Source organism: Micromonospora sp. NPDC048986, from assembly GCF_040649335.1.
Classification (GTDB): Bacteria; Actinomycetota; Actinomycetes; order Mycobacteriales; family Micromonosporaceae; genus Micromonospora; species Micromonospora alfalfae.
This window is the reverse complement of sequence record NZ_JBEZFJ010000016.1, coordinates 55,257-109,848: the sequence shown is the minus strand read 5'-3', so window position 1 is coordinate 109,848 and position 54,592 is coordinate 55,257. Positions and strand designations below refer to the sequence as shown.

58 protein-coding genes, 1 tRNA gene and 4 pseudogenes (2 of these 63 only partly in view) are annotated in these 54,592 nt (G+C 69.2%); 37 read left to right on the top strand and 26 right to left on the bottom strand.

Annotated features, from left to right (window positions below; all coding sequences use genetic code 11):
* Both AB0B94_RS27990 and AB0B94_RS27985 read right to left on the bottom strand, forming a co-directional pair.
* Positions 1–524, bottom strand: partial view of a sugar ABC transporter permease gene (locus tag AB0B94_RS27990; protein ID WP_357286921.1) — the 5' portion only. It extends 433 nt beyond the left edge of the window; the window shows 524 of its 957 coding nt (coding positions 1–524); it begins with the start codon at positions 522–524; its stop codon lies beyond the left edge, outside the window.
* Between the two features lie 21 nt (positions 525–545).
* Positions 546–1,874 (bottom strand): ABC transporter substrate-binding protein, encoded by a 1,329-nt coding sequence (locus AB0B94_RS27985; RefSeq protein WP_357286918.1) that lies wholly within the window; start codon positions 1,872–1,874, stop codon positions 546–548.
* 283 nt (positions 1,875–2,157) lie between these two features.
* Here AB0B94_RS27985 and AB0B94_RS27980 point away from each other — a divergent pair, with 283 nt between their 5' ends.
* Both AB0B94_RS27980 and AB0B94_RS27975 read left to right on the top strand, forming a co-directional pair.
* On the top strand, positions 2,158–4,146 hold the full coding sequence (locus AB0B94_RS27980; protein WP_357286911.1) for a beta-galactosidase: 1,989 nt from the start codon (positions 2,158–2,160) through the stop codon (positions 4,144–4,146).
* A 37-nt stretch (positions 4,147–4,183) separates the two neighbouring features.
* Entirely contained in the window at positions 4,184–4,960 is a 777-nt protein-coding gene (locus AB0B94_RS27975; RefSeq protein ID WP_357286908.1) for a DeoR/GlpR family DNA-binding transcription regulator, read from the top strand.
* Positions 4,961–5,109: 149 nt separating this feature from the next.
* Here AB0B94_RS27975 and AB0B94_RS27970 read toward each other — a convergent pair.
* Positions 5,110–5,331, bottom strand: a pseudogene (locus AB0B94_RS27970) (hypothetical protein); the annotation flags it as partial.
* Between the two features lie 86 nt (positions 5,332–5,417).
* Positions 5,418–5,690, bottom strand: coding sequence for a DivIVA domain-containing protein (locus AB0B94_RS27965; protein ID WP_357286903.1), 273 nt, complete (start codon positions 5,688–5,690; stop codon positions 5,418–5,420).
* Positions 5,691–6,019: 329 nt separating this feature from the next.
* Here AB0B94_RS27965 and AB0B94_RS27960 point away from each other — a divergent pair, with 329 nt between their 5' ends.
* The 3 genes from AB0B94_RS27960 (at position 6,020) to AB0B94_RS27950 (ending at position 8,444) form a co-directional block, all read left to right on the top strand.
* The gene (locus AB0B94_RS27960; protein WP_357286900.1) at positions 6,020–6,883 is read left to right on the top strand and encodes a helix-turn-helix transcriptional regulator; all 864 of its coding nucleotides are present in this window, start codon (positions 6,020–6,022) and stop codon (positions 6,881–6,883) included.
* Complete coding sequence (locus tag AB0B94_RS27955) at positions 6,880–7,092, top strand: DUF397 domain-containing protein (protein WP_357286897.1); 213 nt, start codon at positions 6,880–6,882, stop codon at positions 7,090–7,092. Before AB0B94_RS27960 ends, AB0B94_RS27955 begins: the two co-directional genes overlap by 4 nt.
* Positions 7,093–7,496: 404 nt before the next feature.
* Positions 7,497–8,444 carry a sporulation protein gene (locus AB0B94_RS27950; RefSeq protein ID WP_357286894.1) on the top strand — a complete coding sequence of 316 codons (948 nt, stop codon included), beginning with the start codon at positions 7,497–7,499 and terminating at the stop codon, positions 8,442–8,444.
* Between the two features lie 68 nt (positions 8,445–8,512).
* Here the strand turns inward: AB0B94_RS27950 and AB0B94_RS27945 are convergent, their stop codons facing one another.
* Complete coding sequence (locus tag AB0B94_RS27945; protein WP_357286889.1) at positions 8,513–8,887, bottom strand: hypothetical protein; 375 nt, start codon at positions 8,885–8,887, stop codon at positions 8,513–8,515.
* Positions 8,888–9,065: 178 nt separating this feature from the next.
* The gene (locus AB0B94_RS27940) at positions 9,066–11,108 is read right to left on the bottom strand and encodes a glycerophosphodiester phosphodiesterase family protein (protein WP_357286886.1); all 2,043 of its coding nucleotides are present in this window, start codon (positions 11,106–11,108) and stop codon (positions 9,066–9,068) included.
* A 191-nt stretch (positions 11,109–11,299) separates the two neighbouring features.
* Here AB0B94_RS27940 and AB0B94_RS27935 point away from each other — a divergent pair, with 191 nt between their 5' ends.
* A complete protein-coding gene (locus AB0B94_RS27935; protein WP_357286883.1) occupies positions 11,300–11,719 on the top strand; it encodes a hypothetical protein in 420 nt (139 codons plus the stop codon).
* A 54-nt stretch (positions 11,720–11,773) separates the two neighbouring features.
* Here the strand turns inward: AB0B94_RS27935 and AB0B94_RS27930 are convergent, their stop codons facing one another.
* Positions 11,774–14,068: an ATP-binding domain-containing protein gene (locus AB0B94_RS27930; RefSeq protein ID WP_357286880.1), complete on the bottom strand. Its 2,295-nt coding sequence runs from the start codon at positions 14,066–14,068 to the stop codon at positions 11,774–11,776.
* Positions 14,069–14,214: 146 nt separating this feature from the next.
* Here AB0B94_RS27930 and AB0B94_RS27925 point away from each other — a divergent pair, with 146 nt between their 5' ends.
* Positions 14,215–14,841 carry an SGNH/GDSL hydrolase family protein gene (locus AB0B94_RS27925; RefSeq protein WP_357286877.1) on the top strand — a complete coding sequence of 209 codons (627 nt, stop codon included), beginning with the start codon at positions 14,215–14,217 and terminating at the stop codon, positions 14,839–14,841.
* Between the two features lie 68 nt (positions 14,842–14,909).
* Here the strand turns inward: AB0B94_RS27925 and AB0B94_RS27920 are convergent, their stop codons facing one another.
* On the bottom strand, positions 14,910–16,049 hold the full coding sequence (locus tag AB0B94_RS27920) for a sigma-E factor regulatory protein RseB domain-containing protein (RefSeq protein WP_357286873.1): 1,140 nt from the start codon (positions 16,047–16,049) through the stop codon (positions 14,910–14,912).
* 95 nt (positions 16,050–16,144) lie between these two features.
* On the opposite strand from AB0B94_RS27920, the gene AB0B94_RS27915 reads away from it, so the two are divergent.
* Positions 16,145–16,801, top strand: coding sequence for a response regulator transcription factor (locus tag AB0B94_RS27915; RefSeq protein ID WP_124816037.1), 657 nt, complete (start codon positions 16,145–16,147; stop codon positions 16,799–16,801).
* A gap of 74 nt (positions 16,802–16,875) precedes the next feature.
* Complete coding sequence (locus tag AB0B94_RS27910; RefSeq protein WP_357287139.1) at positions 16,876–18,276, top strand: ATP-binding protein; 1,401 nt, start codon at positions 16,876–16,878, stop codon at positions 18,274–18,276.
* A gap of 353 nt (positions 18,277–18,629) precedes the next feature.
* On the opposite strand, the gene AB0B94_RS27905 is transcribed toward AB0B94_RS27910, so the two are convergent.
* Positions 18,630–20,294, bottom strand: a complete 1,665-nt coding sequence (locus AB0B94_RS27905) for a tetratricopeptide repeat protein (protein ID WP_357286862.1) — start codon at positions 20,292–20,294, stop codon at positions 18,630–18,632.
* Between the two features lie 57 nt (positions 20,295–20,351).
* A complete protein-coding gene (locus AB0B94_RS27900; protein ID WP_357287135.1) occupies positions 20,352–20,813 on the bottom strand; it encodes a MarR family transcriptional regulator in 462 nt (153 codons plus the stop codon).
* Between the two features lie 49 nt (positions 20,814–20,862).
* On the opposite strand from AB0B94_RS27900, the gene AB0B94_RS27895 reads away from it, so the two are divergent.
* Together AB0B94_RS27895 and AB0B94_RS27890 are read left to right on the top strand one after the other, a co-directional pair.
* Positions 20,863–21,384 carry a VOC family protein gene (locus AB0B94_RS27895; RefSeq protein WP_238671508.1) on the top strand — a complete coding sequence of 174 codons (522 nt, stop codon included), beginning with the start codon at positions 20,863–20,865 and terminating at the stop codon, positions 21,382–21,384.
* Between the two features lie 24 nt (positions 21,385–21,408).
* Complete coding sequence (locus AB0B94_RS27890; protein ID WP_357286857.1) at positions 21,409–22,293, top strand: hypothetical protein; 885 nt, start codon at positions 21,409–21,411, stop codon at positions 22,291–22,293.
* A gap of 256 nt (positions 22,294–22,549) precedes the next feature.
* Here AB0B94_RS27890 and AB0B94_RS27885 read toward each other — a convergent pair whose 3' ends face one another.
* The gene (locus AB0B94_RS27885; protein WP_030333600.1) at positions 22,550–22,729 is read right to left on the bottom strand and encodes a DUF4236 domain-containing protein; all 180 of its coding nucleotides are present in this window, start codon (positions 22,727–22,729) and stop codon (positions 22,550–22,552) included.
* A 248-nt stretch (positions 22,730–22,977) separates the two neighbouring features.
* Between AB0B94_RS27885 and AB0B94_RS27880 the strand changes: the two genes are divergently transcribed.
* The 7 genes from AB0B94_RS27880 to AB0B94_RS27850 all read left to right on the top strand — a co-directional run bounded on the left by AB0B94_RS27880 (position 22,978) and on the right by AB0B94_RS27850 (position 28,527).
* Positions 22,978–23,055, top strand: a complete 78-nt coding sequence (locus tag AB0B94_RS27880) for a putative leader peptide (RefSeq protein WP_349881247.1) — start codon at positions 22,978–22,980, stop codon at positions 23,053–23,055.
* A gap of 132 nt (positions 23,056–23,187) precedes the next feature.
* Positions 23,188–24,225: an ABC transporter substrate-binding protein gene (locus AB0B94_RS27875; RefSeq protein ID WP_357286852.1), complete on the top strand. Its 1,038-nt coding sequence runs from the start codon at positions 23,188–23,190 to the stop codon at positions 24,223–24,225.
* Positions 24,222–25,151 carry an ABC transporter ATP-binding protein gene (locus AB0B94_RS27870; RefSeq protein ID WP_357286849.1) on the top strand — a complete coding sequence of 310 codons (930 nt, stop codon included), beginning with the start codon at positions 24,222–24,224 and terminating at the stop codon, positions 25,149–25,151. The genes AB0B94_RS27875 and AB0B94_RS27870 overlap by 4 nt, the downstream gene beginning before the upstream one ends.
* A complete protein-coding gene (locus AB0B94_RS27865; protein WP_357286846.1) occupies positions 25,144–26,016 on the top strand; it encodes an ABC transporter permease in 873 nt (290 codons plus the stop codon). Before AB0B94_RS27870 ends, AB0B94_RS27865 begins: the two co-directional genes overlap by 8 nt.
* An 11-nt stretch (positions 26,017–26,027) precedes the next feature.
* Complete coding sequence (locus tag AB0B94_RS27860) at positions 26,028–27,362, top strand: LLM class flavin-dependent oxidoreductase (RefSeq protein ID WP_357286843.1); 1,335 nt, start codon at positions 26,028–26,030, stop codon at positions 27,360–27,362.
* Positions 27,359–27,919 carry a flavin reductase family protein gene (locus tag AB0B94_RS27855; protein ID WP_357286840.1) on the top strand — a complete coding sequence of 187 codons (561 nt, stop codon included), beginning with the start codon at positions 27,359–27,361 and terminating at the stop codon, positions 27,917–27,919. The genes AB0B94_RS27860 and AB0B94_RS27855 overlap by 4 nt, the downstream gene beginning before the upstream one ends.
* Entirely contained in the window at positions 27,916–28,527 is a 612-nt protein-coding gene (locus AB0B94_RS27850) for a malonic semialdehyde reductase (protein WP_357286837.1), read from the top strand. Before AB0B94_RS27855 ends, AB0B94_RS27850 begins: the two co-directional genes overlap by 4 nt.
* Before the next feature lie 12 nt (positions 28,528–28,539).
* Here AB0B94_RS27850 and AB0B94_RS27845 read toward each other — a convergent pair whose 3' ends face one another.
* A complete protein-coding gene (locus tag AB0B94_RS27845) occupies positions 28,540–28,995 on the bottom strand; it encodes an Rrf2 family transcriptional regulator (protein WP_357286834.1) in 456 nt (151 codons plus the stop codon).
* Between the two features lie 7 nt (positions 28,996–29,002).
* Positions 29,003–29,995 (bottom strand): AraC family transcriptional regulator, encoded by a 993-nt coding sequence (locus tag AB0B94_RS27840; protein WP_357286830.1) that lies wholly within the window; start codon positions 29,993–29,995, stop codon positions 29,003–29,005.
* Between the two features lie 202 nt (positions 29,996–30,197).
* Between AB0B94_RS27840 and AB0B94_RS27835 the strand changes: the two genes are divergently transcribed.
* A complete protein-coding gene (locus AB0B94_RS27835; protein WP_357286828.1) occupies positions 30,198–30,974 on the top strand; it encodes a glucose 1-dehydrogenase in 777 nt (258 codons plus the stop codon).
* Positions 30,975–31,089: 115 nt separating this feature from the next.
* On the opposite strand, the gene AB0B94_RS27830 is transcribed toward AB0B94_RS27835, so the two are convergent.
* Positions 31,090–31,521, bottom strand: coding sequence for an SsgA family sporulation/cell division regulator (locus AB0B94_RS27830; protein ID WP_007457244.1), 432 nt, complete (start codon positions 31,519–31,521; stop codon positions 31,090–31,092).
* 273 nt (positions 31,522–31,794) lie between these two features.
* Between AB0B94_RS27830 and AB0B94_RS27825 the strand changes: the two genes are divergently transcribed.
* Positions 31,795–32,439 carry a TIGR02611 family protein gene (locus tag AB0B94_RS27825; RefSeq protein WP_357286824.1) on the top strand — a complete coding sequence of 215 codons (645 nt, stop codon included), beginning with the start codon at positions 31,795–31,797 and terminating at the stop codon, positions 32,437–32,439.
* 50 nt (positions 32,440–32,489) lie between these two features.
* Positions 32,490–32,564: transfer RNA gene (locus AB0B94_RS27820), tRNA-Val, on the top strand.
* 155 nt (positions 32,565–32,719) lie between these two features.
* Here the strand turns inward: AB0B94_RS27820 and AB0B94_RS27815 are convergent.
* Positions 32,720–33,298 (bottom strand): HD domain-containing protein, encoded by a 579-nt coding sequence (locus tag AB0B94_RS27815; protein WP_357286821.1) that lies wholly within the window; start codon positions 33,296–33,298, stop codon positions 32,720–32,722.
* Positions 33,295–34,381 (bottom strand): annotated as a pseudogene (locus AB0B94_RS27810) (transcriptional regulator). Before AB0B94_RS27810 ends, AB0B94_RS27815 begins: the two are co-directional and overlap by 4 nt.
* A 616-nt stretch (positions 34,382–34,997) precedes the next feature.
* Between AB0B94_RS27810 and AB0B94_RS27805 the strand changes: the two are divergent.
* The 3 genes and pseudogenes from AB0B94_RS27805 to AB0B94_RS27795 form a co-directional block, all read left to right on the top strand.
* Complete coding sequence (locus tag AB0B94_RS27805; RefSeq protein ID WP_088946984.1) at positions 34,998–35,216, top strand: hypothetical protein; 219 nt, start codon at positions 34,998–35,000, stop codon at positions 35,214–35,216.
* Positions 35,213–35,386, top strand: coding sequence for a hypothetical protein (locus AB0B94_RS27800; RefSeq protein ID WP_357286818.1), 174 nt, complete (start codon positions 35,213–35,215; stop codon positions 35,384–35,386). The genes AB0B94_RS27805 and AB0B94_RS27800 overlap by 4 nt, the downstream gene beginning before the upstream one ends.
* Positions 35,387–35,762: 376 nt before the next feature.
* A pseudogene (locus AB0B94_RS27795) lies at positions 35,763–36,200 on the top strand (DNA cytosine methyltransferase); the annotation flags it as partial.
* Positions 36,201–36,284: 84 nt separating this feature from the next.
* On the opposite strand, the pseudogene AB0B94_RS27790 reads toward AB0B94_RS27795, so the two are convergent.
* Positions 36,285–36,491, bottom strand: a pseudogene (locus AB0B94_RS27790) (VOC family protein); the annotation flags it as partial.
* Here AB0B94_RS27790 and AB0B94_RS27785 point away from each other — a divergent pair.
* A complete protein-coding gene (locus AB0B94_RS27785; protein ID WP_357287131.1) occupies positions 36,462–36,812 on the top strand; it encodes a GNAT family N-acetyltransferase in 351 nt (116 codons plus the stop codon). The pseudogene AB0B94_RS27790 and the gene AB0B94_RS27785 overlap by 30 nt on opposite strands.
* Positions 36,813–37,405: 593 nt before the next feature.
* Positions 37,406–37,855 carry a hypothetical protein gene (locus tag AB0B94_RS27780; protein WP_357286815.1) on the top strand — a complete coding sequence of 150 codons (450 nt, stop codon included), beginning with the start codon at positions 37,406–37,408 and terminating at the stop codon, positions 37,853–37,855.
* 94 nt (positions 37,856–37,949) lie between these two features.
* On the opposite strand, the gene AB0B94_RS27775 is transcribed toward AB0B94_RS27780, so the two are convergent.
* Entirely contained in the window at positions 37,950–38,474 is a 525-nt protein-coding gene (locus AB0B94_RS27775) for a hypothetical protein (RefSeq protein ID WP_357286812.1), read from the bottom strand.
* 197 nt (positions 38,475–38,671) lie between these two features.
* Between AB0B94_RS27775 and AB0B94_RS27770 the strand changes: the two genes are divergently transcribed.
* A complete protein-coding gene (locus AB0B94_RS27770) occupies positions 38,672–39,163 on the top strand; it encodes a hypothetical protein (RefSeq protein WP_357286809.1) in 492 nt (163 codons plus the stop codon).
* A gap of 187 nt (positions 39,164–39,350) precedes the next feature.
* Here AB0B94_RS27770 and AB0B94_RS27765 read toward each other — a convergent pair whose 3' ends face one another.
* The gene (locus AB0B94_RS27765) at positions 39,351–39,920 is read right to left on the bottom strand and encodes a TetR/AcrR family transcriptional regulator (RefSeq protein ID WP_357286804.1); all 570 of its coding nucleotides are present in this window, start codon (positions 39,918–39,920) and stop codon (positions 39,351–39,353) included.
* Positions 39,921–40,029: 109 nt separating this feature from the next.
* Here AB0B94_RS27765 and AB0B94_RS27760 point away from each other — a divergent pair, with 109 nt between their 5' ends.
* On the top strand, positions 40,030–40,674 hold the full coding sequence (locus AB0B94_RS27760; RefSeq protein ID WP_357286801.1) for a class I SAM-dependent methyltransferase: 645 nt from the start codon (positions 40,030–40,032) through the stop codon (positions 40,672–40,674).
* 133 nt (positions 40,675–40,807) lie between these two features.
* Here the strand turns inward: AB0B94_RS27760 and AB0B94_RS27755 are convergent, their stop codons facing one another.
* The 4 genes from AB0B94_RS27755 to AB0B94_RS27740 all read right to left on the bottom strand — a co-directional run bounded on the left by AB0B94_RS27755 (position 40,808) and on the right by AB0B94_RS27740 (position 43,930).
* Positions 40,808–41,437 (bottom strand): hypothetical protein, encoded by a 630-nt coding sequence (locus tag AB0B94_RS27755; protein WP_357286798.1) that lies wholly within the window; start codon positions 41,435–41,437, stop codon positions 40,808–40,810.
* 303 nt (positions 41,438–41,740) lie between these two features.
* Complete coding sequence (locus AB0B94_RS27750; RefSeq protein WP_357286795.1) at positions 41,741–42,097, bottom strand: VOC family protein; 357 nt, start codon at positions 42,095–42,097, stop codon at positions 41,741–41,743.
* 136 nt (positions 42,098–42,233) lie between these two features.
* Positions 42,234–42,902, bottom strand: a complete 669-nt coding sequence (locus tag AB0B94_RS27745) for an HAD-IA family hydrolase (protein WP_357286791.1) — start codon at positions 42,900–42,902, stop codon at positions 42,234–42,236.
* A gap of 2 nt (positions 42,903–42,904) precedes the next feature.
* Positions 42,905–43,930, bottom strand: coding sequence for a nitronate monooxygenase (locus AB0B94_RS27740; RefSeq protein WP_357286788.1), 1,026 nt, complete (start codon positions 43,928–43,930; stop codon positions 42,905–42,907).
* A 149-nt stretch (positions 43,931–44,079) separates the two neighbouring features.
* Between AB0B94_RS27740 and AB0B94_RS27735 the strand changes: the two genes are divergently transcribed.
* The 7 genes from AB0B94_RS27735 (at position 44,080) to AB0B94_RS27705 (ending at position 51,610) form a co-directional block, all read left to right on the top strand.
* On the top strand, positions 44,080–44,388 hold the full coding sequence (locus AB0B94_RS27735) for a helix-turn-helix domain-containing protein (protein WP_357286785.1): 309 nt from the start codon (positions 44,080–44,082) through the stop codon (positions 44,386–44,388).
* A 20-nt stretch (positions 44,389–44,408) separates the two neighbouring features.
* Entirely contained in the window at positions 44,409–45,254 is an 846-nt protein-coding gene (locus AB0B94_RS27730; RefSeq protein ID WP_357286782.1) for a PhzF family phenazine biosynthesis protein, read from the top strand.
* Between the two features lie 202 nt (positions 45,255–45,456).
* On the top strand, positions 45,457–45,816 hold the full coding sequence (locus tag AB0B94_RS27725) for a VOC family protein (protein ID WP_357286779.1): 360 nt from the start codon (positions 45,457–45,459) through the stop codon (positions 45,814–45,816).
* Positions 45,817–46,044: 228 nt separating this feature from the next.
* Complete coding sequence (locus AB0B94_RS27720; protein WP_357286776.1) at positions 46,045–49,389, top strand: RHS repeat-associated core domain-containing protein; 3,345 nt, start codon at positions 46,045–46,047, stop codon at positions 49,387–49,389.
* Positions 49,390–49,392: 3 nt separating this feature from the next.
* Positions 49,393–49,611 (top strand): hypothetical protein, encoded by a 219-nt coding sequence (locus AB0B94_RS27715; protein ID WP_357286772.1) that lies wholly within the window; start codon positions 49,393–49,395, stop codon positions 49,609–49,611.
* 65 nt (positions 49,612–49,676) lie between these two features.
* Positions 49,677–50,384 (top strand): hypothetical protein, encoded by a 708-nt coding sequence (locus AB0B94_RS27710; protein ID WP_357286768.1) that lies wholly within the window; start codon positions 49,677–49,679, stop codon positions 50,382–50,384.
* Complete coding sequence (locus tag AB0B94_RS27705) at positions 50,381–51,610, top strand: primary-amine oxidase (RefSeq protein WP_357286766.1); 1,230 nt, start codon at positions 50,381–50,383, stop codon at positions 51,608–51,610. The genes AB0B94_RS27710 and AB0B94_RS27705 overlap by 4 nt, the downstream gene beginning before the upstream one ends.
* Before the next feature lie 228 nt (positions 51,611–51,838).
* On the opposite strand, the gene AB0B94_RS27700 is transcribed toward AB0B94_RS27705, so the two are convergent.
* Positions 51,839–52,219: a VOC family protein gene (locus AB0B94_RS27700; protein ID WP_357286762.1), complete on the bottom strand. Its 381-nt coding sequence runs from the start codon at positions 52,217–52,219 to the stop codon at positions 51,839–51,841.
* A gap of 344 nt (positions 52,220–52,563) precedes the next feature.
* On the bottom strand, positions 52,564–52,797 hold the full coding sequence (locus AB0B94_RS27695) for a holin (protein ID WP_088990712.1): 234 nt from the start codon (positions 52,795–52,797) through the stop codon (positions 52,564–52,566).
* Between the two features lie 459 nt (positions 52,798–53,256).
* On the opposite strand from AB0B94_RS27695, the gene AB0B94_RS27690 reads away from it, so the two are divergent.
* Both AB0B94_RS27690 and AB0B94_RS27685 read left to right on the top strand, forming a co-directional pair.
* On the top strand, positions 53,257–53,559 hold the full coding sequence (locus AB0B94_RS27690; RefSeq protein WP_357286759.1) for a hypothetical protein: 303 nt from the start codon (positions 53,257–53,259) through the stop codon (positions 53,557–53,559).
* 205 nt (positions 53,560–53,764) lie between these two features.
* Positions 53,765–54,172: a nitroreductase family deazaflavin-dependent oxidoreductase gene (locus tag AB0B94_RS27685; protein ID WP_357286756.1), complete on the top strand. Its 408-nt coding sequence runs from the start codon at positions 53,765–53,767 to the stop codon at positions 54,170–54,172.
* 39 nt (positions 54,173–54,211) lie between these two features.
* On the opposite strand, the gene AB0B94_RS27680 is transcribed toward AB0B94_RS27685, so the two are convergent.
* Positions 54,212–54,592, bottom strand: the 3' portion of a protein-coding gene (locus tag AB0B94_RS27680; RefSeq protein ID WP_357286753.1) for a DUF4279 domain-containing protein. It continues 48 nt past the right edge of the window; the window shows 381 of its 429 coding nt (coding positions 49–429); its start codon lies off the right edge, out of view; the stop codon is at positions 54,212–54,214.

Here is a 54,592-nt window from a genome sequence, read left to right as displayed (position 1 = left end):
TCGATGGTGCTGCCGAAGACCGCGTTGATCAGCCCCTGGTCCCGGGAGTAGAGCAGTTGCCAGACGAAGCCGATCAGTGCCAGTGAGAGCACCACCGGCAGGTAGAGCGCGGTCTGGTAGAAGCGGCTGCCGCGCAGTTCCTTGTCCAACAGCACGGCCAGGAACATGCCGAACGGGGTGGCGACCACGAAGAGCGTTGCCAGCCAGAGCAGGTTGTGTTGGATCGCCGGTACGAACGGCGGGTAGATGTTCACCACGTCGCTGTAGTTGCGTGCGCCGACGAACTCGATCTCGTTGAGGGGGCCGATGCCGTCCCAGTTGGTGCCGGAGAGCAGCACTGTTGCTGCCGCCGGCAACCAGACGAACCCGGTGACGAGCAGCAGCGGGACGAGCACCATCAGCGTGATGACCACGCGGTCGGTGCGGGACAGGAGCCGTAGCCGCCGGCGACGACCACCTGTGGAGGTGGTCGCGGCCGGCGGCGGCACGGCGCGATCCGCTTGGATCAGGGGCAGGTCGGACACGATGTCCTCCCCCTTCCGCCGTCAGTCAGTGAAGATCGACTTTTTCTGGTTCTCAATGGACGAGGTGAGCCCGCCGATGTCCTGGGGGTTCTTGATGAACTGCTGGAGCGCCGGGATGATCACTGTCGAGGCGAAGTCCGGCCGGGTGTCCCGGTCGAGGAACTGGGCGATCTCGGTGGCCGACCCGACCAGTTCGGCTGCCTTCTTCTGCAGCGCGGTGTAGCCGCCGACGTCCGCGCCGCTGTTCGCGACGAGGACGGCCGGGTCGTTCTTCAGGTTGATGTCCGCGGCGGCCTTGCCGCCGAAGTACTCCAGCAGCTTGCGCGCGTTGTCCTCGTTCTTGGGCTTGCGGGCCATCATGTAGCCGTCGATCGGGGCGTCCAGCGCTTTCGCGCCGATGGCCGGGTCGATCTCGGGGAAGGTGAAGAAGTCGAGATCGTCCTGCTCGTCGTTGCTGAACTGCTGACCGACGAAGAGGCCGAGCAGGTACATGCCGCTCTTCTTCTGCTGCAACGACTGCGCCGCCTCCTGCCAGGTGCGGCCGAGGCTGTCCGGCTGGTGCAGGGGGAGCAGGCCGGCCCAGGTGTCGAAGACCTTCTTGACCTTGTCGGAGGTCCAGGCTTCCTTGCCGGCCATCAGGTCGATGTGGAACTGGTAGCCGTTGATGCGCAGGTTGAGGATGTCGAAGGTGCCCATCGCCGGCCAGCCGTCCTTGTCGGCGAAGGCGATGGGGATGAGGCCGTCCCTCTTCATCTGCGCGCCGAGCGCGGTGAACTGGTCCAGGGTGGTGGGCACCTGGTAGCCGCGTTGCTGCCACACCGACTTGCGGTAGAAGACCGCCCACGGGTAGTACGTCCCCGGTACGAAGTACTGTTTGCCGTCGTCGCCGGTGGATGCCTTCTTGAAGGCGTCGGAGTAGCCGGAGAGCTTGCCCCACACGTCGCTGATGTCACTGGCCAGGCCCTTCTGCGCGAAGAAGCGCATCCGGTAGCCGGCGAACCAGGTGAACACGTCGTCCGGCTTGCCCTGTAGGTAATTGTTGATGTTCTCCTGGAACGTGTTGTGGTCGACCGTATTGACAGCTACCTGCACCCCGGACGAGGTCTTGAAACCGTCGGTGATCTTGACCAGGACGTCTTTCGGCTTCGGGTCGGACTGGTTCGAGCCGAGCGACACGTCAGTGCTGGACCCGCCGGAGCCGGAGTCGTCGCCGCAGCCGGCGAGCAGGCCGGTGCCGAGCAGCGCGCCGGTGCCGGCCGCGCCGGCCAGCAGCGATCGTCGGTTGATGCCGGCGACTGAGGGCGGTACGAGCCGAGCCAGGTACTCGGCTTGGGATTGGGGACGGGACATCTGTGCCTCCTGCGGATGAGAAGGAGCTACGCCCAAGGGCCGTCAGTGTGGTGAAGGCAGGTCCGGCGTCCTGATCGCACATTGAGATCCACCGAGAATCCACATTGGCGAACACGAACGGCCATTGGGGCCTCAAGCTACCCTGCAGTCGGGCGCTGTCAAGAGGGCTGTTCGCCTCTGATAACCCAGTCGTGACACGGCCGTTACCTGGTAAACGTTGGAAAGAAGCTCGATGTTGGAACCTGTTGACTTCCATAGGTCGGCGGGTGCACCCTCAGCTGTCATGCGGCGATGGCAGGGTGACAGCATCCATTTCGGCGGCGACTACAACCCCGAGCAGTGGCCCGAGGAAACCTGGTCCGAGGACGTCGAACTGATGCGCCAGGCCGGCGTCAACCTGGTCTCCGTCGGCATCTTCTCCTGGGCGCTGCTGGAGCCCACCCCGGGGCGGTTCGACTTCGGCTGGCTGGACCGGGTGCTGGACCTGCTGCACGACGGCGGGATCCAGGTTGACCTGGCCACCGCCACGGCCAGCCCACCACCGTGGTTGGCCCACGCGCACCCGGAGACGCTGCCCCGCCGGGCCGACGGCGCGATCCTCTGGCCCGGCGGACGGCAGGCGTACTGCCCCAGCTCCCCGGTGTTCCGCGAGCGCTCACTGGAGCTGGTACGCGCGGTCGCCGGCCGGTACGCCGAGCACCCCGCCGTTGTCATGTGGCACGTCTCCAACGAGCTGGGCTGCCACAACGTGCACTGTTACTGCGATGTCAGCGCCGAGGCGTTCCGCGGCTGGCTGCGCGAGCGTTACGGCGACCTGGATCGGCTCAACGACGCCTGGGGCACCGCGTTCTGGAGCCAGCGCTACGGCGACTGGGCCGAGATCAATCCGCCGCGCGCCGCGCTGACCTTCGCCAACCCGACGCAGCAACTGGACTTCCTGCGGTTCTCCTCCGACGAGCAACGCGCCCAACTGCGCGCCGAACGCGCGCTGCTCAAGACCCTGGTCCGGCAGCCGGTCACCACGAATTTCATGATCGGCATGGCCAAGCACATGGACTACCACTCCTGGGCGTCCGACGTGGACCTGGTCTCCAACGACCACTACCTGAGCGCCGCCGACCCGCAGGCGCACCTCGGGCTGGCGTTCGCCGCCGATCACACCCGGGGCGTCGCCGGCGGCGACCCGTGGTTGCTGATGGAGCACTCCACCAGTGCGGTGAACTGGCAGCCGCGCAACGTGGCCAAGCTGCCCGGGCAACTGCGCCGCAACAGCCTCGCGCACGTAGCCCGCGGCGCTGACGGGGTGCTCTTCTTCCAGTGGCGTGCCTCCCGGGCCGGCGCGGAGAAGTTCCACTCCGCGCTGGTGCCGCACGCCGGCCCGGACACCAAGGTGTTCCGCGAGGTCTGCCAGCTCGGCGCGGACCTCAAGGCCCTCGCGGAGGTGCGCGGCGCTCGGGTGGACGCCGACGTGGCGATCCTGTTCGACTGGGAGGCGTGGTGGGGCGTCGAGCTGGATTCGCACCCCAGCGTCGACGTCACCTACACCGACCGGCTGAACGCACTGTACGGCTCGCTGTGGCGTGCCGGCGTAACCGCCGACATCGTCCACCCGTCGACCGACCTCAACCGCTACCGGCTGGTCCTGGTGCCGACCCTCTACCTGGTCCGGGACGCGGACGTCGCCGCGCTGCACCGTTACGTCGCGGCCGGTGGCACGGCGGCGGTCACCTACTTCAGCGGCATCGTCGACAGCAACGACCACATCCGGCTGGGCGGCTACCCGGGCGCGTTCCGGGAGTTGCTCGGCGTCCGGACCGAGGAGTTCTTCCCGCTGCGCGAGGGCGAGCAGGTCCACCTCGACGACGGCGGCACCGCCGACGTGTGGACCGAGTGGGTGCACCCCGACGGTGCCGAGGTGCTCGCCTCGTACACCGATGGGCCCCTGCCGGGCGTGCCGGCGCTGACCCGGCACCGGGTGGGCGACGGCGCCGCCTGGTATGTCGGCACCCGGCTGGACGAACCGGGCACCGACCGGCTGGTGGCCCGGCTGCTCGCCGAGGCCGGCGTTCGCCCGGCGGTGTCGGCGCCGTCCGGGGTGGAGGTGGTCCGCCGCCGCGACGGCGACCGGACCTGGCTGTTCGCGATCAACCACACCGACACCGAGGTACGCCTGCCGGTGCACGGCGTCGAGCTGTTGACCGGCGGACACTGCGCCGGTGAGCTGTCACTGCCGGCCGGTGAGGTGGCGGTGGTCCGTGAGGATCGGACCTGATTCTGACGACAGTCACTGCGCGAAGGAGGTTCCCCACATGCTCGCCCAGCAGCGGCAGACCGCCATCCTCGATCTGATCCGCCAACGCGGCGGGGTGCGGGTGAGTCACCTGGTCAGTCGGTTCGGCGTGTCAGACATGACGATCCGGCGTGACCTGGAGGTGTTGGCCGAACGCGGCCTGGTCGACAAGGTGCACGGCGGCGCTACCCTCGCCGGGCCCGGCTCGGCCGAGGAACCCGGCTTCGCCGCCAAGTCGATCCGGCAACAGGCGGAGAAGCGGGCCATCGCCGAGCGGGCGGCGACGATGGTGGAGCCGGGGATGGCCATCGCGCTCTCCGCCGGCACCACCACCGCCGCGCTGGCCACGCTGCTCTCCGACGTACGCGGGCTGACGGTGGTGACCAACTCGATCCCGGTGGCCGACGCGCTCTACCAGAACCCGCGCGCCGACCAGACAGTCGTGTTGACCGGTGGCATCCGCACCCCGTCGGACGCGTTGACCGGGCCGGTGGCCGAGGCGGCGATCAGCGCGCTCAACGTCGACCTGCTGTTCCTCGGTGTGCACGGCCTCAGCCCACGCACCGGTTTCACCACACCCAACCTGCTGGAGGCCGGCGTCAACCGCTGCCTCATCGGCGCGGCCCGCCGGCTCGTGGTGCTCGCCGACCACACCAAGTGGGAGACCATCGGCATCGCCACCATCGCCCCACTGGAGGCCGCCGACGTGCTGATCACCGACCGTGGGCTGCCAACCGAGGCACGCACCACGATCGGCGAACAGGTAGGCGAACTGGTGATCGTCAACGCGGCCTGAGGCCCTCGCGCCGCGCGCCCCGCGCGCCCCGCGCTGCGCCGATCTTGCATTTTCGGACGTCGAGATGCCTGCGTTGCCCCATAAGCCGCAGCAGAAAGCGCAAGATCGCCGAAAGGGGGCGGGGCCCGACCGCCTCGCTGGCCGTCGTTGGGCAGGCAGGCTCCGGCGTGGTCGGCCTGCCGCCCGCACCGGCGGTGGCCGGGCATGATCCGGTCACAGAAAACCCAATGTCGTACGTGCTGCGCGTCCTCGGCCGAAACGGTGGTGCCGCCGAGGTCGACCTGCGGCGTGGAAGCCAGGGACCGGGCGAGCATCCGCGCCAGGTCCAGCGCCTCGGCCAGGTTGGTGACCGCCACCGGCAGGTGGATCACATAGCGAGGCCTCTCCGGGTACGCCTCGACGGCGAACCGCGGCAACGGCGTGAAAAGCCCGCTGTACTGGTGCTCCCACCCCGGGCTCACGGCTGACGCCGCTCGGACCAGGCGCTCTGCCAATCGCGCAGCGCGCGCTTCACCCGGGCGTTCTCCTCGCTGAGCCGAGCCACCTCGTGGTGCAGCGTCACCAGGTCGAGCGCGACGCGGTGCAGGAACCGCCGTACCTCAGTGGGGTCCAAGCCTCGTCGGCCGAAACCGACGACGGTGAACTGCCGGTCGCGGACCTGGCTCGGGTGCAGCCGCGCCAGCCGAGCGCCGCCGTGCAGCGTGCCGTCGTAGAGCGTGCCTCGGGTCATTCATCACCTCACGCGTCGTCGATCGATGGGCGGGTCAGGGTCGCGAAGGCACCCTTTGCCGTGGTAGTTATTCGTTCAAGTCGGTTCGGAGCCGGGGTTCGCACATCCCGACGCTCTAGTTGAGACCCGACGAGAGCCGGTATGCGCCTGCCACTCGCCAGGCCGTCTCTCGTCACCTTCTCGGCTGTTGGCACAGCCGCGGTTGCCGTGTTTGCACCGGGCGTCCCCGGGGGCCGGCGATCACCTCACCCGATAGCCACGTTTCCAGTCGCCCTGAACTGGAGCAATGGTTCCTACGCGGGCCTCGCCAACGAATCGAGAGGTGAACCATGCCGCACAAACCGTTCATCCGGACCCTGCGTGCGCAGTGGCTGGGTCAGCAATTGCGAACCCTGCGGGAGGAGCGCGGGATGACGTTGAAGCTTGTCGCCGAGCATCTGCAACGGGACATGTCCGCGCTTGGTCGGTACGAACGTGCGGACTGGCCGATTCGCAAGGGTGATGTGATCGCGCTGCTGGATCTCTACGGATTTCACCACGCGGCCGAGCGGGCTCGCCTGCTGGTGCTTGCCGAGGAGGTCTGGCGCACCGACCGGTGGGACGAGGACTACGGCGACGTCGTGGACGCGTCCTTCATTGAATATCCCTGGCTGGAGGGGCGCGCGGAACAGGTCTGCTGCTTTCACCTCACCCTGGTGCCGGGGCTGCTTCAGACCCGCGAGTACGCCGAGGCCGTGATTCGTAATGCGGCAGAACCGGGGGTTACCGAAGCGACGATCAATCGCTGGGTCGAGCTTCGGATGACCCGCCAAGAGGTTCTGAGGCGACGCCGCCCACTCAAGATTTCTACGGTGATCGACGAAGCTGCGCTGCGGAGGATGGTCGGCGGGCCGGAGGTGTGGTGCCGACAGCTACACCACCTCTCGCAGGCGCAGCGACTGGGCAACGTGGCAATCAGAGTCATGCCGTTCGGCATGGCCCTGCACCAGGGGCTCGACGGTACGTTCTGGATATTCCGTCTGCCAGAGCCGTATCCTGCGGTTGCCTACGTCGAGTCTCTGGGAGGGCGGCTCTACCTAGAGTCGCCGAAGGCTGAGCGCTTCGTTCGCGCCTATGGTCGTCTGCTGGAATCTGCGCTCAGCGAGAGCGAGTCAACGAAGTTGATCACGAGCATCGCGGAGGAGTTGTCATGAGCGAGAACATCCCCTACGTCGCTTGGCACATCAGCAGCAAGAGCGACAGCAACGGCGGTAGCTGTGTGGAGGCGGGGCCCGTCCTGGACGGTTCCGGCCGGGTGGCGGTGCGCGACAGCAAGGATCGCGCGGCGGCGACCCTCGTCTACCCGGCAGGTGGCTGGATGGCGTTCGTCGACGGGGTGAAGGGCGGCGAGTTCGCACCCTGATGCATGATCGACTCGGGTTCCCGAAAGTCGGGGTGTCACCGCGACCCGGATACCCCGACCTCAGTGAATGCGGGTCAATCACCGTCGCTGGTGTCACCTTTCCGCACGCTGTAACGCGGAAGCTCGGCCCGAACTGCGCTCGGCGGCCCGTATCGGGTCGTTGAACTGATCGGTCGCCGGTCCAGGGGTGCTGCGCGGCGCAGGCCGAACGCCTGATTCGTTTGCGACATCAGCTCCAAAGGCTCGCCGACTGACATTGGCCCGACGCTGACAGTGAACGTGGAGGCCGACATCGACGGCCGAGGTGGCGCTTCACAGCCACCTCACAGGGGTCCTGGATAGGGTGCCGTTCGAGTCAACGTCCGACTCCAGCCTGGAGCGGTCGGCGTCGCACAGGAGTTCCGATGGTCTTCAAGAAGATGTTGAGCGCGTTCGGTGTGGGCGGTCCCAGCGTGGACACCGTGCTGACCAACCCCAACACCCGGCCCGGTCTGACCCTCGACGGGCAGGTCAACCTCGTTGGTGGCGACGCTGAGGCAGCCATCGAGCAGGTGGTGATCGGCCTCGTCACCCGGGTCGAGGTCGAGGGACACGACACCGAGTACGCGGGCACCATGGAGTTCCACCGCATGGCGGTCAGCGGGTCACTCGTACTCGCCCCGAAGCAGCAGCTCTCGATCCCGTTCCAGCTGCCGGTGCCGTGGGAAACCCCGATCACCGACGTGTACGGCCAGCGCCTGCACGGCATGACGATGGGTCTGCGCACCGAGTTGGCTATCGCCCGCGCGGTCGACAAGAGCGACCTCGACCAGGTGGCTGTGCACCCGCTGCCGGTGCACGAGCGGATCCTGGAGGCGTTCCAGCGGCTCGGCTTCCGGTTCAAGCACGCCGACCTGGAGCGTGGTCACATCCGGGGCGTGCAGCAGACGCTGCCGTTCTACCAGGAGATCGAGTTCTTCGCCTCCCCGCAGTACGCGAGCACGATCCGGGAGGTCGAGCTGACCTTCGTGACCAGCCAGCGCGGTGTGGAGGTCATCCTGGAGTGCGACAAGCGCGGCGGGTTCCTCAGCGCCGGGCACGACGCGTTCGGTCGCTACCAGGTGGCGCACACCGACGCTGACCGCGTCGACTGGGCGCAGGTCGTCGACGGCTGGCTGCGCGAGACCACGTCCCGTTACGGCAGCCTGCGCTCCCAGTACGGCCCCAGCCACGGTCACGGGCACAGCCGCGGGCACGGCATGGGCGGCATGGTGGCCGGAGCGGCGCTCGGCGTCGCCGGGGGCATGATCGCCGGCGAGATGATCGAAGACGCGTTCGAGGGCGACTTCGGCGACTTCGGTGGCGACGAGTAACTGGTCCACAAGCGACGACGGTGGCCTCCGGGAGTCCTCCCGGAGGCCACCGTCCTACGCGTGACGCGTCAGTGCTTGTTGCGTTCCTTGCCGGACCGGCGCGCGGAGCCGGCCTTCGACAGACCACGGCTGACCAGGTAACCACCGGTCAGAATGGTCAGGAACAGCCACGCCTGGTTCGGGTTGTTGATGTTCAGCCCGTTGGCGGTGGTGCCCTTCCAGAACGCGGCGATCACCACGAGCGCGACCGCGGCGGCGTAGACCCAGAATTCCGTCGTCAGGAACGCCTGCTTGGTCTCCGTGCCCGGCGACGGCATCGGGTCTCGGTGCCCGTCGCGCATGGACGGCATCTGCTGGGTCTGCATGTCCCGCATCGACGCGGGATTCTGCGGGTCGTTCATGGGCCGGTTCATCGGCCGGGTGGAAGCAGCCTGCGTGCTCATCTGGTCCTCCTCAGGATGCGATGAGTCGTACCTGCATTCCCTCGCCCCGCTACCGCGTTTCGGTCACGGCACGGTTCGCTTTCGTGGCGGGGACAACCCCCGACTACCCGAGGCCCCGGAGCAGGTAACACCGATCGCCGGCCGGGAAAATCCGGCCGGCGATCGGATGGTCGAGGGGTCAGCGCAGGCCGTTGCGCCTGGCCACGCTCACCAGAAGGTCCGGGTCGTCGGTGATGATGCCGTCGACGCCCAGGTCGATGACCCGCTGCATGACCGTCGCGTCATCCACGGTGTACGGGATCACCTTCAGGTTGTCGCGCGTCTGCAGGGTCCGAACGTCCGGTCCGTGGAAGTATGCCGGGTTCTCCCGCAGGTACCAGTCGGTCGAGGCGACAGTGCCCTGCCTCGGGTCGTGCACCTGCCAGTTGGCGGAAACCGTGCCAGCTCCCGCTGCCCGCGTCAGCTTGCCGAGGTCCTGGTACTTCCACCAGTCCAGCCCACCGGTCCAGGGGCTCTTCACCGACGGGTTGCCGTAGACCGCCTCCAGCGAGCACTCGTCGGCGAGGGTGACGCACTCGGCCGGACCGTACTGCCAGACAAGGCCGACAGTGCCGATGCGGCGGTCGAGCTGCTTGGCGTACGTGATGGTGCGCCAGTCGAACGACTGGATGGTGGCCCTGCTGGTGAAGCCGGCCCGCTGGATCGCGTCGACGAGCTTGCGGGTGAAGCTGCGGTACGGCTCGGTGTCGTTCACCACCGGACTGATCTTCGTTTCGATGTTCATTCCGATGTCGGTGCGGCCACTCGCCTTCACCAGGGCGAAGACCTCGTCCAGGGTCGGGATCCGGGCACCGGGCGCGGGCACCTGGGCGGGCAGTTCGGGCAGCGTCTTCGTGCCGCAGTCGACGGTCTTGAGCTGCGCCAGGGTCAACTCGTGCACCGGCTTGCCCACGTACGGGAACGTCCGGTCTCCCGGGCGCACCGGGGCGGTGTCGACGCAGTGCGACCCGTTGACGGTCCGGTCGTGCAGCACCACGAGCTTGCCGTCGGCCGTCACGTTGGTGTCCAGCTCAAGGGTGGAGATGGCCCGGTTGGACAGCGCGTTCGCGAACGCCGGCAGGGTGTTCTCCGGTCGGGTGGCCCGACCGCCCCGATGTGCCTGGATGTCGAACGGCGCGGCGTACGCCTTCGGCAGCCGGTAACCACGCTGCGCCAGCACGCCGCGCAACCGGTCCGGGTAGTCGGTGATCATGCCGTCCACGCCGTCGTCGATCAGCTTGCTCATGGTCGGCACGTCGTCGACCGTCCACGGGATCACCTTGATCCCGTAGCGGTGCGCCTGGGCGACCATCTCCTTCGTGACGTACGGCTTGTAGCCCGGGTCGGTGACAGTGCCGTTCTGCGGGGACCCGTGCACCGGCGAGAAGACGCTGACGCCGAAGCTACGGATCGCCTTGATCGGGTCGCCGCCGAAGTCGTCGATGTCCAACCCGCCCAGCCACGGCGACGCACCCGGCTGACCGGTCTGCAGGAAGTCGTAGTTGGTCAGGGCGACCAGCGGCAGCTTCGGCTCGACCTGACGCATGCGCATCAGCGCGCCCCAGTCGAAGCTCTGGATGGTGACCTGCTTGAGTAGCCCGGCGGCGCGGATCTCGGCGGCGGTGACAGTGACGAACTGCTCGCGGGGAGCCGTCTCGGTCGGTGCGCCAGCCTCGACCTTGGTCTCGACGTTGAGCTTCACATCCTTGGCCTGGTAGCGGTTGACCAGCGCGAAGACCTCACGCAGCAGCGGCATCCGGGCACCGGGGACGGCGAGTTGGCCGGGCTTGTCCGACAGTGTCTTCGAACCGCAGTCCAGCGAGCGCACCTGGGCCAGGCTCAGCGTGTTGATGTACTTCCCGACGTACGGAAACTCCGGGTCGCCGGGCGTCACCGCGGCGGTGTCGACGCACTTGGTGCCGGTGACCTTCCGGTCGTGGGTGACGACGGCCTGACCGTCCTCGGTGATCTGCACGTCCAGTTCGAGGGTGCTCACCCCGAGTTGGAGGGCGTTACCGAAGGAGGCGAGGGTGTTCTCCACCCGCAGTCCGAGGCCGCCCCGGTGGGCCTGCACGTCGAATGTCCGGTCCGGTCGTGGCTTCGCCTGGGCGGGCACCGCGAGCCCGGTCGTCACCGTCGCGGCCACCAGGGCCGCGACGGCGGTACGGCGTACTGTGCGCACGCTGTCATCCCCTCCTGCCGGCGGGCATCTCCCACCGGTCGCGGGACAGCATGGACATCTCGGGCTGCGGGCAGGCGGCCAGCGGGCGGCGTGACGGTGAACCGCCGTGGACGACCTCCCGGTCACGCCGGGTTTGGTCGCCCGGTGGCCGGGCACCCAGTCAGTTCCACAGCTTCTGCGAGGTGATGGACGTGCGTGAGGACGACATGCGGCAGGACGCCGCCCGCGAGGCCGAGGACCGGATCGCCGGTGGCGTGTACGGCAAGGGCGCCCTCGACGAGGTGACTGTGCCACGCACCGATGTGGAGAGTGAGATCCAGCGCGACGACCCCTTCGACCCGGCCAAGGAGCGGATCGACCCACAGGTGCTGCGCGACGGTGGCCCTGTCGGCGGGCAGGGCGCGGTGACCACCACCGGTGGCACCGCCGGGCCGGCGAGCGTACGCCGGGTGGCCCGACAGCCGGAGCGACACCCGGGCACTGTCGCACCGACCACCACCGGCGATGCCACCACCGGTGGCCTGAGCACACCGATGGGCGGGGGCACCAGCGACCAGTCCACGTCCGCAACGGGCCCGGCGAAGTCCGTCAGGGACAAATCGACCGACTAACCCACCCGCCGCCCCGACCGCGCGACAGCCCGGTCGGGGCGGTGAGCCTCGTGGTCAGCTCGTCGGGCGGAGGACGCCCAGGCGTTGGGTGGCGCGGGTCAGGGCCACGTACAGGTCGCTGCGCCCGCGGGGGGATTCGGCCACCATCCGGTCCGGATCGACCACCAGCACCGAGTCGAACTCCAACCCCTTGGCCTGCGCGACTGTCAACACCACCACCCGGCTCTCCAGCTCCGGATGCTCGCCGACGGCGGCCTCCGGCAGTGCGGCGGTCACCGCCGCGCCCAACTCACCCACCCGGCCGGCCGGCACGAGGACCCCGAGCCGCCCCTCGGTCAGCCCGGCCGCCTCCCGGGTGGCCTCGGCGACCAACTCCGCCGGCAACCGGCCGGCGGGAACCGTCCGGTCCCACGGCGGTACACCGCTCTCGCGCACCGAGCGCGGCGGCCGCAGTGCCGGGTCGATCTCGGCCAGTACCTCGGCGGCGACCGCCATGATCTCGGCGGGAGTGCGGTAGCTGACCGTCAGCTCGGTGAGCCGCCACCGCTGCTCCACGTACGGGGCGAGGGCGTCCGCCCACGACGGCGTACCGCTCAGCGCGCCGGTCTGTGCCACATCTCCGACGATCGTCATCGACCGGCTCGGGCAGCGGCGCATCAGCAGTCGCCAGGCCATCGGCGAGAGTTCCTGCGCCTCGTCCACGATCACGTGACCGAACGCCCAGGTGCGGTCGGCGGCGGCCCGCTGCGCGGTGGTCAGCCGGTCGGCCTCCTCCTGCCGCTCCAACAGTCGATCCGCGTCGATCAGGTCGGTCACGCCCAGGATCTCACCGCCCTCGGCCTCGTCCTCGACGTCGATCGAGCGGGAACCCCTGGCGATCTCCAGCACGCCCTCGGCGTACTCCCGTTCCATCATCCGGATGCGGTCGCGCCGGGCGGCGGCGGCGCGTTCGTCCTCGCCGAGCAGTTCGGCGGCCTCGTCCAGCAGCGGGACATCGGCCGGCGTCCAGCCACCGCGCTCACGGTGCAGCAGCGCCCGCTCGTCCTCGCTGAGCATCGGCGCGGCGGCGGCGATCCGGTCCCTGTCGGCGTACAGGTCGGCGAGCAGCCGCTGCGGGGTGAGCACCGGCCACAGCCGGTCCAGGGCGGCCTGGATCTCCGTCTCCTCGCGCAGCTCGCGGCGGATCTCGGCGCGGTCCGCCTCGTCGAGGAGGTTGTCCCCGCCGAGCGGGTCGGCGCCGATCCGTTCGGCCACCTGGTCGGCGAGCGCGTGCACGATCTCCACGTCGAACAGCGCGCGGGCCAGGTTGTGCGGTCGGCCGGCGCGACGGACCCGGTCCCGGGCCGCGCGCACGATCTCCGGGTCGAGGGTCAGCGTCTCCCGCTCGACCTCGATCTCCAGCGGCTCGTCCGGCACCCACTGCCGGTCCCGTACGGCCAGCGCCAACACCTCGGCCAGCACCTCCCGGCCCTTGAGCGCCGCCGTCTCGGCCGGCTCGGTCCGTTGGGCGCTGACCCCGGGAAAGAGATCACCCTGGGTACGCAGCAGCACGCCGGTCTCGGCCAGTGTCGGCAGCACCTGGGAGATGTAGCGCAGGAAGGTCGCGTTCGGGCCGACCAGCAGCACGCCACGGCTGGAGAGTTCCCGGCGGTGCGTGTAGAGCAGGTACGCCGCCCGGTGCAGCGCGACAGCGGTCTTGCCGGTGCCGGGGCCGCCCTGGACCACCATCACGCCCGGAAGTTCCGCCCGGATGACCTCGTCCTGCTCGGCCTGAATGGTCTCGACGATGTCACGCATCCGGCCGGTACGGCCCGCGTTGAGCGCGGCGAGCAGCGACGCCTCACCGGTCAGCTCCTCGTGGGCGCCGGGGGAGGCGGTGTCGATGTCGAGCACCTCGTCGTTGAGCCCGGTCACCTTGCGCTGCCGGGTACGTAGGTGCCGGCGACGGCGTACGCCCTGCGGGTTGGCGGCGGTGGCGAGGTAGAACGGGCGGGCGGCGGGTGCCCGCCAGTCCATCAGCAGCGGGTCGTAGTCACCACTGGTGTCGAAGATGCCGATCCGGCCGATGTAGCGGCGGGAGTCGTCGTCGCCGTCGAGACGGCCGAAGCAGAGCCCGTTCTCCACTGCGGAGAACTGTTCGACCTGATCGGCGTACATCGCTACCGAGCTGTCGCGCTGCGAGCGATCCTGGAGGGTGCCGCCGGTGTTGTGCAGCTCGGCGGTGAGCCGGTGGGCGGCCTGCTCACGCAGCTCGTCCAGCCGGTTGTAGAGCATCGAGACGTACTCCTGCTCGCGACCGATCTCGTCGTCGAGCGGCAATTCGCCGGAACCGCCGGAGTGCCTTGACAAGCCGTCTCCCTAAAGATTAGAATCCTTTGCAGGAACGGCTTTAAGCCGTTCTTTTTTGTGCCTTCGAACTGTTGAAGATAGCGCGTTCCGCCGGTTCTCACCAAGCCGGGCGGTCCGGCGCGCCGGTGATCGCGAGGTGACGGCGGATGATCCTGCGGACCGGCCAACGGGTGGTCTTCATCGGGGACAGCATCACCGATTGTGGTCGACGCGACGTCGCCGCGCCCTACGGCAGCGGATATGTGAGTCTCGTGCGTGCCCTGGTCGACGCCCGGCACCCGGAGTTGGAGCTGGAGTGGGTCAACCGGGGTGTGGGCGGCGACACGGTGCGGGACCTGGCCGCCCGCTGGGACGACGACGCCATCGCCGAGCGCCCCGACTGGCTCGCGGTGCTGATCGGCATCAACGACATCTGGCGGCACTACGGTGACCGGCCGGATGAGGCGGTCGGCATCGAGGAGTACGAGCGCACCCTGCGCGACCTGCTCCGTCGGGCGGTCGACGCCACCGGCTGCCGCCTGATCCTCGGTGACCCGTTCTTCATCGAGGCCGACCGGAGTGTTCCGCAACGCGCCGACACCGACCGGTACGCAGCGGTCGTCGCGGGGCTGGCGACCGAGTTCGACGCGGTGCACGTGCCCAACCAGGCGGCGTTCGACAGGGTGCTGGCGGTGAGTCCGGCGACGCGTTGGGCCGACGACCGGGTCCACCCGCACCTGCCCGGCCACGCGGTCCTCGCCGACGCGTACCTCAACGCCCTCGGCGTCTCCTGACCTCGGCCTGACCCACAGCGAAGCGCCGGGCCGACCGTCAGGTCGACCCGGCGCGAACACCGCGGAGATCAGCCGCGCGCGGCCTGGTACAGCCGCTCCGGCGTCACCGCTCCGGCGAGCACCCGGCCGTCGTCGGTGAGGAGCACGCTGAACAGTTTGCTGGTGAAGAGCCGACCGCTGCCCCAGTCGCCGCTGACCGCCGGCAGCCCGCCGAGCAGCTTCGACATGTCCAGGTCCGGCCCGGCGCCGGCGGGGGGAGCTGCCGGCTTCGGGGCGGGTTTCCCGGCGACATCGGCGCCGTCGAGGCGGCCAATCAGCACTGTCGTCCAGCCGTCGCCCACCGCGCGGACCTGCCTGTCACCGGCCGGCTCGACGTGACCGGGCTTGCCAGTCGGCTTTCCCGTCGGGCGCTCGGCCTTCTCCTCGTCGACGGTCACGCCGGGCGGTGGGTTGAAGCGGAACTGGTCGGCGTCCGGGCGGCGGTAGTCGACCTGGGTGAACGCCACCTCGAACGCCGGCCGGTCGCTGCCCTTCGCGAGCACCTCGAAGCGCAGCGGCACGTGCTGCTTGGCGTCGATGGCGATCCGCAGCTGGTGCACCAGGGAGTCCTGGTCGCGCGGCTGGAGCACCAACTCGTACGCGTCCCGGCCGGCGACGGTGGCCGACCGGCCGACGCTGACCTCGGTGCTCGGGTCGATAGCGTCCAGCGCCAGGTCGGCGGCCTGCTGCGGGGTGGCCGGCAGGCTCGCTGCCGGCTCGGGAGCGGGTTTCCAGGCCCCGGCGTCGCCGCCCAGCGTGCGGTGGGTGGCGGTGTTGCTGCGACTCTGCCACGTCCACAGGTCCCGGCCGTTGCGGATGATGTCCTGCTCGCCCAGAGTGTCCATCAGCGCGACCCGCTGCTGGTCCGGCCCGGAATACCAGACCCGCAGGGTGTGGGTGCCGGTCAGCAGGGTGGTCAGCTCGTTGCCGGGAATCAGCCCGACGAGGGGCGGCAGGCCGAGGTCGGCGCGTTGCACGACGGTCCCGGACAACCCCTCCAGCCGGGATGTCTGCAGGTCGACCAGGAGCTGAGCGGCGGTTCGGGGCGGCAGGCTCGGCTCGGCCTCGGCGGCGAACGTGCCGATCGCCGCGCCGCCGCCGATGACGGCGACGGCCGCGGTGGCCGGAACCAACCAACGAAGGATGGGACGGCTTCTCAGGACGGACATGGTGGCACCTCCTGCGGCCATCTTGCCTCGTGCGTGCTGTGAACGCGCTGAGGACACCGAACCGCGCCGATTGACCCGGGTGGCACCCTTGAGCTGTGCGGGTGCTGGTGGTGGAGGACGAGGCCCGGTTGGCGGCTGCCCTGCAACGCGGTCTCCAGGCGGAGGGGTTCGCGGTGGATGTGGCGGCAACCGGCCCGGCGGGCCTGGACGCGGCCCGGCACGGCGGGTACGACGCCATGATCCTCGACGTGATGCTGCCCGGCCTCTCCGGCTACGAGTTGGTCCGGCGGCTGCGCGCGGAGCAGCACTGGTTGCCGGTGCTGATGCTCTCCGCCAAGGACGGCGAGTACGACCAGGCCGACGGCCTCGACTGCGGTGCCGACGACTACCTGACCAAACCCTTCTCGTACGTGGTGCTGCTGGCCCGGTTGCGGGCCCTGCTGCGTCGGGGCGCGCCGGAGCGCCCGACCGTGCTGGCGGTCGGTGACCTGCGGCTGGACCCGGCCCGACGGCGGGTGACCAGGGCGGACGCCGAGGTGGCGTTGACCGCGCGGGAGTTCGCGTTGCTGGACTACCTGATGCGCCGGCCGGGCCAGGTCATCTCCAAGATCGAGTTGTTGGACCACGTCTGGGACGCCAGCCTGGAGACCGCGCCGAACGCCGTCGAGGTGTACGTCGGCTACCTGCGCCGCAAGCTCGGCCGGGACCGGCTGGAGACGGTCCGTGGCGCCGGCTACCGGCTGGCGACGTGACCGCCGACGGCCCGGCACCCACCCGTCGGGCCAGGCCCGGCCGGATGCCGGTCCTCGGGCTGCGTGGGCGGCTCATGGCGATCGGTGTGGTCGGTCTCACCGTCGGGCTGGCCCTGGGCGGGGTGGTGCTGCTCGGCGCGTTGGGCTTCGTGCTCCAGCGCACTGTCGACACCGAGGCGTTCCGCACCGCAGACGCGGTCGCCCTGCTCGCCGCCGAGGACGCGCTGCCCGACCCGCTGCCGGTGGCCGGCGGGCAGGTCCGCGTGCAGGTGATCGACGGGCAGGGACGGATCCGGGCGGCCTCGATCGACGCCGACCGCCTGGTGCCGATGGTCCGCCCGGAGCGACTGAACCGCGACGGTCGGCAGCGGCTGGAGGTGCCGGCCGAGCGGGTCGGGCTCGTCGGCCCGGTGCGGGTGGTCGCCGTGCCCGCCGGCACCGCGGCCGACCCGCTCACCGTGCTGGTCGCCCGCTCGATGGCCGACGTGCGGCACAGCACCCATGTGGTCCGGACCATCCTGCTGGTGGCGTTCCCGCTGCTGGTGGCCGTGTTGGCCGGGGTGGCCTGGCGGGTGGTGGGCGCCACCCTGCGGCCGGTCGAGGCGTTACGTCGAGGCGCAGAGGAGATCACCGGGAGGGCCGGCGCCGGCCGGCTGCCGGTGCCGGCGTCGGCCGACGAGATCCACCGTCTGGCGGTCACCCTCAACGGCATGTTGGGGCGGCTGGAGTCCGCCCGCGTCCGGCAGCGGGCCTTCGTCTCCGACGCCGCGCACGAGCTGCGCAGCCCGTTGACCAACATCCGGACCGAACTGGAGGTGGCCCAGCGCCTCGCCGACCGGACCGACTGGACTGCTGTGACCGCCAACCTGCTCGCCGACACCGACCGGCTGAGTCGCCTGGTCGACGATCTCCTGCTGCTGGCCCGCCTGGACGAGACTCCGCCGGCCCGGGGGACCGGTCCGGTGGAGTTGGGCGCGTTGCTGACCGAGGTCGCCGCCCGCTACCCGTCACCGCCGGTGCGGGTGACGCCGCCGGCCGGCCCGCTCTGGACGATCGGCACCGTCGAGGAGTTGCGTCGCGTGCTGGCCAACCTGGTCGACAACGCGGTACGCCACGCGTCCGGCAGTGTCGTGCTCGCGGCCGAGGCGACGTCGGCGGCGGGCGCCACTGTCGGGCCCGGCGTCGGGGCGTACCACCTGGTGACGGTGACCGACGACGGCCCGGGGATCGCGACGGCGGACCGGGAGCGGGTCTTCGACCGGTTCACCCGGCTGGATGACGGACGGGCCCGCGATGACGGGGGCGCGGGTCTGGGGCTGGCCATCGTCAGGGAGTTGGTCCGACGCGCGGGCGGCAGCATCAGCCTGACCGACGCGCCGGAGCAGCGAGGACTACGGGTCTGCCTGCTGCTGCCAGCGTTGCCGGCCGAGGACGGTCAACGGCAGACGGTCCGTGAGCGCGGACGTGACCGCTAACCGGGGGCGAGCCGGACGAGTGGCCACGGCGCCCCCCAACCGCCCGCCGGCGACCCTTTGCTCTGCACCTGCGGACGCGACAGTTACGTAACGTGATGCTTGCTGACGGGTGTCGAAGCGGGCGGTCGCGACGTTTCAGCTGCTCGTCGGGGATGGTGCGTATAGGTAAGCAGAGCAAAGCCTGGGCCGGAGTATGGACGGGGGCGTCGGGTGTGACGGTGTGTCACGGTGGGTTCGTCAACGGGTAGCCCACGCTGAGTGAGGTCTGCGGGGCATAGTCGGCAGGGCGTGCCGGGCAGGGCAGTGGCGGGCGGGGCACAGCCGGCGGGGGTGGCGGACAGGGCAGTGAAGGATCAGCGGCGGCGGGTGCAGACCTGCTTGGAACGCGCCACGGTGTCGGTGGACCAGGCGACGGCGACGGTGAAGCAGAAGTCGTTGGTGCGGTTGAGCGCGTAGATGACGAAGCTGGTGGTGCCGGCGGGCAGCGTCGCGAAGATGTTGTGGGTCTGGCCGGTGCGCCCACCCGCGATGACCACCGGGCCTTCGCCGCCGGCCGGGTAGGTCCAGTTCAGCGCGATGCTGTCCCGGGTGTCGCGCAGGGTGACCGCGCTGGGTGGGGTGCCGGGCGGGGCCGCGGCGGCAGCCGACGTGGGTGCCGTGCCGCCCGGGGCGGGCGCGGAGCTGGCCGGCGCGCCGGCGGTGGGGGAGGCGCTGGCCGGCGGCGGGCTCGGTTCGTCGTCGCCGTCGACCCGGGCCACCCCGGCGATCACCGCCGCCGCGCCGAGGAGCACCACGACCACCCCGGCCACCAGCACCGGGACCAGCCGGTTGCGCTGCTCCGGCGGCGCGCGGTGCACGGGCACGGGCAGCAGCCGCGACGGCGTGTACGGCTCGACCTGCCCGTACGGATCAGGCCGCGCGTACGGATCGGGCTGGGTGTACGGATCGGGCTGGGCGTACGGGTCGGACGGTCGGTGCTGGTCGGACGGCGGGTTCGGGTCGGGCGACCCGTACGGGTCGGCGGGTCGGTGCAGTCGGTACACCCCGGGCTGCTCCTCCGTGCCGCCGGCCAGCCCGACCACGTACGGGGGCACCGGAGGGTCGGTGGGGTGGGTCGACGGCTCGTCCGCCGCTTCGGGCGACCACCTGCCGCCCGACGACCCGATCGACTCGTCGGAGGGCGGCCGGGGGTTCGGCACCGCCCCGGCGTGGTGGGTTGCGGCTGCCGGCGGGTGGTAGCCGGATTCGGCCGGCCCGTCGCTGTGCGGTGGGACGCGGGCGGCCGGCACGACCGGCGTGTCCCGAGCTGTGGGCTGGTTGTCCGCGCAGGCGTGGTCGGGACTGGCTGCCGCCCGGGCCAGGGCCGCCACCTGGGTGGCCAGCGGGTCGTCGCCGGGCAGGTGCTGGCGGCACAGCTCGCGGGCGAGCGCCAGGTTGTCGTGTGCCTCGGCGAACTGCCCGCAGTCGCGCTGCATCGCCCCGAGCCGCGCCAGCATCTTGATGCCGCTGGGGTGTCCGTCGCCGTACACCTCGCGGTGCAGCTCCCAGGCGTCCTGGAGGCGGTCGCGGGCCACTGTGCACTGGCCGCGGGCGTACTCGACGGTGGCCAGGTCGGCGTGCGCGGCGAGCACCCGCAGCGACTCCGGGCCGTCCTGCGCGGTCAGCTCGATGATGACTTCCTGGTAGAGCCGCGCCGCTCGGGAGTGGCTGCCGACCCGGTGCAGCACCGCGGCCAGGGTCGCCGCCGCGGCCACCGTGCGCGGGTCGGCGCGGCCGTGCAGGCGGGTGGTGGCCGCGTACGCGAAGGCGGCCCACCCCCGGGCCGAGTGCGGCTCACCGAGGGCGATCAGCACCCGCGCCTGGAGGCTGGCAGCCTCGGCCAGCTCGGGGGTGGCGTTGGCCGGGCGGGGGTCGGCGTCGGTGAGCGCGTCGGACAGTAGTTGCTGTGCGCCGGCCAGATCGCCGGAGGACACGAGGTGGTGCGCCTGATCAGTCAGTTCACCGAAGCCGGAAGACACGCCCCATCGTGCTCATCCGACGACGGTAAGTACAAGACCCGCGCCGGTGTCGATTGGTCAGGATCCGGTCAGGTGCTCGGCCAGGGTCTCGCTGATCCGGCGCAACTGGTCGACCTGGGCGGGGCTCAACGCGTCGAACAGGTGTCGGCGTACCCCCTCGACGTGGCCGGGCGCGGCGGCCGCGAGGGTGGCGAAACCCTCGTCGGTGAGGACCGCGATCTGCCCGCGCCGGTCGGTGGGGCAGTCCTCGCGGCGCACCCAGCCGGCGGCCTCCAGTCGGGCCACGGCGTGCGAGAGCCGGCTGCGAGACGACCCCGCGGCCTGCGCCAACTGGCTCATGCGCAGTTGCCGACCCGGGGCCTCGGAGAGCTGAACCAGGATCTCGTAGTACGCGTGCGGCATGCCCGCGTCGCGTTGCAGCTCGCGGTCGAGAGTGTCCATCAGCACCCGGGAGGCGGTGAGGTACGCGCGCCACGTGCGCTGCTCGTCGGGGTCCAACCAGCGGGTCATGACCGCCATCATACTCCCGATGGTTGAAGGTTCAACTAAACCGCGCTAGTCTCGGGTCATGGGTATTCATCGGCTCAACCACGCGGTCCTCTACGTCAGTGACCTCGCCCGCAGCGTCGCGTTCTACAGCGACGTGCTGGGCTTCCGCCCGGTGGCGATGACCCCGGACGGCTTCCGGGGCGCCACCTTCCTCCAGGCCCCCGACTCCACAAACGACCACGACCTCGGCCTCTTCGAGATCGGCGCGGGCGCCGGGCGGTCGGCCGCCGGCCGGTCCACCGTCGGCCTCTACCACCTCGCCTGGGAGGTGGACACGCTCGACGAGCTGGCCGCCACCGCCGAGCGGCTCGCCGCGGCCGGAGCGCTGGCCGGCACCTCCGACCACGGCACGACCAAGAGCCTCTACGGCAAGGACCCGGACGGTCTGGAGTTCGAGGTGGTCTGGCTGATCCCGGCCGACCTGCTCGACGACACCGCGCTAGCTGCCCGCAAGCAGATCGGTCGGCTCGACCTGGACGCCGAGCGGCAGCGTTACGGCGGGCAGACCCGGGGTGGGGTGGGGATCTCCGTCCCGGCCTGACCGCCCGTACGGTAGAACGGACCGATGCCGACCGACCGGACCACTGAATTCCTCCGCGAGCTGCTGGTCCGCCAGTTGACGACCTGGCTGCCCGCGGCCCTGCACCGCTCCCGGCGGGCCACCATTGCCCTCGCGGGCGCCGACGCGGGCAGCGCGGAGGCCGCGCTGCACCTGGTCGCCACCCACGGCGACCAGGTGCGCGGCCGGCAGGTGTCGGTGCTGGTGCTGGCCGACGCCGCAGCCGACCTGCCGGCCCGACTCGGCCCGATCGAGGCGGAGCTGCCCGCCGAGGTCACCGTGCACCTGCTGCCCGGCGAGCCGTACCGACTGCCGGTCGCGGTCAAGGCCGCCGGGGCGGCCGGCGCGCCGCTGTTCTCCTTCGTGGACCTGCCCGGCGCGGTGACGCCGAAGCTGCTCACCGCCGCGACCAACGGCCGGACCGGCGAGCTGCTGCTGCACACCGGCGACAGCGCCCGAGACCTGCTCGTCTCCGCCGGCTTCCCCCTGGTCGCCGAGGTGGCACCGGTGCTGCCCGGCGGCGAGGCCGCTGGGGTGATCGCCTTCGGCAGTCGCTCCGACCGGAGTCTCGAGGCGATCCGTGACGCCCTCTGGGCGATCGGCGCGGACCTCGACGTGCGCTACCGCGACCCACTCGACCCGACCGGCACGACTGTCGACGTGGTCGGCGATCCCGACCTCGAACCGCTGGCCCACGAGTTGCTGGCCGAGTTGCGGGCGGGTGGGCCACGGCCGGTCACCGAGCTGCGTCGGCACACCCTCACCGCGACCGTCTACCGTGCCGCCGACGCCAACCAGGCGCTCGTCGACCTTCTCGACGCCGGCGCCCTGCGACGCGATCGCGACTCCGGGCGGCTGGCCGGCGACGAGATCATCACCCTGGCGCGCTGACCGCCCTGCCCGGCACCCCGCACCACGCCCCGCCCGCACCCACGCGATCTTGCACTTTCTGCCCCGGCATAAAGGCTATTCCACGCAAAACAGCGACAGGAACTGCAAGATCGCTGGGCTGGGCCGGGCTGGGCCGGGCTGGGCGGGCTGGGCTGGGGTGGGCCGGGCCGGGCTGGGGGCGGGCTGGGGTGGGGTGGGGTGGACGCCGAGCGGGGTGCCGGTGAATCACCGGCACCCCGCTCGACTCCCGGGATACTTACGACCGGGACTTGTCCTGCTTCCAGCTCAGTGGACCCGGCAGGTCGACCCGGTGCGCGCGGGCCTTGGAGTTCCAGGACCAGCGACCGATCTTGATGCTCCACGAGGAGAAGCCGTTCTCGGTAAAGTTCAGGATGATCGGACCGTACTTCTTGCGCTTGCGAAACATGAGGCCCATCGGAGGTCTCCCCTCGTCACCGTTCCCTGCCGTGTCGAGATCGAACATGCCCGAACCGACAACTTTTGAAACCCTCTCGCTGTCCGTCCTGGACGGTCGCCCACCGGATGTCGCAATCTCTATTCACCAGATAGGTGTTGCGGCGCGGTAAACCCTGTTCGGGGCGCTCCGTAACATCGGCAGCGATAGAAGTCTCATCTTCTGGAAGGCCGTTGACCGCTCGTTCCGATCGCGGGCAGCATGGGGTCATGTCGCAGCGGGATGAGCTTCTCCTCACCGCTCGTGTGCACGTCGACCTGGTCCGGCACGCGAGCGCGCTCTGTTGAGCTGACCGGTCCATCCGGCTCGGCTCCAGCGCCGCACTCCCATCGCCCGCCCGCTCAACGCGGAGCAGCGTGCCCGCACGCCCTCATCCGGGCGTTCCCGCTTCCCATCGTGGACAGATCAGGAGACTCCTCATGTCCCCACCCCGTCGTGCCATTCTGCGTGAGCTCGCCGTCGTTGCCGCGCTGGCCGTGCTCACCGCCACCGCCACCGCCGGCTGCGGCGGTGACGCGGCAGCCGACGGCACCCAGGCCAGCGAGCTGCGCTACCAGGGCTCGGTCGGCCAGGTCACCCTCCCCGAACTCGCCGCCGACCTCGGCTACCTCGGCGACGTCAAGCTCAGGTGGATCGGCAACGTCACCGGTGGCCCGCAGGACATCCAGGCCACCGCCACCGGTCAGAGCGACTTCGGCGGCGCGTTCAACGGCGCCATCGTCAAGCTCGCCACCGCCAACGCCCCGATCACCGCGGTGGTCAGCTACTACGGCTCGGACGCGCACACCTTCCAGGGGTACTACGTGCTCGACGACAGCCTGGTCCGCAGCCCCCGCGACCTGATCGGCAGGAAGGTCGGCATGAACACCCTCGGCGCGCACGCCGAGGCCGTGCTCAAGACCTGGCTCGCCCGCGGCGGCCTCACTCCCGCCGAGATCAAGCAGGTCGAGCTGGTCGCCCTGCCACCTGTCAACACCGAGCAGTCGCTGCGGCAGCGGCAGATCGACGTCGCGGTACTCGGCGGGGTGATCCGGGACAAGGCGGTCGCCAGCGGCGGCATCCGCACCATTTTCACCGACTACGAGCTGCTCGGCGCCTTCAGCGGCGGCACCTACGTCTTCCGTGACGACTTCATCAAGCGCAACCCGCAGACCGTCAAGGCGTTCGTCACCGGGGTCGGCAAAGCCATCGAGTGGGCCCGCACCCAACCCCGGGAAACAGTGGTCGCCCGGATGCGGGACATCATCGGCAAGCGCGGCCGCAATGAGGACCCGTCGCTTGTCGCGTACTGGAAGAGCAGTGGCGTCGCCGGCCATGGCGGCGTGATCGGCGAGCAGGAGTTCGGCACCTGGATCGACTGGCTCGCCGCCGAGGGCGAGATCAAGGGCGACCGTCCGAAGCCCGGCGACATCTACACCAACCGGTTCAACCCCTTCGTGGACGGGGGGACCGCGTGAACACCGACAAGATCCTCTTTGATCGGGTGAGCAAGACCTTCCCGGTCCGCGCCAGCCGGCGTGGCGGCGCCGGTGCGGTCACCGCGCTGGACGAGGTCACCCTGGGGGTACGCCCCGGCGAGTTCCTTGTCGTCGTCGGCCCCAGCGGCTGCGGCAAGTCCACCCTGCTCGACCTGCTCGGCGGGCTCACCGAGCCGACCGCGGGACGGGTGCTCGTCGACGGTCGGCCCGTCACCGGCCCCGGCCTGGACCGGGGCATCGTCTTCCAGCAGTACGCGCTGCTGCCCTGGCGCACCGCCGCCGGCAACGTCGCGTTCGGCCTGGAGGCCAAGGGGGTGCCCCGCGCCGATCGCGCCGCCCTGATCGAGCACCACCTGGACCTGGTGGGCCTGCGCGGGTTCGCCGACCGTTACCCGCACGAGCTGTCCGGTGGGATGAAGCAGCGGGTGGCCATCGCCCGCAGCCTCGCGTACGACCCGGACGTGCTGCTGATGGACGAGCCGTTCGCCGCCCTGGACGCGCAGACCCGCGACTCGTTGCAGGACGAGCTGGTGCGGATCTGGGCCCGTACCGGCAAGACGATCGTGTTCATCACCCACGGCATCGACGAGGCAGTGCACCTCGGTCAGCGGGTGGCGGTGCTGACGTCGCGGCCCGGGCGGCTCAAACAGGTCATCGACATCGACCTCGGTGACCGGGACGCGGTCGAGGACGTCCGCTCCACCGACGCGTTCCGCCACCACCGTCACCAGATCTGGACCCTGCTGCGGGACGAGGTGCGGGCCGCGCAGGCCGCCGAAGGCGCCACCGGCAGCCGCACCGCGCACACCGGAGCAGTTGGTGCTCGTACTCCCGTCGTCGCCGGAGCCGACGCGCTGCGCGCGGCGCCGGCGGCGGCCCACCCCGAGGAGGCCCGCGTTGGTTGACATCGCCGAACGTCCCGCCCGGCTGGCGGCCCCGGCGGCCGGGCCCGACGCGGTGGCCGCCGCCGGACCCGCCACCGGCGGACTTGCCGGCCGGCTGCTCGGCATCGGCGCGAAGGTGCTGCACCGCACCGTCGCGATCGTCGCGCTGGCCGCGATCTGGGAGGGCGCACCTCGGCTCGGGCTGGTGGACCGGGTCTTCCTGCCGCCGCTGTCCGAGGTGCTGGTGGCCTGGTGGGAGTTGCTGCGCAGCGGGCAGCTCGCCGAGCACGTGGGCGCGAGCCTCACCCGGTCGTTGGCCGGGCTCGGCCTGGCGGTGCTCACCGCCATCCCGCTCGGGTTGCTGATCGGCTGGTACCGGCCGCTCGCCGAGCTGCTCAGCCCGCTGCTGGAGGTGTTCCGCAACACCGCCGCGCTGGCCCTGCTGCCGGTGTTCGTGCTCATCCTCGGCCTGGGCGAGACTTCCAAGATCGCCCTGGTGCTGTACGCGTGCTCCTGGCCGATCCTGCTGAACACCATCGCCGGGGTGAAGGGCGTCGACCCGCTGCTGATCCGGTCGGCCCGCTCGATGGGGCTCAACCACCTGCGGCTGTTCCAGAAGGTGATCCTGCCGGCCGCGGTGCCGACCATCTTCACCGGCGTCCGGCTGGCCGGGGCGTACTCGATCCTGGTGCTGGTAGCGGCCGAGATGGTCGGCGCGAAGGCCGGGCTCGGCTACCTCATCAACTACGCGCAGTACAACTTCGCGATCGCCGACATGTACTCCGGGATCATCACGATCTCCGCCATCGGCCTGGTCGTCAACCAGCTCCTCATCGCCCTCGAACGTCGCTTCTCCACCTGGCGCGTCGACGTCTCTGCCGGATAGGACGGACACCAATGACCCGCACACTGCACCTCAACGCGTTCCTGATGGGCGTCGGCCACCACGAGGCCGCCTGGCGGCACCCCCGCACCGACCCGCGTCGGGTCACCGACGTACGGCACTTCCAGGAGCTGGCCCGGATCGCCGAACGCGGCACTCTCGACTCACTCTTCCTCGCCGACGGTCTGTCGGTCGGGCCGAACCCCCGGCACAACATCCAGGCCGTCTTCGAGCCGCTGACCCTGCTCGCGTCGCTCGCCGCGGTGACCGAACACATCGGTCTCATCGCCACGGTCTCCACCACCTACAACGAGCCGTTCCACGTCGCCCGCAAGTTCGCCTCGCTGGACCACCTCAGCGGCGGTCGGGCCGGCTGGAACATCGTCACCTCCGCCCAGGAACGGGAGGCTGTCAACTTCAACCGGGACAGCCACCCCGAACACGCCGACCGTTACCGGCGGGCCGCCGAGTTCGTCGACGTGGCGATCAAGCTCTGGGACAGCTGGGAGGACGACGCGCTGGTCTTCGACACGACGGCCGGGGTGTTCGCCGACACCGACCGGGTGCACGAGGTGGCGCACCGCGGGCCGGAGTTCCAGGTCCGTGGCCCGCTGAACATCCCCCGGGGGCCGCAGGGTCGACCGCTGCTGGTGCAGGCCGGCTCGTCGCCGGACGGCATCGCCTTCGCCGCCCGCTACGCCGAGGCGGTGTTCACCGCGCAGCAGACCCTCGCCGACGGGCAGAGCTTCTACGCCGAGCTGCGCCGGCAGGTCACCGCCGCCGGCCGGGACCCGGACCTGGTGAAGGTCCTGCCCGGCATCGCGCCGGTGCTCGGCGGCACCGAGGCCGAGGCGCGGGCGCTCGCCGCCGAGCTGGAGGAGCTGATCGTCCCCGACTACGCCCTGGCCCAGCTCTCCGGGATGCTCGGCATCGACCTGACCGGCCTGCCGCTGGACGGGCCGCTGCCGGAGCTGCCGGCCGCCGGCACCGTGCAGGCCCACCAGAGCCGCTACCAGCTCGTCACCGAGCTGGCCCGCCGGGAACAGCTCACCATCCGCCAGCTGATCGGCCGGCTCGGCGGCGGTCGGGGTCACCGGGTCGTCGCCGGTACGCCCGAGCAGATCGCCGACCAGATCGAGCTGTGGTTCACCCAGGGCGCCGCCGACGGGTTCAACATCATGCCGCCGCACCTGCCCGGCGGGCTCGCCGACTTCGTCGACCACGTGGTGCCCGTGCTGCGCTCCCGTGGGCTGTTCCGCACCGAGTACGCCGGTCGGACGCTGCGCGAGCACTACGGCCTGCCCCGACCGGCCAGCGCGTACGCCGCGTCGGCCCTGGTGCCGGCATGACCACGGTGGAGCGACCCACGGCGGACGTCGCCGGGCTGCGACCGGTGAACCCGGACCTGTTCCGCGCGCTGCTGCGGCGCCAGGCCAGCACCGTCACAGTGGTCACCGCTGTCGCCCGCGCCACCGACCCCGCCTGCCTCGGCGGGATCGGCGCGCCCATCCGGGCCGGCTTCACAGCGACCTCGTTCACGTCGGTGTCGCTTGACCCTCCGCTGGTCTCGTTCTGCCTCGGGGTGGCGTCGTCGAGTTGGCCGGTGCTCGCCCGCGCCGAGCACGTCGCCGTGCACCTGCTGGGCGCCGGGCAGCGGGAGGCCGCCACTGTCTTCGCGACCAGCGGCATCGACCGGTTCGCCGCGTACCCGGACTGGACGTCGGGACCGTTCGGGGTGCCGCTGCTCGACGAGGTGCTGGCCCGGCTGCTCTGCCGGGTGGTGCACCGGGTCCCGGCGGGCGACCACACGCTGGTGATCGCCGAGCCGCTGGCGCTCGGCGACGGCGGCGACGGCCCGCCGCTGGTCCACCACCGGGGCGGCTACACCACCGCCGTGCCAACGTGAGCGCGGTCACCACTGCCGACCTGCTCGCGTTGGACCGGGCCGCCCAGGACCTGCTGTTCCGGGCGGCCCGCACCGCCAACACGTTCACCGACGAGCCGGTCACCGACGCCCAGGTCGCGGCGATCCACGACCTGATCCGGTACGGGCCGACCGCGTACAACGGTCAGCCACTGCGGGTGTTGCTGCTGCGCACGGCGGCGGCGCGGGCGCGGCTGCTGCCGTACGTCTCGTCGAGCAACCGGGCGAAGACGGCCAGCGCGCCACTGGTGGCGGTGCTCGCTGCCGACCTCGACTTCCACGAACGGCTGCCCGAGCTGTACCCGCACCGGCCGCAGGCCGGCGACTGGCTGCGCGACAGTCCGTCCCGCGCCGAGCAGGCCCGGTTCAGTGCGACCCTCCAGATCGGCTACCTGCTGGTGGGCGTACGTGCCGCCGGGCTGGCCGCCGGCCCGATGGCCGGGTTCGACGCCGCCGGGGTGACCCGCGAGTTCTTCTCCGACGGCCGGCACGAGGCGCTGCTGCTGCTCAACCTGGGCCACCCCGGCCCGGACGCCTGGGAGCGGCGGCTGCCCCGACTCAGCACCGAGGAGGTGGTGTGGACGCTGTGAGTTGACCCGGGGTCAGCGGGGCTCCCACGCGTCGGGCAGCGCGGTGAGCTTGCGGACGTGCGCGGGCAGTCGACCGCTGACGATCTCGGCGAGGCTCACCTCGTCGACGACCCGCCGCACGGCGGCGCGCACGGCCACCCACAGGCCGGGCAGGTTCTCCGCCGAACCCTCGTACCGGGTCTCCTCGGGGCGCAGCCCGCGTACCCCGGCCAGTGGGCCTTCGACGGCGCGCAGCACCGCGCCGACTGTCACCTCACGTGGTGGCCGGGCCAGCGTGTAGCCGCCCTCGGCGCCGCGTTGGGCGCGGACGACGCCACCCCGGCGCAGATCCGCCAGGACCGCCTCCAGGAACTTGCGGGGCATGTCCTGCTCCGCGGCGATGGCCTGGGTGGACATCAGCGAGGGGTACGCGGTGGCGAGGCTCAACGCCGCCCGTACCGCGTAGTCGCCGCGCGCGGAGATCTGCACCCTGCCATCATGCCCGCCCGGTGCCGCCCGGCCCTCCGGCGGGCGACCCGGGTCTCGTGGCGTGCCCGCCGTTGGCGGGTTCGCCGGGGGTGCCGGGGAGGAACCAGCCGCCGTTGACGCCCGTCGACTCGGCCGGCGGTCGAGGTCGGACCACCCGGCCGGCCACCGCCTGATCCCGGGCGGCCCGGAACGCGCCGGGGCTGACCCCGACCTCGCGGGTGAAGAAGCGGCCGAAGTTCGTGGGCTCGGAGAAGCCGAGCCGCCTGCCGATCTGGGCGATCGGCTGATCTGTCGCGGCCAGCAACCGGCCGGCCTGCAACGCGACCCGCTCGTCGATCACCTGTTTGGCGCTGCGGCCGGTGACGGCCAGGCAGGCCCGGGTCAGGGTCCGCACCGAGCAGCCGAGTTCGGCCGCGTAGTCGTCCACCCGCCGGGTGTGCTGATAGCCGTGCTCCACCTCGCTGCGGAACCGGTGGAACGTCTCGTCCTCGGGTCGGGACGGCGACCGGTCGTCGTGGGCCACGGCCAGCCGCAGCAGCAGCACTGCCAGTTGATGCCGCAGCAGCGCGCGGGCGGTGGGGCCGTCGGGGTGCCGCCGACAGTCCACCGCCAACTGGCTCACCTCGCTGATCACCGCGTCCTCGTCCTCACCGGCCAACTGCCGCCAGGTCGCGGTGGTGCTCAGGTCGACGTCGAAGCCGCGCAGCGCCTCGGCGTCCCAGGCGACCACTGTGGCGTCGAACTGCGGGCCGGCGCAGCGCAGCACCTGGCCGGGGTGGACCCGCAGCAGCGTGCCGGGACGGCAGGGCAGCGGATGAAAGTCGAGCTCCGCGTCGCCGTGCCCACGCGTGGTGAGAATCAACAGCTCCCGCTCGACGATCACCGGCCGACGCCAGCCCGGGGCACCGGCAAGATCGGCCAGCGCGAACGTGGTTATCTCGTCGGTGACGGGAGACGCCGTTCCGATCGATGGCGCGGGGGAGGGATCGGTGGAGACCATCGCCTGCGACGGTAGCCCGAACCGCAGGTCACCGCATCCCGATCGGCGTCCGCAGCGGAAGCCGCGGCAAGCTGCGGGCTTGTCCCGGTCCCGGCGGCCGGGCTACGTTACCCGGCGGTAGCGCCATCGGTCCGCGGTCCACCCGGTATCCGCCGGTCACCCGACCGGCCGGCGGCACCCGCCGACTCGCGATGGGATGGGCATGACGCAGCTGTTCTCGGTCGAAGGTAAGACGGTCCTGGTCACCGGTGGCTCGCGGGGGATCGGGCTGATGATCGCCCAGGGCTTCGTCAGGGCCGGCGCACACGTGATCATCTCGTCCCGCAAGGCGGATGTCTGTGAGGCCGTGGCCACCACCCTGTCCGCCGAGGGCCGCTGCGAGGCCATCCCCGCCGACCTCAGCGACGACGCCGGCGCCGAGACGCTGGCCGCCGCCGTGCGCGAGCGCATCGGCCGCCTCGACGTGCTCGTCAACAACGCCGGCGCGACCTGGGGCGCGCCGCTGGAGGACTACCCCGAGGCCGCGTTCGACAAGCTCTGGGCGGTCAACGTCAAGGCCGTCTTCCGGCTCACCACCGCGCTGCTACCGGCGCTACGCGCCGCCGCCAGCGCTGACGACCCGGCCCGCGTGATCAACATCGGGTCCATCGACGGCATCCGGGTGCCGATGATGGAGGTGTACGCGTACTCGGCCACCAAGGCGGCCGTGCACATGCTCACCCGCAGCCTCGCCCACCAACTCGCCGGTGAGCAGATCACCGTCAACGCGATCGCACCCGGCCCGTTCGAGAGCAAGATGATGGCGTTCGCGCTCGACGACCCGGCGAGCCGGGCCGCCATCGAACAGCAGGTGCCGCTGGGTCGCATCGGGCGCCCCGAGGACATGGCCGGCACCGCCATCTACCTCTCGTCGCGCGCCGGCTCGTACCTCACCGGGGCGGTCATTCCCGTCGACGGCGGCATCACCACGCACGGCTGAGCACCGGCCGACCCGGGGCGGGCTGTCCGGGTACCCCTGGGTGTGTGTGCCGGGGCCGCGCGGACTCGGCAGATCCGCGCGGCCCCGGTATGGCCGGTGTTGCCCGTTCGGGCGGTCAGCGACCGGCGAGCAGCCGGTTCACCGCCGTGTCGACGTCCAGGTGCTCGGCCTCACGGCCGCGCGGGACGACGACGTAGGTCCGTCGAAGGAAACGCACCAGGACGCTGCGCGGCACCTCGAAGAGGGCGTTGCCGTCCGGTGACGAGAGGGCCAGCGCGACGAAGTCGCCGCGCGGTGTGGCCCAGGGCCAGACCCGCACATCCCCGATGCCGGCCGGTTCGTCCAGGCCGGTGACCAGAAGTTCGCGAGCGAACGACCAACTCACCGCCTCGCCCCCTGCCGATTCGGCATGGAACAGGACATGGACCGCATACGGGTCAGCAGGGTCGTAACGCAGACTGGCACGCACCGGCAAGGCGGTGGCGTCAGGTGCGACGAGCCTTAGCGACGTCTCGACCTCTACGGTCGTCGGTCGGATGACACTCATGGACGTTCTCCCCCCGGCACCGCTGCGGAACGCGCGTGTCCCGCTTTTCCCATACTCAGGTGCTACTCCTGGCTACGCTCCGCCATACGCTGACTTCACCCAGTGGTGGGAAGGGGGACGGAAAGGCCGCGTGAATGTGAGCATTCATGTAGGATTTCCGGTTCTGCCCAGTGCGTGATCCCGCCCGGTATCGGGTGGCTCAGTCGTCGACTTACTCCGGTAACGTCCAGTCGGCCGTTGCAGTGACGGGCCCGAGCGACACTGGGGGGTGAAATGGTGACGAAGCAATCCTCAGTGGATCCGGCGGCGGCGCCCGGCCCGCCGAAAGTCGGGGTCCGAGCAGCCGAAAAGCGGGGGTACGGAGTGCCGATGGAGCAGCCCGAACGGGCCGGTCGGCCGGCGTCCGACGCCGGTCGTCCCGGCGGTGATGGCGCCGGTCGTGGTGGTGACACCGCCGGTGGTCGTGGCGGCGGCACCGGTGCCGCCGCCGGCGGAGTCGCCGTGCAGGAGCGGCCGAGACACCCCCGCTGGCGCGAGCGGATCTCGCTGACCCTCGACCTCATCCGCGCCAACCCCACCGGCCGGATCGCACTCAAGATCTTCATTGCGATCGCCGGGGCGCTTGTGGTCACCATCGGCATCGCCCTCATCCCGCTTCCCGGGCCCGGCTGGCTGCTGGTGATCGCCGGCCTGGGCATCTGGGCAGTGGAATACCACTGGGCGCGCCGGCTGCTCGGCTTCACCCGCCGCCACGTCCACGGATGGACACGCTGGGTGACGAGACAGTCGCTGCTGGTGCGAATAGTGCTCGGCTCCGTCGGCCTGGTCTTCGTGGCCACGGTGGTCTGGCTGTCCCTCAAGTACAGCCTCGGCATCGACGTGGTGGCCGAGGCGATGCACTACCTCGCGACCCACTGACCCCGGATTTCCGGTCCGCTTCCACGATCGGGTAGAGTCAGTGGCGCTGAGGGCGATTAGCTCAGTGGGAGAGCGCTTCGTTCACACCGAAGAGGTCGCTGGTTCGATACCAGCATCGCCCACCAAGTTCCACAGCAGGGAAGAGCCCGGATGGACACAGTCCACCCGGGCTCTTCGCTACCCACCCACAGAGATCATGAGTCGCCCATGAGTCGCGACTGGGTCGCCTGTCTTGATTGCCTACGCCCCCTGCCGCCGCTCGACAAGCCAAGTTGAACGCTTACTCCTGCGGTGGGGGAGTGAGCCAGGCCAGGGGCTGTCCGTTGAGGGCGGCGTCGGCGAGGCGGTGGGCGCTGGCGGTCTTGAGCGCGGCTCGTGAGCTGTCGATCCATCGCTGCACGTTGTCGAGGCCGTGGTGGCGGTACTCGACGGCTTGGACGAGGCATTCCAGCTTGTCGGCGTCGCGAGCGACGACGGCTTCTAGTGTCTCGCCAGCTTCGTATTCGGCGACTGCGGCGGTGATGACGTCGGCGACGGCCGGTGGGCAGGCGGCGACCTGGTCGGCGGTGACGGCGGTGTTGGGAACAGCGGTGAGATAACGTTTGGCGATGTGTGGGATGTCGGTGATTCGGGTTTCCTGGGTGTCGTGCAGTGTGCAGAGCATCGACACCCGGGCTGGGTCGGCGCCCTCCATGGCGGCGAGCATCATTCCGATGAGCGCCGTTCGGAAGGAGTGCTCGGCGATGGACTCGGGTTGCTTGACGCCGGCGAACCACCAGCCGGTCCGGGCGGCGCGTTTGAGGACGCCAGCTTCGAAGATGAAGTTCATCGCTCCGGCGGCGTCGTGATCGTCGGTCATCTGCCCGTCCCTGTGCCGGTGAGCCCGTCCGCCCGCAGGCTGTAGACGATAGAGGTTAGTTCCTGGCGCGACTGCGCGGAGATCCGGTCACTGTCCAGGAGCGGAACACTGCGGTCGAGGAGTGCCCGAGTCGCGGCGGGGTTGTCGAGAGGGAGGCCGCGTCGTGCGGCCAGCAATGCCCAGACGTTGTGGATGTTGAGGTCAACGAAGGGATGCCCTGGATCGAGGCGATGGACCAGGTGCCGAAGAAGGACTGAGCCATGCCGGTCAGCGAGCGCTCCGGGCAAAGAAGTCATCGCGGTGGCGGTACGGGATCTCGCCCACCCAGTAGGCCGAGTAGTTGAGAGCCGCTCGCTCGCAGGCGTCGTCGGGATGTGCGCGAGCGATGAAGTCCCGTAACGGTTCCGGGTCACCCTGGTTGGCGAGGGACGTGACGACGGAGCGGGCGTCGGGCCACAGCGGTGACCAGGTGCGAAAGGTGGTCGTGCGGCGTGCTCGGGCGGTGGTCTGGGCGAGCCAACCTGCTGCTGCCTTGGTGGGGTCCATGCCGGCGAGGAAGCACGCTTGCCGGTGCAGCAGCACGTTTCGATGCCGTCCGGCTGCGGCGCGATCGGCGAGCACGTGAAGGTGAGCGAAGAAGGCACGTTGCTCGTCGACGGGCAGGGTCGGCCCGGACGCGACTGGACCCCGCCGGGGATGGGCGATGGGTAACCCTCTGGCGAAGGTCGGTGTCTGCCCAAGGACCGCCCAGAGGATCAAGTCGGTCAGACGGTGGGTGAGTACGGCCCAGCCCAGCGGCTGTTCGGCGATGTCGCGGCGGGCCACCTGTTCGTTGAGGACGGCGGCGAGGATGAGGTCCGCCTCGGCGGCGTCGTCGAGTGCCGCGAGCAGGAGTGTGTTCGCGCCGAGCCGTCCGAGCCGGCGTCGGACGGCGATCGCCTGCCCGAGCGGTACCGCGGTGAATGGCCGGCGTCCGGACTCCCAACTCTGCACTGTCACGCGATCGACGTCCAGGTCGACGGCGAGCTGCTCCTGGGTGAGCGGGATGGACTCCCGGATCAGCTTGAACAGGTAGCCGCTCACCCCGCCGCGATGTGGTGCCGATCCCGCGACCTGTCATGCGCCATCCCTACGTTGACCCGTGGTCGACGTTCCGCCGCGAAACCAATGCTGTGGCAGCTCATCTGGCCTGCTCACTCGTACTGCGGGTGAGTTCAACCGCCGCCGTCGTGATCGTAGCGTCGCAGTTACCGAACGTTCCAGATCCGGTCCCGTCGTTTCGGGGTCGGCCATGGAGTGCTGCCCGGTGGAGGGAGCCAGTGATGCGGGACAGGACGCCACCGTGGCGACGAGTGTCCTACGACCAGTACCTGATCGCCGTCGCGATGACGTTGGCACGGCGACACCGCCCGGCTTGGTCGTGGCGGAAGTGGAGCTGGATTTGCCGCTGTGGGGCGGAGTTGCCCTGTCGCAGCCGACACCGCATCCCGATCAACCGGGGACACTGGCCAGCCGAGGAAGAGCAGTGAAACGAGGTCGAGCGGCGCATCCTGGTCGTACACCTGCTCGCTAAGGACGGTCTGTGCACCGGTTGCCGGGCGTGGTGGTCGCGGCTCACGCCGTACCCGTGCTGGCAGGTGGACTCGGCGACCAGCCGGCAGGCGCGGTCGATAACGGCGGCGCTGCTCGGCGGCCGCGCATGACCACGCACGGTCCGGTGCTGCCGATCTGGAGCTGCGGCGGCTGCGACGCGCCCTGGCCCTGCCGCACGCGGCAGCGCGAGCTACGCGCCGAGTTCGACGACGCTCCGATCTCCCTGGCTCTCTACCTGGGTGCCCAGCTGGTGCGGGCCTCCGAGGACCTGACCTGGGTGCCGGCGGGTGCGCTGCACAGACGCTTCCTCGGCTGGCTTCGGTGAGCATCCTGCGGTCGGGTGACGAGAAGTTCCACTACAGCGACGGCTCGCACAAGTGGATCCCACCGGACCCGGACTACGACCAAAAGGTCTGGGACGAGCAGGTCCGCCAACACAAGCAAGGCCACCTCAGGAACGAGCGCCCGAAGGTCCGGATACAGCGCCTCGTCTGACGCCAGCAGTACAGCAGCGAAGTACAGCAACGGTGCCAGCCGAACCGGCCCGAGAGGCGCGCCAGTAGGCCGTCTGACCTCACATCAAGCCCAATCCGACCGGCTTGCCGAGAGTTCACACCGAAGAGGTCGCTGGTTCGATACCAGCATCGCCCACTCTCAGTTTGTGCAGGTCAGAAGCCCGTTGCCGGAGTCATCGGTAACGGGCTTTGTCGCATCTGCGGCTTACATTGGGAGCAGCGTGGCTGGTTCTCGGTTCGGGCCGCCATGGATTCGCCCGGCTGAGTGACCTGATTGCGGTCCCGAGCGGGCCTGCTGGCGGGTTGAGGAGTCCCACCGCTATCGGCTCCGACTCACGAGAGGGTGCCCCCGCGCTGTGGCTCACGGGCTGACTGGTGACCGCCGGTCCGGTCATCCGCCCACTCGCCGGTCCACATTGCGAGGTCGTGTACCCAGGTCGCCATGCTCCGCCGGGACTTGGCGGCCCACGTGGTTGCGTTCCTTGAAGCGAGTCGCCCAGGACCAGACGGTCAACCGCCATCCATCGCCGGGTGCGCGAACCCGAGCGGGCTGCCGGGGTGAACCACGTCTCGCCGGGCACCGGCGTCTCCTGGAGTGCTGTCAGTGCGGCTATGAGCTGGTGCTCGGCGGCCAGCTCGCCTGGTACGCCGAAACCGACCGGCACGCCCGCACCGTCTGCGAGTATCGCTGGCCCAGCGTGCCTAACCTCGGCGACATCCGCACCGTCGACTGGACCCGCGTCGAGCCCGTCGACGTCATCACCGCCGGGTTCCCGTGCCAGGACATCTCCAACGCCGGCATCACCGGAGCGCACTCCAGGGTGGCCGGCCGGAACGGCGTAGCCGTAACACTGTTCGCTGTTGGGCTGGGAGTCGCATTCCGTAGCGCCGGCAGCAAGCAGGCGGGCCTCGGCGGCGTCCCGGTCCGCGACCATGAAGTCGAGATGCAAGATAGATCGATGGTGAAGATAAGACGGTTCGACATCGCCGATGCTCCCGCCGTTGCGGGCCTCATCGAACGCTGCCTTCGTGAGGTCAACAGTCGCGACTATCCGATGGAGGTCATCGAGCGGATGTGCGACCACTTCACCGAGCAACGCATCAAGGAACTCGCCATTCAACGGCAGATGTTCGTCGCGGAGACAAACGGGATCGCCGGCACGGTCTCCCGTGACGGCAACAAGGTCTACACCATGTTCGTGCATCCGTGGGCCGCTGGTCGCGGCGTAGGACGGCTCCTCATGCGCCACATCGAGGCGCTGGCGGTGATCGACGGCTACGACCACATGGAAACCGGAGCGAGCATCACAGGGCATGGCTTCTACCATCGGCTCGGCTACATCGACGTCCGCTCCACGGAGACAGAGTTCGGCTTCAACTACATCCTGCGCCGCGATCTGCCATGACGGAAGCAATAGCCATCGAAGCTAGATGCAAGGTGTGCCCTCATGCGGCTGACATGAGGCGGGCGATCCTGGGCGTGCTCCCCGATTGACCGATGGGGCTGCGGGAGCCAGCGCTGAGGTTCCAGTCCGACTTAAACGGTCAATTCATCCTGGCTGGACAGCGGCTACGTCGTCTGCTGCACCTCGGTGACGGCGTGAACGAAGGCGCGTGTCAACGCGTTGCACTGCCTGGTCTGGCACCTGGCCTGCGCGTTGCTGCCGGCCACCCTCGACGGATGACGCGTCCTCCGCTACCACTTCCGAGACTTGCCGCCACTTGAAGCAGCGCAGTTGTCTATGGTGTGGCGACCTTCGTCTTCAAGGTAAACGAGGAGGGTCACGTCAGACTGCCGGCAGTGGTCCGTCAATGGTGCGGCCTCGCGCGGCCCCGGCCAACTACCCAAGATCGCCGAACTCGCCGCCCGCCCCCCGCAGGTCAGCAGGTAAGCCGGCCGGAACCTATCCGCCTCGACCGCGCCTGCCCGGAATCAACGGTTGTCGACGTTTGCTGTACTCGACAGCGAGTACCCCCTCGGCGAAGGAGGCCCATTGTCATGTCCAGCTCCGAGTTCAGCCCCGAGGCCCTACGCACCCTGATCCGGGCCGGCGCCTGGGTTGGCGGTCCCGACACCAGGAAGGCCGCCGTGCACCTGCTGACCTCCACCAAGCTGCCGGACCAACCCGGCTTCGCCGAACTGGTCGAGGTCGTGCAGATCCCTGAGTACGACGACGGCCACGACATCCAGGTCGCCGTCATCCGCGACTGGCCGGCGCTGCTCGCACTGCCGGCGGTCGCGCAACTCTCCGACGACGACCAACGGCTGCTCGCCCTGGCCGGCAGCCTCGCCACCGGGCAGCCGGTAGACCTTGCCGCGAACGCCGCCGTGCGGGGCCACGAGCACGCGGCGAAGGTCGCCGAGGCAATGGTGATCGCCGCCGGATACCACATGAAGTACGAGGTCAAGGCGACCGAGCGGCTCACCGCGAGATTCGCCAAGGCCTGAAAGCGGAATGGAGGGGCACCTCACGAGTACGGATGGGTGCTCGGGTGGAGAGCGTCGCTCTGCCCCTCTCGCAAACCTCGACGTCTCGGTCGAACTAGGCAATCTCGTGCTCGCGGGATTTCGCTTTCGCCGCACTGTCGTTCATGCCGAGTTCGGCGGGATAGCTGGTGAAGTGCTTCAGGTCGAACTTGCGGACGGCCGTGGCCCACGGGTTGTGCGTGGCAATGTGGACGAGGTGTTCGAAATGGGAAAGGTACGTCTCGCCGCGCTCGGCCCGCTCCGCGAGGATGTAGGGCTCCAGGACGCGCCACGCCTGCCGGGAGCGGTAGCTGACAGTGCCCATCAAAAGCCTTGGATCGACCGCCTCGAACGCCAGCATCTGGCCCAGACCGTTGTAGTAGAGAGACAGTCGGACCACGTGGTGGCGGGCCTCGACCGGTAGGGCGCTGACGCTGATACCGGGTGGCGGGTGTCGGCCAGCAAGCTCGTTGAGGACGAAGTCCTCCGCGCGTATGAACTCGTCGCTGGATCGGTCTCGGGTCAGTAGCTCGATCGCAACGAGGGTCTGGTTGGCAGTCTGCGCCGAGCGCAGTTGGCGTACCGCGAATACGACTGTCACGACAACCGCGATCGCGGACCCGCATGCCGCTACGACGTCCGCCAGGTCGGATATCACAAGGCCCGAGGGTACCGGGCCGAGGCGAGCATTGATGGCTGCCTTCCCCGCGCGCAGGACTGGCGCGATGGGCGAAGCGCGGGTACGGCCCTGTCACACGGAGCCTATGCCAGGCCATCGAAGCCGTATACGTGTCTCTCATGCTGCTGATCGACAAGCAGTTCGCGTCTCGACACCAGTCGCCAACCCGTGTCGAGTTCTGTAGGGAGGCCGAGCGCGACTTCCCACTCGTCGTGGTCGAGGTACTCGCGTATGTCCACCACCGTCACGCCGGCCTCGGTGACGACATCAGCCGGGACCATGCCTGCGGCCCGAGCGAGCAGATCGGCAACATCCACGCGCGGATTTTTCAGCGTCGCAGCAGCATCCGCCCGGGGTTACGTCGTGATCGACATGGGCGGCGGTTCCAAGGCTCAACTCACGACGAAGTTGGCCATCATGGCCATGCCTTCGTGTTCGAGGTTGTGACTGGCCAGAACCGCAGTGACGGTGATGGTGAGCCGGAAAGCCAGATCGACCACCGCCGCCTCGACGACGTGGATTGGGACTGCGGGGATGGTGTGGTCCGCGTGGTCGTCACGATGCGTGCGCCACCGTGGTCATCGGGGCGAGTGGGCTCTGACCGGTGCTGACGGGCGCTGTCCGAGGCGGCAGGCAGCCCACGAACCAGTGCCGCCAGTCGCCCAAGACGAGGGGTAGGCCGCCCAGCTCGCGGACCCGACGAGCTCGTGCTTTTGGCTGAAGTCATCGGCGTGCGCCATGGCGAACCGGTCGGGTGCCTGCCGCGCCCGGCCTCTCTTGGCCGGGTGGCGTCTCGGGCTATTCCTGGCCAGCCTGGGTGACCAGCGCGTCCAGCAGTGCGGAGGTCACAGGTTCGCCGGTCACGAGCACCCGGAAGTGGATCGGCCCGACCGTCTGGTCGACGAGGAGGTCGATGTCGGCGTCGGCGGGCAGCTCGCCCCGTGTCACTGCCCTCTCGAACGGCACTCGGTCGCGGGCCCGCAGCAGGGGCAGAACCTCCGCTCGCAGCCGGGTGGCCAGCTCCGGATCGTGCTGGGCCTGACCGACCAGGGCCCGGAACACCGCGCCTGAGTCGGACACCTCGAGGAAGCGGACCAGCTCGTCGAGGTGGGCGCGCAGGTCGGTACGGAAGGCGCCGGTGTCGGGCAGCGTGAGCTCCTGGGCGCTGTCGGCGGTGAACGCGTCGACCAGGATGTCGGTCTTGGAACGCCACCACCGGTAGATCGTCTGCTTGGCGACGCCGGCCCGGGATGCGATGCCCTCGATGGTGACCTTGGCGTAGCCGATCTCGGCGACGAGGTCGTCCGCCGCCTGGAGCACGGCCTCGCGGGCCGCCTCGCTCCGGCCGTGCCGGTTGCCGCGATGCACCAGGTGCTCCTTCCCGTGAGACGTCTTTCCCGTGAGGAGTCCGAGTCTTCCGAGACATTACAAGATCCGGGGATAGACTAGACGCAACGTAGCGTCTAGTCTATCCGTCATGACGACGACACTGCACGACCCCGCCGTCCGCGACCTGATCGCCCGGCTGTTCACCGAGGCCGAGCGCGACGATGAGCGTTCGCCGGGCCGGCCCGCACCCACGGTCACGCCGCAGGAACGCTCCGACCTGCTCGAAGACGTCTACATGCCGATCTCGGCTCGCGGCGGCGACCTGCTCTACGCCCTGGTCCGCGCGGCCCGCCCGCAGACGGTGGTCGAGTTCGGCACCTCGTACGGAATCTCGACGCTCTACCTCGCCGCGGCCGTGCGCGACAACGGGATCGGGCACGTCACCACGACCGAACTCAGCGCGACCAAGGTCAAGGCGGCCCGCGCCAATATCGAAGCGGCCGGGTTCAGCGACCTCGTGACAGTGCTCGAGGGAGACGCGCTGACCACCCTCGGCACGGTCGGCGGCCCGATCGGCCTGGCGCTGCTCGACGGCTGGAAGGAGCTGTGCCTGCCCGTCCTGCGCCTGATCGAGGACCGGCTCGCTCCGGGCGCCCTGGTCATCGGCGACGACTCCACGTTCGGGTCGATGAGTGACTACGTGACCTACGTCCGAGACCCGGGCAACGGCTACGTCAGCATCGACTTCCCGGTCGAGGATGGCATGGAGCTCAGCTGCTGGACGGGCCGCTGATCGAAGAGGTCAGAACCGCCGATGCTCACGATGAGTAACCGGTGGACGTGGGCCGTCGCCCGAATCGCGGCACGAGAGTGATCCCGTTACTCGCAACTCAAAGCGAATGTAGAAGGTGTGCGGCCGGCGCAAATCAGGGAGATGCTGATTTAGCTTCGGCGGCGACCGATTCGCGCGTTGACGGCAGTGCCTGCCTGGACTCCCATCGGCCTGCCAGCCATGCCAGGTTCCCCCAGTAGCTCTCGACCCGGTACCTATTCCGCATCTCGGCGATGTGTGGGCTCGCTATCTCACGGATCTCCAGAATGGAAGCGCCCCAGTTGTTGACGATGAAAGCCTCGTCGGCCATATTGGCACGAACGAACATGCCCGCCACATCAAAGCCGTTACAACGGACCGTGACTGCTGTTTTCTGCTCCTCGGTCCACTGACTGTAGGGGGCTTCGATAACCGACGGCAGTACCCGGGCGGCGGACCGCATTTCGGGCGAGGTTATCAACTTGACCACCTCCATCGTGCCCTGAACCTGTTGTGAACGGTATGCCGCCTCGACCTGCCGCCCAGCGTGTCGAGCCTGACGAGCGCCAACCAGCAACGCTAGAGCAACGATTAGAGTGGAAACGACCTGGGAGATGGCGACGACGGTATTCACGCTGCGATTATCGCTTATATCAGGCCGCAGGTCGAGTCCGTCAACGGTCTCGACTCCGAGTGCCAGTGCACTCAATTCGGCAGATCCGGACGCCGCCGGGTCGCGCAACATGACTGACTGTAGTTGATTGTTGCAGGGCAAGCTCGGCCGCTAGTTCGCAGCCGCACTCGTAGATGCCGATAGCTGCCGTGTAGTTGGTGGAGTACCCGGCTCTGCACTCGAAGCCGTGCGCCGACACCGCTGGGCGGGACGCGGACGAATACGACCGGTCACGAATAGGTGCGTTGCACCAATCCGCGCCGGCACTACCGGAGCGCACTTGCTGTGGAGTGCCGTCGCCCGTTCGCGTCCTTCGACCGCCGCTCGTGTTCGAGGAGAACGTCGCCGCCCTGCTCCGACGGTAGGTGTCCGCCGTCAGCGGTGGTACTGGACCAGGCAAAACTCGTGGTCCTCCGGATCGGCCATGACGACAACCACGCCATCGTCGTAGTCGTGCCGTTCGCCGGTGAACCGGCCACCGAGATTGACGACCAGGGCCATGGCCTCGTCGATCTGGTCGACGGAGATGTCGAGGTGAATCCGCACCTTGCCTGTCCTGGCTTCCGACACCGGCTGGAACACCAGCCGTGGCTGAGGATCACCTCGTTCACCGAGGTAAACCCAGCCTTCCTGCGACGGACCGGGCTCGCGGCCGAGCAGGCCGCTCCAGAATCGGGCCACCCGCTCGGGGTCGAGGCAATCAACCGTCACACCGGACCAGACGTTCACCATGCGCTGATCCTGACGGAACTTCCGCTGCCCGGAGGCCGTGCATTGACCACGCACGGCCGGGTGCTGCCGATCTGGAGTTGCGGCTGCGATGCACAGTGGCGTCGGCACGTGTCGATGTGGATGCGTGGAGCCCTGGTCATGGCACCGTTGCGTCGAGCCAGTTCTCGATGAGTGGCGTCGCCTCGCCGAGGGTCCTGGTGATGTGATGTGCGGCGGTGAGCTGGGCCGCGGGATGGGTGGTGGTCAGTGCGATCACGGTCATCCGTGCCGCGCGGGCTGCTTCAATGCCGGCCGGGGCGTCCTCGATGACCAGGCAGTGCTGTGGCGAGGTTCGCAGCAGGGCGGCTGCGCGGAGGTAGCCTTCCGGGTCTGGTTTTCCGAGGGCGACCTGCGTGCTGTCCACCAGGACCGGGGGGTCAGGAAGGCCGCCTGCTCGCAGTCGTTGCCGCACGGTGGGGGCCCGGCCGGAGGTCACCACACCCCATCGCTGGTTCCGGATGACCTTCAGCACGCTCCGGGCGTCGGGGTACACCGGGAACGCGTCACCTTCGTCCGCCATGAAGTCGCGTACCAGTCGGTATTGGGCTTCGGCGTCGAGGTGTGGAGCGACGACTGCGATGGTGTCGATCGGGCGGCGACCGTGGGTATGCGCCCAGACGATCGCCGGGTCCAGGCTGTGGTGCAGCGCCCAGCGGTCCCAGATGCGGCGATATGCGGCGTAGGAGTCGACCAGGACGCCGTCGACGTCGAACAGCACGGCAGCACCGCTGTCGGCGTCTCCGCTGAAGCGAGCGAGGGACGTCATGGTTACCCAGTCCCGTCTGTTGTTCGAGTCGGGTGGCGCATCTGGTCGATGACGTTCACGGCCTGCGCCGTGAGTTCCTGGATGAGTTGGGCTGCCGGCCGGACCTCCCGGACGAGTTCGACCGATTGGCCTGCGTAGAGAGCCATGTCCGCCAGGTCACCGGTCATGCCGGGTAGGGGCATCAGATCCTCGTACCGGTAATGGGCCTGGCCCACGCTGTCGAAAGCTACGACTTCGCCTTCGCCGGGGCGGCCTGGCGCGGTAGGCGAACCGGCTAGTTCCCAACGTTGCAGGGTCGGGTTCCGCAATGCGCGGTGCGGGGCGTCGGGCCATCCGCCATCGAAACAGTGGGTGTGGACGGTGTCCTCGGCGGTGGCGGTGACGAGGTGTTGTCGGTACAGCTGGTGGGTGAAAGCTTCAGTGGCCGCCAGGAAACGCGTGCCCAGCCACGCGCCCTGTGCGCCCAGGGCCAGAACAGCGGCGAGGCCGCGGCCGTCGCTGATGCCGCCGGCGGCCATGACCGGAATCGGGCCCACCGCATCGACAACGGCCGGCACCAGAACCATGGTGGCGGTCGTGCCGCGAACATGGCCGCCAGCCTCCCAGCCCTGCGCCACGATGATGTCGACGCCGCAGCTAGCGGCGTGCACGGCCTCCCTGACGCTGCCGATGGTGTGCATATGCAGCGCACCGGCATCACGGATCCGGTGGCTGACCGGCTTTGGATCACCCCAGAACGTGGAGATGACCGGTACGCCCTCGTCCAAGCACACCGCCAGCGTGTCAATAATGGGAAAGTCCATCACCAGATTCACCCCGAACGGTCGCGAAGTCCGCTGCCGCACGTGGCGGATGTCGAGGCGCGCGCGCTCGGGACTCTGCCAGGTCGACGCCAGCATGCCGAGCCCACCGGCTTCGGCCACCGCCGCAGCCAGTTCGGGCGCTGCCGCGGAGCCGATCGGCGCCTGCACCACCGGCACGTCGATACCCAGCCGCTCGCACAAGGCGTTCCGCAATATGGACGTCACGTGTGCCCGACCCCCTGCGCTTCGAAAACCGAATCACTGGCGAGGAGGTACTGTATCGAAAAACGAAGCACCAGGAGAAGTGGGGCGAGGCTATGGCAGCGCCGAGGCCGGGAAGCCCGGTTCGCGGATCGAGCACCGGGCGCCCCTTGATGGCGGCGCTCGACCTCTTCGGACGTCGATGGAGTCTGCGCATCGTCTGGGAGCTACAGCGCGGCGCACTCGGCTTCCGCGCACTGCAGCAACACTGCGACAACATGTCGTCCAGCGTGCTGCGGCAGAGGCTGACCGAGCTGTCAGAGGCACGCATCGTCAAGCAGGAACCGGATGCCACCTATGCCCTCACCCAACTCGGAGAGGGTGCCTACCGAGCCCTGCGCCCCCTCGTCCGGTGGTCGGAGGAGTGGGCTCGCGCCCTCGCCGACGACGACCCGGCTACCACCGCGGAAACCCCGACGTGACTGGGAGTGTTGGCAACGACGTGACGATCGTCGATGCCTGCACCCGCCGCCGCCAAGGTGGCAGTCCTACCGCCGTGCTGATCGATGACATCACGCTCAGCGACAGCGCTCGGCGCGCGATCGTCCGGCGCGCTGGCACCTCGCACGCGGCGTTCGTCGACGCCGACGCGGGAGCCACGCCCACGGTGCGGTTCTTCACCGCACACGGTGAGCTCACCAACTGCGGGCACGGCACGATCGCCGCCCAGGCCGTCCTGTTGCACCGTCGCCGGATCAAGGAACATCGCTCTCGCCAGCGGACCGGTGGCCGCACCTTCGACACAACCGCGATCCAGCGCGACGACGGCATCGAGGTCTGGTTCGACCAGGGCCCGGTGGAGATTCAGGGCTGCCCTGCCGCGCAACGAGACAGCATCCTCGCCGCCCTTGGCGTCAGACCGAACGACATGGCCACCGAGGACATCCCGTGTGTCGCCTCACCGGGAACGCCACGCCTGCTCGTACCGGTCAGAACGCTGCCGACCCTGCTCTCGATACGGCCTGACCTCCGTCGACTCGCAGCCGAATGCCGCCGTCTCGGCTATCTCGGCTGCTTCGTCTACACGCTCTCCCCGACCCGCAACGCCGCGACCGCGCGGATGTTCGCGCCGGCGATCGGAGTCGCCGAGGACGTCGTCAACGCCAACAGCACGGGATGCCTCGCCGCACACCTGTTCACTATCCACGGCCACAACAGCATCGAAGTCGAGCAAGGGCACACTGCAGGCCGCCCCTCGTCGGTCTTCGCCACCGCCACCGCCACCGCGGAAGGCATTTCCGTCTGGGTCGGCGGAACTGCCAGGGTCCGATCCAGTCCCACCAGATGATCTCCACCGACTCCACCCAGCGCTCGGTGTTCTACCGGGACTGGTAGCCCCGCCTCGTTGGGTTCTTTGACCCGAAGTCGTCCAAGACGTGTTGGTCGGTCAAGGTCCATGCGGAAAGCTGGGTAAGCCACTGTTCTGCGTGGGGTACCTGCCAGAGTGGTTCATGCCCTTGAGCGCGTACCACCTCAGAACCTCGGTAGCCGTGTCCGACATTCAGAAGGCCGTGGCCTTCTACGAAGGCGCGCTGGGCCTGCGGGCGTTGCGGTCCGGCCCCAGCGCCACCGTCGCCGACGGCAGCCGCGTCTACGGCTCAGGCGGCGGGCCTGCGTTGAACGTGTACCAGTCGGTCACCGCCGGGAAGACCCCGGCGACGCTGGCGACGTGGTACGTCGACGACATCGACCAGATTGTCGATGAGCTCTCCTCGTCCGGCGTCGAGTTCGTTCGCTACGAGCAGCTTGAGCACGACGTCAAGGGGATCACCGCGCGGGCCGGAGGTGGACGTATCGCGTGGTTCCAGGACCCGGACGGCAACACCTTCGCTCTCGAAGCCGACGTGTGACCCCCTGGCTCCCGTTACCCCGCAATCGTGTGGACTGCGGCCTCTGAACGGGCGGACTTCGATCCTGTTTCCACACGGCAACTATTGCCTCATAGCAAGATCGCTTCCTGTCGATGTGCCCACTGTCCGATGTGTTCACCATCTTGATTACGAGCGGGGGGTACCCACCTTCCACTGTGGTTGCTGCCAGTCTCGGCTGGCATTCACTGAGTGACCATGGGGGGATTAGTGAGAAAGCTTTCCTGGGGTGGCGTCGTGTTGCTCGCCGCGTCGACTGTCCTCGCCGCGCCGGTGGCCGCACCGGCCGCTGCCAAGCCGGTCCCGAGTCCGGGCCGGACCAAGGCCGTCGCACCCGCCCAGCCCGGCTCGCCGGCGTCCGGCGACACGATCGCGCTGGGCCCGAGTCGGGGCACCGTCGCGCTGCTGGCCGGCCCGGTCTCGACGCCGAAGGGCACCGGGCCTGAGCGGAACGCCACGTTCACCTCGTTCGACCTGACCGACCGGGTCAAGCTGCAGGTCAATGCCGGCTCGGGCAATCTGCTGCTCCGGACCACCGACTTGGTGCTGCCCGGCATCAAGGACAACCTGGTGCTCGGTGCCGCCTACAACAGCCTGCTGGTCGGCGGCGACATCGAGATCGGCGCGTTCGGCCGCGGCTGGCTGTCCCGCTCCGGTGCCGACGTCAAGCTGATCAAGGCGGACGACAACTCGCTGACCTACGTCGCCGCGGACGGTGTGGTTGGGCGGTTCACCGTCAACGGCAACGGCTACAACACGCCGAACCAGTTCAAGGGCACAATGGCCAAGGACGGCGACGGCTGGAAGTTCACCGAGAACGAGGGCGGCCGTGAGCTCTACTTCACCTCGGCCGGCCTGCTCGACCGCACCGAGGACCGCGACAACAACATCACCGACTACACCTACAACGCGGCCGGCTCGCTGACCAAGGTGGCGTCCGACCGCGGTTCTACTGGCGCGAAGACGGTCACCGTCACCTACGCCAGCGGGCGGATCAGCCGGTTCCAGCAGTCGATCGACGCGAACAACGCGCGTGAGGTGCGGTACCAGTACAACAACAAGAGCAACCTGACGGCTATCGTGCCGTCGAGCGGGCACGCGGTGCGGTTCACCTACGACTCGTCGCAGCGGGTGAAGAAGATCGTCACCGGCTTCGACTCGGAGCCGGGCACCGAGACCCGCATCGACTACGACAGCCAGCACCGGGTCGCTGCGGTGACCAGGGTGCTGCAGAACGAATCGGCCGACAACCCCGACGGACGGCTGTCGGTCACCCGGTGGGCCTACACGTCGTCGACCGAGACGCAGTTGGCCGACGCCAACACCGACCTCACCAAACCGGTGCCCAGCGTCCCGCGCACCACGTACACGATCAACGACGAGAAGCGCGTCACCAAGGCGGTGGACCCGGCGGGCAAGGAGCGCTCGAAGGAGTACACCCAGTACAACGACGTGAAGAGCTCGACCGACGGCATGGGCAAGACGACGACCAGCTCGTACGGTGCCAACAGCGGCCAGTCGCTGACCGCGACCAGTTCGCCGACCGGTGCCGGCGCGTCCGCCAGCTATGGCAACGCGGCCACGCCGAGCAACCCGACCGGCAACTTCCAGCCGTCGTCGACGACGGACGCGCAGAAGAACCAGACCACATACACCTACAACGGCGCGGGCAACCAAACCTCGGCGAAGGACGCCGAGGCCGCGCAGGCCGACGTCGACTACAACAGCGACGGCACGGTCAAGACCAGCACCGACCCGACCAACAAGAGCAGCAACAACGCGACCAAGTACACGTACTACGGCGACAAGCAGCTGCAGACGATCACGCCGCCTACCGGCAACAGCCTCGGCGCGCGCGACTTCACCTACGACGCGTTCGGGCGGATCCGCACCCAGACTGACGGCGCGGGCAACACGCAGACTCTGGAGTACGACTCCGACGACCGCACCGTGAAGATTTCCTACTCCGACGGCCGCTCGCCGGTGGAGTTCCAGTACGACGGCGCGGGCAACACCACCTACCGTTCGGACGCGGAGTCGGACGAGACGTTCGTCTACGACCGGATGAACCGGCTGATCCAGCGTGGCGACGAATACTCGCCCGTGCAGTACACCTACGACCCGGTCGGCAATCTGACCAGGTTGCACGGTGACTGGCGCGGTGACACCGACTACACCTACGACAACCGCAACCTGCTCACCAAGATGGTGGTTGACGACGACACCGAGTACACGTTCAGCTACGACGACGAAGGCCGGCGTACCGATTCCAAGATGGCGGGCATCTGGAGTGCGCCCGACACCGTCGCGGCGACCCACAACACCTACGACGACTCGGGCCGGCTCACCCGGACCACCTCCAAGCGCTGGCAGACGGTGAACAACGCCGACCAGGAGACGGTGGTCTACGACGTCTCCTACTGCTACGCCAAGCGGGTCGGCACCGCCTCCTGTTCCACGGCGAAGACCGATGACACCGGCTTGCGTCAGTGGGAGACCCAGCACCACCGCGGCGGCACCGTGCAGGTCTACACGTACGACAAGGCCAACCGCCTGACCAAGGCCACCGACACGGCCAGCGGCACCTACGACTACGCGTACGACAGCAACGGCAACCGCACCAGCGTCAAGACCAACGGCACTGAGACGCAGAAGCTGACCTACAACTCGGCCAACCAGATCAACACGAGCGGATACACCTACGACGGCGCGGGCAACCAGCTCAACGGCTCGGGCATGAAGAGCGCCGTCTACAACGCCGCCGGCCAGACCGCCGAGAACACCCAGGGCCCGAAGGAGTTCTCGCTCAGCTACCTCGGCCCCGACCAGATGCAGCTGGACTCGGCCGTGGACTACAACGACGAGGAGAACGGCGACTACTACTACGAGTGGGGCCGCGACGACCAGCACAGCGTGCCGATGGTCGAGGACTACCAGGTGCCCAGCTACGACCACCACTTCCTCGAGCGGGACGCTGACGGCACGCTCATCGGCCTGCGCGTCAACACCAAGAAGGATGACGCCTGGTCGAGCTACTTCGCGGTACTCGACGGGCTCGGCTCGGTGGTCGCCATGATCTCCGAAGACGGCTCACTGGCAGGCACCTACACCTACGACCCGTGGGGCCGCACCACGGCCACCGTCGCCAACGAGCCGTTCATCAACGAGCTGGCGGTTGGTTACGCCAGCGGCCTCAAGGTGGGCTCGCTGATCAAGTTCGGCAAGCGCTGGTACGACCCGGCGACCGGCCGGTTCACCCAGCAGGACAGCCTCAACCGGATCGGCGACCCGGCGCACGGCAACCGATACGCATACGCCGGTGACAACCCGACCAACAACCTCGATCCGACCGGCATGAGCGCACTCGGCGATTTCATGGGCCACGTGGACGGTTTCATGGGGTTCGGCGCGGTCGTCGGCACCATCGGAGGTTGCGCCCTGGGTGCGCTCGCCTTTGGTGTCGGTTGCCTGGCCGGCGCCGAGGTCGGCGCCATGATCGGCGGGGTCATCGGGCTCGGTGTAGGAATGATCGACTACGGACTCAACGAGGTGTGACTCATGGCTCGATGGCAGGAGCCCCCTGGCTTCGGCAAGCGTCTGCTGACCGCCCTGGCGGTGGCGCTGGTCGTCACGATGGGGCTGGCAGTGGCAGTCAACTTCGTGGGCCTTTCCCGCACGGGTGTGCTCATTTCCTACGCGGTCATCGGGATCGTCTGTGGGGTGGCGGTGCTGTTCGTCGCCTTCCGCTCGCAGGGCCGACCCACCAACCGTAAGTAGTCCGAGGGGAGGTGGCCGGTGCGTTCGCGCCCGCCACCTCCCCTTCTCAACCGGGGGACCAGAAAATGATCAACGAACGGCTGCGTGCGGCCGCGATGGCCGCCGCTGTGGTCGCCGTCGGATTCGTCGGGTACGCGCTGGGCACGTGGTCCGGACCGGCCGGCTCACCGGCCGCGGCGGAGACCCCGGTCGTTGAGGACCCGCCCGCCGCTCCGGCGCCGGCCGCGGGGACCGGCCGGGACGCGCTGACACCGACCGAGATCGCCATTGCCCGGGAACTGGCAGTCGACGCGGCGCTGCGGGCCGAGACCACCGATGTGACCGGGGCACCCGGGCCGGAGTTGCTGTCCGTGGCGTTGGCTGGCGGAGACGGTCCGCGTCGTGCGGCGGTCCTGCTCTACGACTATCGCGACGATCGCCTGATCAAACGGGTGATCGACCTCGCCGGGCGTGCCGTCGCGGGCTCCTTCTCGGCGACCGACCGGCAGCCGCCGCCGACCGAGCGAGAGGTCACGACCGCGACCGACCTGCTCTGGGCCGACCCGGCAGCGAAGCTGCTGCGTGAACGCTTCCACACCGCGACCGGCCGCGACCTGACCGCCAGGTCAGATGTGGAGGTCGAGGCGCAGACAGTTCCCGACGGCACGGGTGCGGCGGCAGCCTGCGGGGCTCACCGCTGCCTGATGTTGCTGCCCCGCCCGCGCGATGCGGCCTACCTCGACCTGACCGACCTGGTGATCGACCTTTCCACTCGTACGGTGGTGCAACGATGAGACTTCGCGCGTCGCTCGCGGCGCTGGCGCTGGTCGCTGGCATGATCCTGATCCCGCGTGTTGCTCAGGCGGAAGATCCGCAGGCCCGCTGCGGCGCGGCGTCGATGGTTGCGCAGACCCTGCCTGGCGGCACCCGCTGGCGGATGTGCTGGCACATCGACCCGCAGACCGGCCTGGTCCTCGAGGACGTGTCGGTCGCCTACCGCGGCGCGCCGGAACCCATGCGGGTACTCGAGTCGATCACGTTGAGCCAGCTCAACGTGCCCTACGACTCGGGCCAGACGGAGTGGAACGACATCACCTCGTTCGGCTTCGGCGGCGACACCATGCAGGAGCTGACCGGCCGGGAGTGCCCGGACGGGTCCCGGCGCGCGCCCTATCGCGGTGCCGCCAGGGTGCTGTGCGTGACCGCCGACGCCACCGGCCCGGCGCAGCGTGTCAACGACACCGGAGAGCAGGCCCTCTACACCCGCGAGGGTCACGACTTGGTGCTGCGCACCGTGTCCAAGGTCGGCTGGTACGAATATCTGACCGAGTACCGTTTCGGCGACGGCGGCCGGATCACCGCCCGGCTCGGCGCGACCGGCGACCTCTCGCCCAACGACTACACCATCGCCAAGGCGGGCTGGCCGATCGGCGAGGGCCAGCAGGACAACGCGGCCGCCCACCACCACAACGCGATCTGGCGGGTCGACTTCGACCTGGCTGGTGGTGGTGGCGAGCGGGTGGAGCAGCTTGACAGCACGCCCACCGGCAGGCAGGGCCGCAACTCGGCGATCCTCGAGTTGACCCGCACCCCGATCCCCGCCGAGGCCAACCTCACCACGGCAAACCGTCGCTGGTGGCGGGTGGTCAGCACGACCAGCGTCAACGCCGACGACCACCCGCGCTCCTACGATCTGGCGCTGGGCGCGGGCGACGTCTACGAGAGCCGCCCCGAGACCCGGCCGGACGTGTCGGTCACCCAGCAGCGGGCGTGCGAGAAGTTCGCCACCTTCAACCTGGACCCGGAGTGCGGTGCCCGCTCGGTGCTGCAGTACGTGAACGGCGAGCAGTTGACCGACCCGGTGATGTGGGTCCGCATCGGCTTCCACCACGTCCCACGCGACGAGGACCAGAGTCCGATGCACACCCACTGGCAGGGTTTCGATCTCAACCCGCGCGACTTCACCGCGACCAACCCGCTGGCACCCAGCGCCCGAGCGACGATCAACGGCCGCCCCTAGCTTGATCTTCAACCCCCGGGAGAGGCCGCGCGGGTTGAAGTCAACTAGGCGGCTGTATGGAACTGGCGGTGGTTCAACCGCATCCGCCGTCGGCTCGACGGGTGAGCCCGCTCATCCCAGACGGGGCTGGGCGAGCGTCCACCCAGCCCCCCGGCTATTGATGGGGGCCGCCAGAATTTGTCGGCGGCTGCGGCGTGGCGGCTGCGTCGATCGTGTGGGCGCGGGCCGTCAGAGCGGGTCGAGTCGGCGCTTGAGCAGGCAGAACTCGTTGCCTTCTGGATCGGCTAGGACGTGCCAGGACGCGTCCGCAGGCTGACCGATGTCGACGGGTTTGGCCCCGGCGGCCAGGAGGCGTTCGAGCTCGGCGTCCTGATCGCGGTCGGTGGGGTTGACGTCGATGTGCAGCCGGGCCTGCCCGTTCTTCGGCTCGTCGTCGCGGATGAGGAAGATCGTCGGCTGCGGGCCGCCGAACCCTTCACGTGGGCCTATCTCGATGTAGACCTCCGCTTCGCGATCGAGCTCTATGAAGTCCAGGACCTCGCACCAGAACCGCGCCAGCGCCTCGGGGTCGCGGCACTTGAGAACGAGCTCACCGATACGGCATGCCATTTGACGAAACCTACTCTCAGCACGGGAACTGCCGGGGCTGCCGCACGCGGATCTCATGGGGTCCCTGCAGTGAGAACAAGTTCGCGATCGTACCGGGCTGTGGCAGTGCCCCGCTTTTGCGTCAGTGATCCGCCGAGGCGCTTGGGTGCGCCAAGGTCGCCTTCGACCAATCCGGGGCGTCGACCTCCGTTGTCAGGGGCAGCGGCTTGCCGGAGGACCGGTATGGCAACTCGCGGGTGGGGCTCGGGTCAGCCAGGCTGCACCCGACGAATGTCCGGAGGTGATGAGACGCCCCCACCGGTCCGAAGCCCAGCGGGGGCGCAACAGTTTGCAGCCGCCTGAGGCTACTGTTCGGCACCGACAAGGCTGGGCGAGTCGCCCTCTCCCGACACCTTCGCACTCACCAGCGAGGTGAGCACCGACAGCACCGCCGCACCGGACGCGATGCCACCGGCCGCTGCCCAATCCGCCTGCCATGCGTTGAACACGACGTCAGCGCCCCAGTAGAGCAACAGACCCTGCGCGGCGCTCTTCACCGCCCGCTCGGCGGTGGCCTTCCAGAACTTTGTGGTGAACATTGTGGTACCTCCAGGGGTAGGTTCATCGGACGGTCCATACGTCAAGAATGCCTGGTCAGGGGCGGTTGGTGCTTGCCGCGCTGTCCGGGGTCGCCGGCCCACGGCAGCGGCGGTGACCAGAACGCGATTCGGGCGCAAGCCGACAGCATCCGGGTCGGGGCGGACGCGTTGAAGCGCAGCAGGCGGGGAAGGCGGCGCGCGGCCTGTGACGGTCATGAGGCGGCAGGCAGGCCGGTAGCGTTGGGTTGGTGGGGCGCAGCGCCGAGTGGGTCAAAGCCGGATCGCGTCGCGCGTCCGTGGTGCTCGCCGCCCGCTCGCTGACAGCGGCAGATCAGTGCGACCGGTCTTGTGGGCCGCGCAGCGGAACTGGCCCAGCGGGGAGTCGAGGGTGATGGCAAGATCGGTCTGTCACTCGGGACGTCCCCTGGGAGTGAGCCGGGAAGGCCTGTAGGAGGAATCGTGCCGGACGCGCTGGACCTTCTGGCGGGCCCGGTCTGCCTCGGATTTGGCGTGGTGTTCACGCTGCAAGCAGTTCGGCGCTTGTGGACGCAGAGACGGCAGGGCCAGCAGCCGCCTCGCGGAGAACTCCTCAGTGGGCACGAGTTGCTATGGGAGGGTCTCGCGGTCAGCCTGCTCGGGACCGCCAACCTGCTCGACAGGCCTTGGACACTTCTGGCCATTCCAGCCGTGGTTGTGATCCTGGTGCTCGCGGTGCGCATCCTCTTGCGCCTGGTACAGGAACGGTCACGCCGAGCAGGTTGAACAAGCCGGCTAGACAATCATCAGTTGCATCGGCCGCGCCGATGATCTCGTGGTCGGTTCCCGTACGGCGATATTCGAGCAGTCTGGTCTGGACGAGTCGGCGGCCGAAAGCAGCGAACGCTTGTGGTCTGCGCGAGCAAGCAGTGGGCGCAGGGGAGTGTCAGAATCGTGTCGACGGAGCCGGTGCGTGGGGCGAGGAGAAGACATGAGTGACTGGAACGACAAGATCATCGCTGAGTTTCGCGACAACGGTGGGCAGGTCGGCGGTCAGTTCGCTGGCGCACCACTGCTGCTGTTGCACACCGTCGGCGCCAAGAGCGGCCAGCCCCGCGTGAACCCGATGATGTATCAGAAGGTGGACGGCGGCTATGCCGTGTTCGCATCCAAGGGTGGTGCCCCCAGCAATCCCGACTGGTACCACAACCTGCTCGCCGACCCGAAGGCCCAGGCGGAGATCGGTACGGACAAGGTCGAGTTGGTAGCCAGAGTCGCCGCCGGGGACGAACGGGAACGGATCTGGAGCGCGCAGAAGGCCGCGTACCCAGGCTTCGCCGACTACGAGCGGAAGACCACCCGCCAGATCCCAGTCGTCGTACTGGAACCCAGGCAGTAGAGGGCCACCTCAGACAGTCGTCGGCGTGCCAGCCCAGCCTCAGTCATCTCCGTATTCGTCCACGTCCAGCTCGGCCCCTGTGTGGCGAAGGAACTCCAGGGCCCGGCGATCGAGGTGCCAGCCGAGACGGTGCTGCTGGTCGCCATCGTCGTCATTGAAGTAGCGCACGACCTGGAGTGTCGAGGTTCGACCCTCGCCTTCGGATTCGTCGATCACTCGCACGAGGGCCGCGATCTCATCGGCTACAGGCGCAAGGCGGTCGATGATGCGGTGAATCTGCTCATCGACCGTCAAGCCGCTGTCCCGACAGACCACCCTCCACGAATGGACGCGCGGCACCGGAGGGTTCTCCCTCCTGCTTCCCAGGACGCTGATCTCGTCTGGCTCCATGCCCAACCGCGTCGTCATCTCGCGCGCCGG

Excerpts from the sequence above, each read along its gene's own strand:
- AB0B94_RS27770 (WP_357286809.1), top strand. The coding sequence starts at position 38,672 with ATGCTGCTGATCGACAAGCAGTTCGCGTCTCGACACCAGTCGCCAACC.
- AB0B94_RS27840 (WP_357286830.1), bottom strand. The coding sequence starts at position 29,995 with ATGGTCTCCACCGATCCCTCCCCCGCGCCATCGATCGGAACGGCGTCT.
- AB0B94_RS27980 (WP_357286911.1), top strand. The coding sequence starts at position 2,158 with ATGCGGCGATGGCAGGGTGACAGCATCCATTTCGGCGGCGACTACAAC.
- AB0B94_RS27890 (WP_357286857.1), top strand. The coding sequence starts at position 21,409 with ATGCCGACCGACCGGACCACTGAATTCCTCCGCGAGCTGCTGGTCCGC.
- AB0B94_RS27695 (WP_088990712.1), bottom strand. The coding sequence starts at position 52,797 with ATGTTCACCACAAAGTTCTGGAAGGCCACCGCCGAGCGGGCGGTGAAG.
- AB0B94_RS27785 (WP_357287131.1), top strand. The coding sequence starts at position 36,462 with ATGGAGGTCATCGAGCGGATGTGCGACCACTTCACCGAGCAACGCATC.
- AB0B94_RS27885 (WP_030333600.1), bottom strand. The coding sequence starts at position 22,729 with ATGGGCCTCATGTTTCGCAAGCGCAAGAAGTACGGTCCGATCATCCTG.
- AB0B94_RS27955 (WP_357286897.1), top strand. The coding sequence starts at position 6,880 with ATGAGCGAGAACATCCCCTACGTCGCTTGGCACATCAGCAGCAAGAGC.
- AB0B94_RS27815 (WP_357286821.1), bottom strand. The coding sequence starts at position 33,298 with ATGACCGACGATCACGACGCCGCCGGAGCGATGAACTTCATCTTCGAA.
- AB0B94_RS27715 (WP_357286772.1), top strand. The coding sequence starts at position 49,393 with ATGGCTCGATGGCAGGAGCCCCCTGGCTTCGGCAAGCGTCTGCTGACC.
- AB0B94_RS27985 (WP_357286918.1), bottom strand. The coding sequence starts at position 1,874 with ATGTCCCGTCCCCAATCCCAAGCCGAGTACCTGGCTCGGCTCGTACCG.
- AB0B94_RS27875 (WP_357286852.1), top strand. The coding sequence starts at position 23,188 with ATGTCCCCACCCCGTCGTGCCATTCTGCGTGAGCTCGCCGTCGTTGCC.
- AB0B94_RS27950 (WP_357286894.1), top strand. The coding sequence starts at position 7,497 with ATGGTCTTCAAGAAGATGTTGAGCGCGTTCGGTGTGGGCGGTCCCAGC.
- AB0B94_RS27825 (WP_357286824.1), top strand. The coding sequence starts at position 31,795 with ATGGTGACGAAGCAATCCTCAGTGGATCCGGCGGCGGCGCCCGGCCCG.
- AB0B94_RS27835 (WP_357286828.1), top strand. The coding sequence starts at position 30,198 with ATGACGCAGCTGTTCTCGGTCGAAGGTAAGACGGTCCTGGTCACCGGT.
- AB0B94_RS27705 (WP_357286766.1), top strand. The coding sequence starts at position 50,381 with ATGAGACTTCGCGCGTCGCTCGCGGCGCTGGCGCTGGTCGCTGGCATG.
- AB0B94_RS27700 (WP_357286762.1), bottom strand. The coding sequence starts at position 52,219 with ATGGCATGCCGTATCGGTGAGCTCGTTCTCAAGTGCCGCGACCCCGAG.
- AB0B94_RS27685 (WP_357286756.1), top strand. The coding sequence starts at position 53,765 with ATGAGTGACTGGAACGACAAGATCATCGCTGAGTTTCGCGACAACGGT.
- AB0B94_RS27880 (WP_349881247.1), top strand. The coding sequence starts at position 22,978 with ATGTCGCAGCGGGATGAGCTTCTCCTCACCGCTCGTGTGCACGTCGAC.
- AB0B94_RS27750 (WP_357286795.1), bottom strand. The coding sequence starts at position 42,097 with ATGGTGAACGTCTGGTCCGGTGTGACGGTTGATTGCCTCGACCCCGAG.
- AB0B94_RS27895 (WP_238671508.1), top strand. The coding sequence starts at position 20,863 with ATGGGTATTCATCGGCTCAACCACGCGGTCCTCTACGTCAGTGACCTC.
- AB0B94_RS27975 (WP_357286908.1), top strand. The coding sequence starts at position 4,184 with ATGCTCGCCCAGCAGCGGCAGACCGCCATCCTCGATCTGATCCGCCAA.
- AB0B94_RS27755 (WP_357286798.1), bottom strand. The coding sequence starts at position 41,437 with ATGTTGCGCGACCCGGCGGCGTCCGGATCTGCCGAATTGAGTGCACTG.
- AB0B94_RS27910 (WP_357287139.1), top strand. The coding sequence starts at position 16,876 with ATGGCGATCGGTGTGGTCGGTCTCACCGTCGGGCTGGCCCTGGGCGGG.
- AB0B94_RS27745 (WP_357286791.1), bottom strand. The coding sequence starts at position 42,902 with ATGACGTCCCTCGCTCGCTTCAGCGGAGACGCCGACAGCGGTGCTGCC.
- AB0B94_RS27920 (WP_357286873.1), bottom strand. The coding sequence starts at position 16,049 with ATGTCCGTCCTGAGAAGCCGTCCCATCCTTCGTTGGTTGGTTCCGGCC.
- AB0B94_RS27855 (WP_357286840.1), top strand. The coding sequence starts at position 27,359 with ATGACCACGGTGGAGCGACCCACGGCGGACGTCGCCGGGCTGCGACCG.
- AB0B94_RS27830 (WP_007457244.1), bottom strand. The coding sequence starts at position 31,521 with ATGAGTGTCATCCGACCGACGACCGTAGAGGTCGAGACGTCGCTAAGG.
- AB0B94_RS27760 (WP_357286801.1), top strand. The coding sequence starts at position 40,030 with ATGACGACGACACTGCACGACCCCGCCGTCCGCGACCTGATCGCCCGG.
- AB0B94_RS27900 (WP_357287135.1), bottom strand. The coding sequence starts at position 20,813 with ATGGCGGTCATGACCCGCTGGTTGGACCCCGACGAGCAGCGCACGTGG.
- AB0B94_RS27925 (WP_357286877.1), top strand. The coding sequence starts at position 14,215 with ATGATCCTGCGGACCGGCCAACGGGTGGTCTTCATCGGGGACAGCATC.
- AB0B94_RS27960 (WP_357286900.1), top strand. The coding sequence starts at position 6,020 with ATGCCGCACAAACCGTTCATCCGGACCCTGCGTGCGCAGTGGCTGGGT.
- AB0B94_RS27805 (WP_088946984.1), top strand. The coding sequence starts at position 34,998 with ATGACCACGCACGGTCCGGTGCTGCCGATCTGGAGCTGCGGCGGCTGC.
- AB0B94_RS27860 (WP_357286843.1), top strand. The coding sequence starts at position 26,028 with ATGACCCGCACACTGCACCTCAACGCGTTCCTGATGGGCGTCGGCCAC.
- AB0B94_RS27735 (WP_357286785.1), top strand. The coding sequence starts at position 44,080 with ATGGCGGCGCTCGACCTCTTCGGACGTCGATGGAGTCTGCGCATCGTC.
- AB0B94_RS27710 (WP_357286768.1), top strand. The coding sequence starts at position 49,677 with ATGATCAACGAACGGCTGCGTGCGGCCGCGATGGCCGCCGCTGTGGTC.
- AB0B94_RS27965 (WP_357286903.1), bottom strand. The coding sequence starts at position 5,690 with ATGACCCGAGGCACGCTCTACGACGGCACGCTGCACGGCGGCGCTCGG.
- AB0B94_RS27780 (WP_357286815.1), top strand. The coding sequence starts at position 37,406 with ATGTCCAGCTCCGAGTTCAGCCCCGAGGCCCTACGCACCCTGATCCGG.
- AB0B94_RS27945 (WP_357286889.1), bottom strand. The coding sequence starts at position 8,887 with ATGAGCACGCAGGCTGCTTCCACCCGGCCGATGAACCGGCCCATGAAC.